At 40.3% G+C, this 57,325-nt stretch carries 60 protein-coding genes (2 of these 60 cut by a window edge); 16 read left to right on the top strand and 44 right to left on the bottom strand.

The annotated features are described in order from the left end of the window. The 10 genes from atpD to ACWIUJ_RS08000 form a co-directional block, all read right to left on the bottom strand. Window positions 1-487, bottom strand: partial view of a F0F1 ATP synthase subunit beta gene (gene atpD, locus ACWIUJ_RS07955; protein WP_454149968.1) — the start only. Its footprint begins 911 nt before the window's first position; only the first 487 of its 1,398 coding nucleotides appear in the window; it begins with the start codon at window positions 485-487; the stop codon falls past the left edge of the window. Window positions 488-502: 15 nt separating this feature from the next. Continuing rightward, on the bottom strand, window positions 503-1,405 hold the full coding sequence (gene atpG / locus ACWIUJ_RS07960; RefSeq protein ID WP_454170104.1) for an ATP synthase F1 subunit gamma: 903 nt from the start codon (window positions 1,403-1,405) through the stop codon (window positions 503-505). An 18-nt stretch (window positions 1,406-1,423) separates the two neighbouring features. Further along, window positions 1,424-2,938 (bottom strand): F0F1 ATP synthase subunit alpha, encoded by a 1,515-nt coding sequence (gene atpA, locus ACWIUJ_RS07965; protein ID WP_454170106.1) that lies wholly within the window; start codon window positions 2,936-2,938, stop codon window positions 1,424-1,426. A 20-nt stretch (window positions 2,939-2,958) separates the two neighbouring features. Then, window positions 2,959-3,480 (bottom strand): F0F1 ATP synthase subunit delta, encoded by a 522-nt coding sequence (locus ACWIUJ_RS07970; RefSeq protein WP_454149962.1) that lies wholly within the window; start codon window positions 3,478-3,480, stop codon window positions 2,959-2,961. Beyond that, complete coding sequence (locus tag ACWIUJ_RS07975; RefSeq protein ID WP_454149960.1) at window positions 3,480-4,007, bottom strand: F0F1 ATP synthase subunit B family protein; 528 nt, start codon at window positions 4,005-4,007, stop codon at window positions 3,480-3,482. Before ACWIUJ_RS07975 ends, ACWIUJ_RS07970 begins: the two co-directional genes overlap by 1 nt. A 21-nt stretch (window positions 4,008-4,028) precedes the next feature. Next, window positions 4,029-4,454: a FoF1 ATP synthase subunit B' gene (locus tag ACWIUJ_RS07980; protein WP_454149958.1), complete on the bottom strand. Its 426-nt coding sequence runs from the start codon at window positions 4,452-4,454 to the stop codon at window positions 4,029-4,031. 67 nt (window positions 4,455-4,521) lie between these two features. Next, window positions 4,522-5,400, bottom strand: coding sequence for a ParB/RepB/Spo0J family partition protein (locus tag ACWIUJ_RS07985; protein ID WP_454149956.1), 879 nt, complete (start codon window positions 5,398-5,400; stop codon window positions 4,522-4,524). After that, window positions 5,400-6,182 carry a ParA family protein gene (locus ACWIUJ_RS07990; RefSeq protein WP_454149954.1) on the bottom strand — a complete coding sequence of 261 codons (783 nt, stop codon included), beginning with the start codon at window positions 6,180-6,182 and terminating at the stop codon, window positions 5,400-5,402. The genes ACWIUJ_RS07985 and ACWIUJ_RS07990 overlap by 1 nt, the downstream gene beginning before the upstream one ends. 29 nt (window positions 6,183-6,211) lie before the next feature. Then, window positions 6,212-6,907 carry a biotin--[acetyl-CoA-carboxylase] ligase gene (locus ACWIUJ_RS07995; protein WP_454170108.1) on the bottom strand — a complete coding sequence of 232 codons (696 nt, stop codon included), beginning with the start codon at window positions 6,905-6,907 and terminating at the stop codon, window positions 6,212-6,214. Window positions 6,908-6,927: 20 nt separating this feature from the next. Further along, window positions 6,928-7,776: a carbon-nitrogen hydrolase family protein gene (locus ACWIUJ_RS08000; protein ID WP_454170110.1), complete on the bottom strand. Its 849-nt coding sequence runs from the start codon at window positions 7,774-7,776 to the stop codon at window positions 6,928-6,930. A gap of 131 nt (window positions 7,777-7,907) precedes the next feature. Between ACWIUJ_RS08000 and purB the strand changes: the two genes are divergently transcribed. Next, window positions 7,908-9,269 (top strand): adenylosuccinate lyase, encoded by a 1,362-nt coding sequence (purB, locus tag ACWIUJ_RS08005; RefSeq protein WP_454149949.1) that lies wholly within the window; start codon window positions 7,908-7,910, stop codon window positions 9,267-9,269. A gap of 68 nt (window positions 9,270-9,337) precedes the next feature. Here purB and trpA read toward each other — a convergent pair whose 3' ends face one another. From trpA to nusA, 27 genes are all read right to left on the bottom strand, one after another. Continuing rightward, window positions 9,338-10,120 (bottom strand): tryptophan synthase subunit alpha, encoded by a 783-nt coding sequence (gene trpA, locus ACWIUJ_RS08010; protein WP_454170112.1) that lies wholly within the window; start codon window positions 10,118-10,120, stop codon window positions 9,338-9,340. Then, complete coding sequence (gene trpB / locus ACWIUJ_RS08015) at window positions 10,113-11,306, bottom strand: tryptophan synthase subunit beta (RefSeq protein ID WP_454170114.1); 1,194 nt, start codon at window positions 11,304-11,306, stop codon at window positions 10,113-10,115. Before trpB ends, trpA begins: the two co-directional genes overlap by 8 nt. A 79-nt stretch (window positions 11,307-11,385) precedes the next feature. Continuing rightward, the gene (locus ACWIUJ_RS08020) at window positions 11,386-11,940 is read right to left on the bottom strand and encodes a hypothetical protein (protein WP_454170115.1); all 555 of its coding nucleotides are present in this window, start codon (window positions 11,938-11,940) and stop codon (window positions 11,386-11,388) included. A gap of 127 nt (window positions 11,941-12,067) precedes the next feature. Continuing rightward, entirely contained in the window at window positions 12,068-12,448 is a 381-nt protein-coding gene (locus tag ACWIUJ_RS08025) for a hypothetical protein (RefSeq protein WP_454170117.1), read from the bottom strand. A gap of 146 nt (window positions 12,449-12,594) precedes the next feature. After that, window positions 12,595-13,338: a phosphoribosylanthranilate isomerase gene (locus tag ACWIUJ_RS08030; RefSeq protein WP_454170119.1), complete on the bottom strand. Its 744-nt coding sequence runs from the start codon at window positions 13,336-13,338 to the stop codon at window positions 12,595-12,597. Window positions 13,339-13,438: 100 nt separating this feature from the next. Next, on the bottom strand, window positions 13,439-14,116 hold the full coding sequence (locus ACWIUJ_RS08035) for a hypothetical protein (protein ID WP_454170121.1): 678 nt from the start codon (window positions 14,114-14,116) through the stop codon (window positions 13,439-13,441). Window positions 14,117-14,165: 49 nt separating this feature from the next. After that, window positions 14,166-14,546, bottom strand: a complete 381-nt coding sequence (locus ACWIUJ_RS08040; RefSeq protein WP_454170123.1) for a type II toxin-antitoxin system death-on-curing family toxin — start codon at window positions 14,544-14,546, stop codon at window positions 14,166-14,168. A 306-nt stretch (window positions 14,547-14,852) separates the two neighbouring features. After that, window positions 14,853-15,410: a hypothetical protein gene (locus ACWIUJ_RS08045; protein WP_454170125.1), complete on the bottom strand. Its 558-nt coding sequence runs from the start codon at window positions 15,408-15,410 to the stop codon at window positions 14,853-14,855. Further along, a complete protein-coding gene (locus ACWIUJ_RS08050; protein ID WP_454170127.1) occupies window positions 15,410-16,597 on the bottom strand; it encodes a restriction endonuclease subunit M in 1,188 nt (395 codons plus the stop codon). The genes ACWIUJ_RS08045 and ACWIUJ_RS08050 overlap by 1 nt, the downstream gene beginning before the upstream one ends. A 57-nt stretch (window positions 16,598-16,654) precedes the next feature. Continuing rightward, window positions 16,655-17,542, bottom strand: a complete 888-nt coding sequence (trpC, locus tag ACWIUJ_RS08055) for an indole-3-glycerol phosphate synthase TrpC (protein WP_454170129.1) — start codon at window positions 17,540-17,542, stop codon at window positions 16,655-16,657. Window positions 17,543-17,556: 14 nt separating this feature from the next. Beyond that, window positions 17,557-18,288: a hypothetical protein gene (locus tag ACWIUJ_RS08060; protein ID WP_454170131.1), complete on the bottom strand. Its 732-nt coding sequence runs from the start codon at window positions 18,286-18,288 to the stop codon at window positions 17,557-17,559. 10 nt (window positions 18,289-18,298) lie between these two features. Beyond that, window positions 18,299-19,579, bottom strand: coding sequence for a hypothetical protein (locus tag ACWIUJ_RS08065; protein WP_454170133.1), 1,281 nt, complete (start codon window positions 19,577-19,579; stop codon window positions 18,299-18,301). Window positions 19,580-19,728: 149 nt separating this feature from the next. Beyond that, on the bottom strand, window positions 19,729-21,078 hold the full coding sequence (locus tag ACWIUJ_RS08070) for a hypothetical protein (protein WP_454170135.1): 1,350 nt from the start codon (window positions 21,076-21,078) through the stop codon (window positions 19,729-19,731). A 259-nt stretch (window positions 21,079-21,337) separates the two neighbouring features. Further along, window positions 21,338-22,078 carry a hypothetical protein gene (locus ACWIUJ_RS08075; RefSeq protein ID WP_454170137.1) on the bottom strand — a complete coding sequence of 247 codons (741 nt, stop codon included), beginning with the start codon at window positions 22,076-22,078 and terminating at the stop codon, window positions 21,338-21,340. 86 nt (window positions 22,079-22,164) lie between these two features. Beyond that, window positions 22,165-22,743 carry a hypothetical protein gene (locus ACWIUJ_RS08080; protein WP_454170139.1) on the bottom strand — a complete coding sequence of 193 codons (579 nt, stop codon included), beginning with the start codon at window positions 22,741-22,743 and terminating at the stop codon, window positions 22,165-22,167. Between the two features lie 41 nt (window positions 22,744-22,784). Then, complete coding sequence (trpD, locus tag ACWIUJ_RS08085; RefSeq protein WP_454170141.1) at window positions 22,785-23,798, bottom strand: anthranilate phosphoribosyltransferase; 1,014 nt, start codon at window positions 23,796-23,798, stop codon at window positions 22,785-22,787. A gap of 33 nt (window positions 23,799-23,831) precedes the next feature. Continuing rightward, window positions 23,832-24,662, bottom strand: coding sequence for a CAP domain-containing protein (locus ACWIUJ_RS08090; RefSeq protein WP_454170143.1), 831 nt, complete (start codon window positions 24,660-24,662; stop codon window positions 23,832-23,834). Window positions 24,663-24,701: 39 nt separating this feature from the next. Continuing rightward, window positions 24,702-25,166, bottom strand: coding sequence for a hypothetical protein (locus tag ACWIUJ_RS08095; protein ID WP_454149908.1), 465 nt, complete (start codon window positions 25,164-25,166; stop codon window positions 24,702-24,704). A 120-nt stretch (window positions 25,167-25,286) separates the two neighbouring features. Continuing rightward, a complete protein-coding gene (locus ACWIUJ_RS08100) occupies window positions 25,287-25,784 on the bottom strand; it encodes a Sua5 YciO YrdC YwlC family protein (RefSeq protein WP_454170145.1) in 498 nt (165 codons plus the stop codon). Continuing rightward, a complete protein-coding gene (locus ACWIUJ_RS08105; protein ID WP_454170147.1) occupies window positions 25,762-28,149 on the bottom strand; it encodes a ribonucleoside-diphosphate reductase subunit alpha in 2,388 nt (795 codons plus the stop codon). Before ACWIUJ_RS08105 ends, ACWIUJ_RS08100 begins: the two co-directional genes overlap by 23 nt. A 10-nt stretch (window positions 28,150-28,159) precedes the next feature. After that, window positions 28,160-28,780, bottom strand: coding sequence for an NAD(P)H-dependent oxidoreductase (locus ACWIUJ_RS08110; protein WP_454170149.1), 621 nt, complete (start codon window positions 28,778-28,780; stop codon window positions 28,160-28,162). A 342-nt stretch (window positions 28,781-29,122) separates the two neighbouring features. Then, window positions 29,123-29,686: a class I SAM-dependent methyltransferase gene (locus tag ACWIUJ_RS08115; RefSeq protein ID WP_454170150.1), complete on the bottom strand. Its 564-nt coding sequence runs from the start codon at window positions 29,684-29,686 to the stop codon at window positions 29,123-29,125. Then, the gene (locus tag ACWIUJ_RS08120) at window positions 29,686-31,254 is read right to left on the bottom strand and encodes a phosphoethanolamine transferase (protein WP_454170152.1); all 1,569 of its coding nucleotides are present in this window, start codon (window positions 31,252-31,254) and stop codon (window positions 29,686-29,688) included. The genes ACWIUJ_RS08115 and ACWIUJ_RS08120 overlap by 1 nt, the downstream gene beginning before the upstream one ends. 196 nt (window positions 31,255-31,450) lie before the next feature. Beyond that, window positions 31,451-33,265: a translational GTPase TypA gene (gene typA / locus ACWIUJ_RS08125; protein WP_454149896.1), complete on the bottom strand. Its 1,815-nt coding sequence runs from the start codon at window positions 33,263-33,265 to the stop codon at window positions 31,451-31,453. Window positions 33,266-33,329: 64 nt separating this feature from the next. Then, window positions 33,330-34,238, bottom strand: coding sequence for a tRNA (adenosine(37)-N6)-dimethylallyltransferase MiaA (gene miaA / locus ACWIUJ_RS08130; RefSeq protein ID WP_454149894.1), 909 nt, complete (start codon window positions 34,236-34,238; stop codon window positions 33,330-33,332). Next, entirely contained in the window at window positions 34,238-35,359 is a 1,122-nt protein-coding gene (locus ACWIUJ_RS08135; protein ID WP_454170154.1) for a pyridoxal-phosphate-dependent aminotransferase family protein, read from the bottom strand. Before ACWIUJ_RS08135 ends, miaA begins: the two co-directional genes overlap by 1 nt. A gap of 32 nt (window positions 35,360-35,391) precedes the next feature. Beyond that, entirely contained in the window at window positions 35,392-36,576 is a 1,185-nt protein-coding gene (gene nusA, locus ACWIUJ_RS08140) for a transcription termination factor NusA (RefSeq protein WP_454149890.1), read from the bottom strand. A 172-nt stretch (window positions 36,577-36,748) separates the two neighbouring features. Between nusA and ACWIUJ_RS08145 the strand changes: the two genes are divergently transcribed. Continuing rightward, window positions 36,749-36,994, top strand: coding sequence for an HP0268 family nuclease (locus tag ACWIUJ_RS08145; RefSeq protein ID WP_454149888.1), 246 nt, complete (start codon window positions 36,749-36,751; stop codon window positions 36,992-36,994). A gap of 41 nt (window positions 36,995-37,035) precedes the next feature. Next, entirely contained in the window at window positions 37,036-38,364 is a 1,329-nt protein-coding gene (gene miaB / locus ACWIUJ_RS08150) for a tRNA (N6-isopentenyl adenosine(37)-C2)-methylthiotransferase MiaB (protein ID WP_454149886.1), read from the top strand. Window positions 38,365-38,370: 6 nt separating this feature from the next. Here miaB and proC read toward each other — a convergent pair whose 3' ends face one another. The 3 genes from proC to fliW are packed head-to-tail and all read right to left on the bottom strand — an operon-like array spanning window position 38,371 to window position 40,204. Then, a complete protein-coding gene (proC, locus tag ACWIUJ_RS08155) occupies window positions 38,371-39,177 on the bottom strand; it encodes a pyrroline-5-carboxylate reductase (RefSeq protein ID WP_454170156.1) in 807 nt (268 codons plus the stop codon). Between the two features lie 38 nt (window positions 39,178-39,215). Next, complete coding sequence (locus ACWIUJ_RS08160) at window positions 39,216-39,746, bottom strand: hypothetical protein (RefSeq protein WP_454170158.1); 531 nt, start codon at window positions 39,744-39,746, stop codon at window positions 39,216-39,218. A 41-nt stretch (window positions 39,747-39,787) separates the two neighbouring features. Beyond that, the gene (gene fliW / locus ACWIUJ_RS08165) at window positions 39,788-40,204 is read right to left on the bottom strand and encodes a flagellar assembly protein FliW (protein WP_454170160.1); all 417 of its coding nucleotides are present in this window, start codon (window positions 40,202-40,204) and stop codon (window positions 39,788-39,790) included. 181 nt (window positions 40,205-40,385) lie between these two features. On the opposite strand from fliW, the gene ACWIUJ_RS08170 reads away from it, so the two are divergent. The 9 genes from ACWIUJ_RS08170 (at window position 40,386) to ACWIUJ_RS08210 (ending at window position 50,392) form a co-directional block, all read left to right on the top strand. Beyond that, window positions 40,386-41,030 (top strand): outer membrane protein assembly factor BamD, encoded by a 645-nt coding sequence (locus tag ACWIUJ_RS08170; RefSeq protein WP_454149878.1) that lies wholly within the window; start codon window positions 40,386-40,388, stop codon window positions 41,028-41,030. A gap of 30 nt (window positions 41,031-41,060) precedes the next feature. Beyond that, entirely contained in the window at window positions 41,061-43,526 is a 2,466-nt protein-coding gene (gene lon / locus ACWIUJ_RS08175; RefSeq protein WP_454149876.1) for an endopeptidase La, read from the top strand. Window positions 43,527-43,570: 44 nt separating this feature from the next. Beyond that, the gene (locus tag ACWIUJ_RS08180) at window positions 43,571-44,224 is read left to right on the top strand and encodes a uracil-DNA glycosylase family protein (protein ID WP_454170162.1); all 654 of its coding nucleotides are present in this window, start codon (window positions 43,571-43,573) and stop codon (window positions 44,222-44,224) included. Next, the gene (locus ACWIUJ_RS08185; RefSeq protein WP_454149872.1) at window positions 44,221-45,441 is read left to right on the top strand and encodes a hypothetical protein; all 1,221 of its coding nucleotides are present in this window, start codon (window positions 44,221-44,223) and stop codon (window positions 45,439-45,441) included. Before ACWIUJ_RS08180 ends, ACWIUJ_RS08185 begins: the two co-directional genes overlap by 4 nt. Window positions 45,442-45,448: 7 nt before the next feature. Beyond that, on the top strand, window positions 45,449-45,883 hold the full coding sequence (locus ACWIUJ_RS08190) for a YkgJ family cysteine cluster protein (RefSeq protein WP_454170234.1): 435 nt from the start codon (window positions 45,449-45,451) through the stop codon (window positions 45,881-45,883). After that, window positions 45,880-47,169: a tetratricopeptide repeat protein gene (locus ACWIUJ_RS08195; protein WP_454170164.1), complete on the top strand. Its 1,290-nt coding sequence runs from the start codon at window positions 45,880-45,882 to the stop codon at window positions 47,167-47,169. Before ACWIUJ_RS08190 ends, ACWIUJ_RS08195 begins: the two co-directional genes overlap by 4 nt. Window positions 47,170-47,265: 96 nt before the next feature. Further along, entirely contained in the window at window positions 47,266-48,228 is a 963-nt protein-coding gene (locus tag ACWIUJ_RS08200) for a chemotaxis protein CheW (RefSeq protein WP_454170166.1), read from the top strand. A 15-nt stretch (window positions 48,229-48,243) separates the two neighbouring features. Then, window positions 48,244-49,449: a carboxynorspermidine decarboxylase gene (gene nspC, locus ACWIUJ_RS08205; protein WP_454170168.1), complete on the top strand. Its 1,206-nt coding sequence runs from the start codon at window positions 48,244-48,246 to the stop codon at window positions 49,447-49,449. 28 nt (window positions 49,450-49,477) lie between these two features. Continuing rightward, window positions 49,478-50,392, top strand: a complete 915-nt coding sequence (locus ACWIUJ_RS08210) for a tRNA dihydrouridine synthase (protein ID WP_454170236.1) — start codon at window positions 49,478-49,480, stop codon at window positions 50,390-50,392. A 49-nt stretch (window positions 50,393-50,441) separates the two neighbouring features. On the opposite strand, the gene dnaK is transcribed toward ACWIUJ_RS08210, so the two are convergent. Genes dnaK through ACWIUJ_RS08225 form a run of 3 tightly spaced genes read right to left on the bottom strand, consistent with a single transcriptional unit; the run spans window position 50,442 to window position 53,699 of the window. Beyond that, on the bottom strand, window positions 50,442-52,325 hold the full coding sequence (gene dnaK / locus ACWIUJ_RS08215) for a molecular chaperone DnaK (protein ID WP_454170170.1): 1,884 nt from the start codon (window positions 52,323-52,325) through the stop codon (window positions 50,442-50,444). Window positions 52,326-52,346: 21 nt separating this feature from the next. Further along, entirely contained in the window at window positions 52,347-52,904 is a 558-nt protein-coding gene (gene grpE, locus ACWIUJ_RS08220; protein ID WP_454149858.1) for a nucleotide exchange factor GrpE, read from the bottom strand. Between the two features lie 9 nt (window positions 52,905-52,913). Then, window positions 52,914-53,699: an HrcA family transcriptional regulator gene (locus ACWIUJ_RS08225; RefSeq protein ID WP_454170172.1), complete on the bottom strand. Its 786-nt coding sequence runs from the start codon at window positions 53,697-53,699 to the stop codon at window positions 52,914-52,916. Window positions 53,700-53,966: 267 nt separating this feature from the next. Between ACWIUJ_RS08225 and ACWIUJ_RS08230 the strand changes: the two genes are divergently transcribed. Next, a complete protein-coding gene (locus ACWIUJ_RS08230; protein ID WP_454149854.1) occupies window positions 53,967-54,596 on the top strand; it encodes a class II aldolase/adducin family protein in 630 nt (209 codons plus the stop codon). A 6-nt stretch (window positions 54,597-54,602) separates the two neighbouring features. Here ACWIUJ_RS08230 and ACWIUJ_RS08235 read toward each other — a convergent pair whose 3' ends face one another. Next, on the bottom strand, window positions 54,603-55,178 hold the full coding sequence (locus ACWIUJ_RS08235) for a hypothetical protein (RefSeq protein WP_454149852.1): 576 nt from the start codon (window positions 55,176-55,178) through the stop codon (window positions 54,603-54,605). Window positions 55,179-55,406: 228 nt separating this feature from the next. Here ACWIUJ_RS08235 and ACWIUJ_RS08240 point away from each other — a divergent pair, with 228 nt between their 5' ends. The 3 genes from ACWIUJ_RS08240 to ACWIUJ_RS08250 form a co-directional block, all read left to right on the top strand. Further along, the gene (locus tag ACWIUJ_RS08240) at window positions 55,407-56,327 is read left to right on the top strand and encodes a hypothetical protein (RefSeq protein WP_454170174.1); all 921 of its coding nucleotides are present in this window, start codon (window positions 55,407-55,409) and stop codon (window positions 56,325-56,327) included. Window positions 56,328-56,338: 11 nt separating this feature from the next. Continuing rightward, window positions 56,339-57,220 carry a hypothetical protein gene (locus ACWIUJ_RS08245; protein WP_454170176.1) on the top strand — a complete coding sequence of 294 codons (882 nt, stop codon included), beginning with the start codon at window positions 56,339-56,341 and terminating at the stop codon, window positions 57,218-57,220. 101 nt (window positions 57,221-57,321) lie between these two features. Continuing rightward, window positions 57,322-57,325, top strand: the 5' end (the start) of a protein-coding gene (locus ACWIUJ_RS08250) for a ComEC/Rec2 family competence protein (RefSeq protein WP_454170178.1). It continues 1,346 nt past the right edge of the window; only the first 4 of its 1,350 coding nucleotides appear in the window; its start codon is at window positions 57,322-57,324; the stop codon falls past the right edge of the window.

Here is a 57,325-nt window from a genome sequence, read left to right on the forward strand (position 1 = left end):
TAATAACCACCGTTTTACCCACACCAGCACCACCAAACAATCCAACCTTACCACCTTTGGAATAAGGAGCAAGCAAATCAACAACTTTAATGCCTGTCTCAAAGATTTCAGTCTTTGTGCTTTGGTTATCAAAGCTCGGTGCTTCGCGGTGGATAGGCCATTTTAAATCAGTCTTTAGCTCTTCGCCACCATCGATAATATCGCCTGTTACATTAAGGATTCTCCCTAGCACTTGCTCGCCTACGGGCACTTCAATCATTTTGCCCCGCGCTTTTACAGCCTGTCCGCGTGTCAAGCCCTCTGTCATATCCATAGCAATAGTGCGCACACGATTATCACCAAGATGTCCCACTACTTCAAGCACAAGTTTATTTTTGCGCCCCTCAACTTGGAAGTCTATATCCACCGCTTCATTGATAAAAGGAAGATATGAATCAAACTCCATATCAACCACTGGTCCCATAACCTGAATAATTTTGCCCTGCATTTGTTCTCCTTTGTTTTATTTCATTGATTCTACACCAGCGTTTATCTCAACAAGCTCTGTTGTGATAGCCTCTTGGCGTGCTTTGTTGTAAGAAATACTCAAACTCTTAACCAAATCCCCAGCGTTGTTTGTCGCAGCATCCATTGCTTGCACGCGTGCGCTGTGCTCAGCAGCCAGAGAATCTATAAGCGCGTAATACATATTGTATTCGATGTATTTTTGTGCAAGTTGGTCGAGCACGACATCTTCTGACTCTTCGGATTCTATATTAAGGATTGCGTTATCTTGCTTTACTTGCTCTGTATCGATGTTTATAGTTAGCGGAAGCAAAGCACGAGATTCTAGTTGTTGAGAAATCATATTTTTAAAGCCATTATGCACGATGATGACTTCATCAGTAAGCCCATCCAAAAAGTCTTGCACGACATTGCCAATAAAGTTCGCCGCTCCCTCATAAGTAGGCATTGAGCTTAGGTTTATCGCTTTATCAAGCACCTCAATATCATTGAAGGTAAAAAACGCAATACCTTTTTTACCAATGCCTCGCAGGCGCACCTTGATATTTTTCTCTTTATAAGAGTTCATCAAACGCAATACTTCTTTGATTGTAGCTTGATTAAATCCGCCACAAAGTCCTTTATCCGCAGTGATAAACACAATATCAATCTTTTTAATGTCTCTGCTTTTAGAGCCCAAAAAGTATTTGCTATTGATATTTTCCACTCCTTTAATCAAAACCTTGCGCACAATATCATCAAAAACCTCATTGAGCTTTTGTGAATAGACCTTAGAGCGTCTTGCGAGCTCTTCGGTCTTTTTGAGCTTTGAAGTGGAGACGAGCTTCATTGCGCGCGTGGTTTTTTGCGTATTTTTCACGCTTGTGATTTTTCTTCGTATCTCCTTTAGATTCCCACCCATTGCATACTCCTTATTATTTTAGCCTACAAAAGTGCTTTTGAACTCTTTGAGCGCGTTATTGAGTGTAGATTCTATGTCGTTATCTAGGGCTTTTTTTGCACGAATTTCCTCAAAGACCTTAGGATATTTTGCCTCGATAAATGGATAAAGGCTATTTTCAAACTCCCCGATTTTATCCACACTTACATCATCTAAAAAGCCTCTTGCGCCAGCAAAAATCATAACAATCTGCTTTTCAACCGCTAGAGGTGAATATGGAGGTTGTTTGAGAATCTCAACCATTCTTTGTCCTCTATCAAGTTGCTTGCGACTAATCTCATCAAGGTCTGAAGCAAATTGTGAGAACGCTTGAAGCTCTCTGTATTGCGCCAAGTCAAGGCGTAAATTACCAGAAACTTGCTTAATCGCCTTAATTTGTGCTGCACCACCCACGCGAGAAACGGACAAGCCCACATTGATAGCGGGGCGCACACCAGAGTTAAACAAGTCTTTTTCGAGGAATATTTGCCCATCAGTAATCGAAATCACATTGGTAGGAATATACGCAGAAATATCACCCGCTTGTGTTTCAATGATTGGTAATGCAGTTAAAGAGCCAGCTCCTAGCGCATCGCTAAGCTTAGCCGCACGCTCTAGCAATCGAGAGTGCAGATAGAATACATCGCCGGGGAATGCCTCGCGCCCGGGCGGTCTTCTAAGGATAAGAGACATTTCGCGGTAAGCCACAGCGTGCTTACTCAAATCATCATAAATGATAAGCGCGTGTCTGCCATTATCTCTAAAGTATTCTCCAATGGTTACTCCAGCATAAGGAGCGATAAATTGCATCGCTGCAGAAGATGAGGCAGGAGCATTCACAATCACGGTGTATTCCATCGCACCGTGCTCTTCAAGTTTGCGCACCACTTGGGCGACCGTGGATTCCTTTTGCCCGATTGCTACATAGATACAAATCACATCTTGTCCTTTTTGGTTGATGATAGTATCCACAGCCACAGTGGTTTTACCTGTCTGTCTATCGCCGATGATAAGTTCTCTTTGTCCGCGACCGATAGGCACAAGAGCGTCAATAGCTTTTAGCCCTGTTTGCAATGGCTCGTGCACAGACTTCCTTGCCATAATGCCCGGAGCTTTCTCCTCTATAAATCGATATTCGCTAGATTCTATCGCGCCCTTGCCATCAATGGCTTCACCAAGAGTGTTTATCACGCGTCCCACGACACTATCGCCAACAGGCACTTTCATAAGTTTCTTTAACCTCTTTACTGAAGTGCCCTCTTTAATGTTTTTACCACTGCCAAGCACCACGACACCGACACTTGATTCTTCCAAGCTTGAAGCAAGTCCAATATCGCCTGTCTCAAACTCCACCATTTCATAATACATAACATTATTAAGTCCATAGACTTTCGCCACGCCATCAGAATACAAAACAACCTTGCCTGTTTCACTAATATCCACATTGATATTAAAATTTTCAATGCGCTCTTTGATTATCGAGCTCACCTCTTCTGACTTTAACTTTGCTACCATTGTTTCTCCTTATGTTTAGATTAAATTGCTTTGAGGATATGATTTGTCAAATCCCCTAAAAAACGCTCTTTTGAGAACGCAATCTCTACGCCCAAGTCCTCCACGCTAAGTCTAATGCCCTCAATGGAGGCCTTTTCTTGGCGCACATCAAGATTGGCATTGAGTTTAGTAGAAAGACTTTTAGCGATGCTCTGCAATGTCGCAGAATCTAGCTCTTGCTTGATTTTCAAAATCGCTACAAATTGCTTTTTGTCTGCGAGGAGCTTTTTCTCTAAGCCTTTGATAATCTCTGGGATTAGGCAGATTCTATCGCTTGCGACCAAAACCTTAAGTAGGTTTTCAAATTTTTGCTCCAATTTATCAAAAACACTTAAAATGAGCTGTTCTTTTTGTGTTTTATCGATGAATGGCGAGTTAATGCACTCAGCGACTTTTTTATCCTCTAGTGCTTTATTGAGCTTTGATAAAATGTCAATGATTTCTTGAACTTCATTATTTGAGAAGCTCTCTAAAATGGCTTTTGTGTATTTCTTAGCTATCATTAGGCAATCCTTTTTGTAATGATATTGACATAATCTTTATTGTCAAACTTTATGTCTTTTGAATACATCACATCACTTAAGATTTCCTCCACACACTCTCTTTTGGCGCGGATTTGCTCAAACTCCATATTAGATTCCATTGTGTTTATCATTGATTGGATTTGCGCATTGGTTTGTTCTTGGATTTTTTGTGCGATATGTTCGCCCTCACGCTTGGCATTTTCGATAATTTCTTTTGCTTTAATTGCACTTTCTTTTAGTCTTTTTTGTGCGTTTTCTTTATCCTTGCTCACAGCTTTTAGTTTGTTTTGCGCTTCTTGTAGCTGATTGATAATGTTATTCTTGCGATTGACAAAGATAGCCTTAATCTTGCCAAATGTGAGATAAAACAAAATCGCAAAAAACAGCACAAAGTTGATAAGTCGCACGACAAAGTCGCTCTCCTCAAACCCACCAGATGCTAACGCCACGCTAGGCAAGGCAAGTAATACACTAAGTAAAAAAACTTTTCTCACACCCTCTTTCATTACTTTCTCCTTGACTGCATTTTAGATTTGTTGTAATTTTGCTTGAATACTTTGCTTGTATTCACCAATGTGGCTTAAGAGCTCTTTTTTAAGATTCTCACGCTCGTTGGCAAGCTCTTTATGAAACTCGACCATTTTAGAATCTAACTCTTGCTTTTTTTGCGCTATCGTAGATTCCGAGAGTGCCCTTGCTTGGGCAGTGGCTTTATCGATGATGGCTTTTGCTTCTTTTTGTGCCTCGCCCAAAACTTCGGCAATTTGCTTCTCAATCTCGGCAATTTGCTGAGTGCTCCCTTTGATGTCGTGCAAATCTTTGTTTATCATCGCATCACGCTCGTCCATAAAGTTTAACAAAGGTTTATACAGCCATTGATTAAGCAGGACAAGCAGTATGATAAAGCACACAAACACTAAAAGCATAAGTTGTGGATTTACTGATATTCCCATTTATCTCTCCTTGTAAAATATCCAAGATTTAGTTGATTGTAACAAATTTAGCAGTTTTTGTAAGTAGTTAATGTGAAATTTTCGCAATAAAAGACTCAATTTCTACATTTTTGCTAAATGTAATACAAAGTTGATTATTTTTTACACTTACTTTAAAATCATTTTCAGCAAGCATATTTTTCGCTTGTTTTAAAAGCGATTGATTGATAGTTGTGGGGGTAGATTTTTTAGATGGGTTTTTTGATTCTTGTGATTTTTGCGTGTCTTTAATGTTTCTTACCAATGATTCTGTTTCTTGCACGCTTAGCTTTTGCCCAAGTATGGAATCTAGCATAAGTTTTTGATCTTTAGGGCTAAGGGTTACAAGGACTTTGGCGTGTCCTTGCGTGATTTTCCCCTCTATTATGCAGTCTTGGACAAATTTTTCAAGTTTAAGCAACCCGAGTGTATTAGCAATTTGTGGGCGTGATTTCTTAATCCTTGAGGCGAGTTCATCTTGGGTGATGTTATATTCTTGCAGGAGTTCTTGGTAAGATTGTGCGAGCTCAATGGGATTTAGTCCCTCGCGCTGAATGTTTTCAATGAGTGCAAGCTCGCGCAATTTTTTTTGCGCATCAGAATCTAAAAGCACCGCACGAATATTGCTTAATCCCGCAAGTTTGCTTGCTCGTAATCTCCGCTCACCCGCAATCAAAATATACTCGCCACCCTCACCTTCTTGCACGACCACAGGCTGAAGTAACCCGTGCTCCTTAATGGAATCTGCAAGCTCTTGGAGCTTACTTGCTTCAAAAGTTTTTCTAGGTTGATGAGGATTGGGTTTAATGTTTTCTATGCTTAAATCAAGCACAAGTTCATTTTGAGCGTTGAGATTGTTTTCATACTCTTGGGAGACTTCGCCAAATACGGCACTAAGCCCCCTGCCTAACCCACGATTCTTTGCCATTACGCGCCTTGCAAGATAAATTCTGCGAGGTTTTGATATGCCATAGAGCCATTAGATTTTGCATCATAAAGCATTATAGGCTTGCCAAAACTTGGAGATTCTGCTAGTCTTACGCTTCTTGGCACAATGATAAATTCCTTGTCCTCATTTTTAAATAAATGTTTTTCAAAGTGGTGCAATAAATCATCAAAAACTTGCTTTGAGAGGTTTTGCTGAGTGGAATACATTGTCGGCAAAAAGCCACGAATGCTTAAATCAGGATTGCTTGTGTCTTTGATGACTTTCACCGTATTAAGTAACTGCGCTAAACCCTCTAGCGCGTAAAACTCGCATTGAATAGGCACGATTACAGAATCTGATGCCACCAGTGCATTCACGGTCAATGCACCAAGTGCGGGAGGCGAGTCGATAATGATAAAATCATATTCCCCGCGCACCTCTTCAATTTTATGGCGCAAAATGCTTTGGGCAGATTTTTTGTTGTAGAAATCCTTTTCAAATCCAGCAAGGCTAATGTTTGATGGCACAATGTGCAAAGTTTCTATATCTTCATTTTGGATAAGCACTTCAGAGAGCTTTTTTGAACCACTTAAAACATGGTATATGTCTGCTTGGACTTCGCTTCTACGAATGCCAAATGTCGTTGTTGCATTTGCTTGTGGGTCGCAATCAATCAATAAAACACGCTTGTTTGAACAAGCCAAACTTGCCGCCAAATTAACCGCTGTTGTTGTTTTTCCTACGCCACCTTTTTGATTGGCGACAGTGATAACTTCACTCATTGTGTAACTCCTAAATAAAAAATGTGGGATTATCTAAAGCTATAGATTTTTTGAGAATCTAGCTCTAATGCGCCGTCCTCGCACAACTTAACTCCCTCAAATGACATTCGCACGCCATTATGATGAAAGTTAAAAGCTAAATTGTTTTGAAATTCTAACTTATATAAGCTGAAAATCTGCTTCCATAAAAGCTTTTTTTCTACATTTTCGCAAAATTTCTTAACAAATTCGCGTGGCACGATTTTTTGGCTTGCTCCCTTCTCCAAAGTGCAAAATCGTCCAACTTCATTTTTATTTGAGTCATTGTTGCTGTGTGGCTGATTATGCAGGTTTATCCCTATTCCACATACGACAACTTCCCTACACAAGCTGTCTTTGACAATGGTGCTAAGCACTCCACCAATTTTTTTATCCCCTACATAGATGTCATTAGGCCACTTTAACCACGCTTTTGAGCCAAGTTCCGCGAGCTCTTGCTTACATAAAAATCCAAAATAAATAGATGTAGATTCTATTTTTAAGTCTTGCGGTAAGGCATTTCTGTCAATGGCAAATGAGAAATACAACGCATTTGGGACTTTTTCCCACACATTGCCTCTTGAGCCAATGCCCCTGCTTTGAATCTTGCAAGTTATACAAATGGGGGCGACTAACTCTCCACTTTTGATGCAATTCACCAAAAATATTTGCGTAGATTCTAACTCCTCGTATTCTAAAAGCTCCATTTTGCGCCCTTGCCTCTAATCTAAAACTTATTCCACGCCCATAATTCTTTTGCTTTATCAATATCGCCTTTTTCCACACTTACAATCATAATGCCCTCATAATCTTGCAAACTATCTTCGATTTCCCCATAGGCATTGACAAACAAACTATCGCCATAAAATTTCCAATTATGTCCATCGATACATTCATCTCCCACACGATTCACGCGCACAAGCGCGTTAGAGGCTAGAAATGCACGCATTTTACACAGACTTCGCCAGCGCAAATGTGTCTCAAAAGTGCTTGCGGTTGGCACGATAAGCAAATCATAATTGTGTGTTTTCATCTTTAGCATAAGTGCATCGTAATGAAGCTCAAAGCCAAAAAGCGCGCCAATCTTTAGCCCGCCACACTCAAAACTTAGTGGCAAGTGCAGAGTTTTTGATTTTGGATTTGCGAAAATCGCGCGTTCATTCCAATGCGCAAAGCCCATAAGTTTCTGTTGTGTATATATTGTAATATTTTTAGAATCTACAAGCACAAGGACTTTGTAGAGTTTTGGCAGTGTGCTTTTGGTCGTTTTAGAATCTTTTGTCGTGCAATGTAGAGCCTTTGTGTGTTTTTTTAATACCGCTTCACCAACGACTAATGGCACAAGGAATCGCATTTTGTATGTCTTACTTAATGTTTGTATGTTTTGTATGATTTGTGCGTTGTAGTGTGTGCCATATTTAAAAGTGGCGTTTGATTGAAATGGCGCAAAAAATGGCTCAAAAACATAATCAGGCAAACATATCAAATCCACTTCTTGTTTAGCGCAGTTTTGCACATATTGCTCAATGCGTGCAATATCTTGTATCGTATTTGTTTGTAAAAGAGCTATATTCATACCTATCCTTTTTAAGTAAGTTACTCTTAAGAGATGAGATTTTAGCCTACTATTGTATTATAATGTTACAAAAAGAACGCTAAAAACAAATCAAAATCCAAAAAAGGAGTAGCAATGCAAAGGACAACAAAATGGTAGAGCGATATGCAAGAGAGCAAATGAAGTCATTATGGAGTTTGGAGGCGAAGTATAGCGCGTGGCTAGAGGTTGAAATTGCCCTTGTGCGCGGGTGGAACAAGCTAGGGCTAATCCCTGATAGCGATTGCGAAAAGATTTGCGCGAATGCCAAATTTGACATAAAGCGAATCGATGAGATTGAAGCGGTAACCAAGCACGATTTAATCGCCTTTACCACGAGTGTGGCAGAATCTTTGGGCGAGGAGTCGCGGTGGTTTCATTATGGCATTACGAGCAGTGATTGTATCGACACGGCGGTGGCGTTGCAGATGCGCGATTCTCTCAAACTCATCATTGATGGCGTGAAAAATTTGCGCGAAGTGGTAAAAAGGCGCGCTTATGAACACAAAGACACGGTTATGGTGGGGCGAAGCCACGGGATTCACGGCGAGCCTATCACTTTTGGGCTAGTGTGTGCGGTGTGGTTTGCCGAGCTAGGCAGGCATTTAGACGCGTTGCATTCTAGCCTTGAGATTATCAGTGTGGGACAGCTAAGCGGGGCGATGGGAAATCTCGCCCACACGCCGATGAAGCTAGAAGAGCTCGTATGCGAAAATCTCGGGCTAAAGCCCGCCCCTGTAAGCAACCAAGTAATCCAGCGTGATAGATACGCCCGAGTCATCACGGATTTAGCCCTGCTAGCAAGCAGTTGCGAGAAAATCGCCGTTGAGATTCGCCATTTGCAACGCACGGAAGTGTATGAGGCTGAAGAATTCTTTGAAGAGGGGCAAAAGGGAAGCTCTGCTATGCCACACAAGCGAAACCCCGTGCTAAGCGAAAATATCACGGGGCTTTGTCGCGTGATTCGTGCTTACGCCCTGCCTGCTATGGAAAATGTCGCCTTGTGGCACGAGCGCGATATTAGCCACTCTAGCGTGGAGCGATTTATCCTGCCTGATAGCTTTATCACCACTGATTTTATGCTTGCTCGCCTCACACAGCTCCTAGATAAGCTCGTGGTGTATCCTAAAAATATGCGCAAAAATCTTAATCTCACAGGCGGGCTTGTGTTTTCTCAACGCGTGCTTTTAGAGCTACCCAAAAAGGGAATCTCACGCGAAAACGCCTATAAAATCGTGCAAAGAAATGCGATGAGGGTGTGGCAAAATCTACAAAATAATGAGGTGCAAGAGGGGAAAAGCGCAGGGGGCAAAAGCGCGCTAAATGAACGCGGCGAGAGCTTGTATCTGCAATATTTGCTTGAAGATTCTGAATTGGTAAGCGCGATAGGCGAGCAGGCGATAAAAGAATGCTTTGATGTGAGCTACTACACAAAAAGCGTGGATAGTATCTTTAAGCGGGTGTTTGGCGAGTGAGAATCTAAAAATGCTCGCCCAAAGTAATTTGTGAGGTGCATTTAGTGTTGGCAATTTTTATGGTATTTTTATAAATCTAACGCTTCTCGCATTTCTTTGACAAACGCGCCGACTTTTTGCACGCAATCTTTTTCACTCTCACATAGCTTTACAATCGCGCTACCGATGATTATGGCATCGGCAAACTCTGCTATTTCACGCGCTTTTTGCGCATTTGATATGCCAAATCCCACTGCCACAGGAATATCTGCGCGAATCTGCTTTATTTGTGCCACCATTTCGCGCACACCCACGCCGACATTTTCACGCATTCCCGTTACGCCAAGCGAACTCACACAATAAATAAAGCCCCTTGCCTCGCGCACGATTCGCGCCATTCTATCTGCAGAATCCACGCTCGTAGGAGCGATAAAAGAAATCAAATCCACGCCATTTGCCCTGCATTCGCTCTCAAACTCGCCCTTTTCCTCAAAAGGCACATCGGGCAAAATCAGCGCACACATTCCCAACTCCCGCATTTGCGCGATAAACCGCTCTTTACCATAAGAAAACACGACATTTGCATAAGTCATAAAGGATAAATTCGCGCTCACACGCTCCCGCACACGCCTTAAAGATTCAAAGATTGTATCCGTATTTATGCCATTTTTTAGCGCGATTTCATTGGCGTTTGCGATGATTGCGCCCTCCGCTGTGGGGTCGGAGAATGGGATACCGATTTCAATCAAATCCACGCCATTTTGCGCCATAACTTCAAGCAATTTTTCACTCGCTTCAATGCTAGGATAGCCGTAAGTAATAAACGCCACAAAGCCCTTGCGTTTGGCAAAAATCTCACTAAAATTACTCATAAATTTCGCCCTCCAAAGATTCATTGCGATAGCGTGCAATCGCTGCGCAGTCCTTATCCCCGCGCCCTGATAGCGTAACTATCACTAGCGAATCTTTTGGCAAAGTTGGCGCGACTTTTCGCAAATACGCAATCGCGTGAGCAGATTCGATAGCGGGGATTATCCCCTCTATGCGCGAGAGATACTCAAACGCGCTCACCGCTTCATCATCGGTAATCGCCTCGTATTTGGCGCGATTTTGTGAGTGCAAAAATGCGTGCTCTGGTCCCACGCCCGGATAATCCAACCCCGCGCTTATGCTATATACAGGTGCGATTTGCCCAAATTCATCTTGGCAAAAGAGCGACTTCATTCCGTGAAAGATTCCCGCTTTGCCCGTGCTAATGGTTGCTGCCGTTTCATTCGTCTCAATGCCACGCCCTGCGGCTTCCACGCCCACTAATGCGACTTCTTTGTCCTCTAAAAAGTGATAAAAGCTTCCTATTGCATTGCTTCCACCGCCCACACACGCAATCACCATACTTGGCAGACGCGATTGTAACGCTAAAATCTGCTCTCTACTCTCGCGCGAAATCACCGATTGAAAGTCGCGCACAATCGTGGGAAACGGGTGTGGTCCCATAACACTCCCTAGCACATAGTGCGTATCATCGATTCGCGTAGTCCATTCTTTAAGTGTCTCATTTACAGCGTCTTTTAGCGTGGCAGTCCCGCTTTTCACAGGATTGACTTTCGCGCCCAAAAGGCGCATACGATAGACATTTAACGCTTGACGGATACAATCCTCCGCACCCATAAAAATCTCGCACTCCAACCCCAAAAGTGCCGCTGCCGTAGCCGTAGCCACGCCGTGCTGTCCTGCGCCTGTCTCGGCGATTATGCGCGTCTTGCCCATTTTTTGCGCTAGTAGGGCTTGTCCAAGCACATTGTTTATCTTGTGTGAGCCTGTGTGGTTTAAATCTTCGCGTTTAAGGTAGATTTTCACACCTAAATCCGCGCTAAGTTTTTTAGCGTGATAGAGTGGGGAGGGGCGATTCGCATAGCCATTAAAAAGTTCGGTTAGCTCGGCATTAAAGCCCTTGTCGTTTTTATAAAAATTATACGCCCTCTCTAACTCTATGACGCAATTCATCAGCGTTTCAGGGATAAACTGCCCACCAAACGCTCCAAAATATGCTTTGTTCATTTATAATCCTTAAATTTTAAGTGAAAATACCCATAGTTTGCTTGTGCTAATTTTACCATAGATTCTAAGTGAGTATTTTTTATTGTAAGTCATTTGATTTCTCTTTAAATAATATTTTCAACATATAAGGCGTATATGAATCAAAGCCATTTTCATCATTAAATATCTCGCCAATATCGCTATTATTGTTCATTGCTTCTTGCTTAATTTCATTGATAGAATCTTCTAAATTTGCTCCACAATACAAATATTTCGTTTCGCTATGTGGCATTATAAATAGTTCTGGGTAAAATTTATTCCATAATGTATCATAATGAAATCCTATGATTTTTATATAAAATGCACGAGCCGTGCTAGAATCTGAAAGCACTACAACCTGTGGCACAATCTGTTTATTTGGCAAAAACCACATAAAACTTTTTGTCTTTATATTGTTTGTTGTTAGATTTTGTCTTGCTCTAGCATACACTACCTTACCTAGATTCTCTTTACAAAGTCGCTCGTATTCTTTATAATCACTATCCATACTTCTATGCACAAACGCCTTATAGCTCGTAGGATAATCACAGCCATTTAGTGCAAAAAGCGTTAGCAAAATCCCAAACAAGCCAAACGCCACAGCCCACATTTTCACGCAAATCCTTTGTATTTACCGCATTGAATCTATCTTTGATTTCAGTGGGCAATTTCATCTCCATAGAATCTGCCCGTTTCACTATACGAAAAATTAAACAATACAAGTAATGCAAATACTGATTTTTTCATTTTATCCCCTTATCTTTATTAGCCTCATCGCTTTCTATGACTTGTTCAAAAGTGCTATCAAGCGAGTCTAATATGATATAACCAGCCACGGTTCCGCATACAAAAATCCCAAAAAACGCCACCAAATAGCCTATATCAAATAATATATGGCAAAGCAAAGCTATGAAGCCAAGAGCCACCATAATGATAGTTATGTGTGTTTTATTTACGGGCTTTGTTTTGTATTTTGTCTTGCATATCGGGCATATTATTATGCTAAAGCCCCGCGCCCTGTCTCTTTCATTATCATCTGTCCAATCCCCATACGACACTTCTTGTTCTGCATTAAAGTGGCTTATATTATTGCCACATACTTTGCATTTGTTGGATAATTTCATTTTTTGCCCCCTTTTTTAGAATCACAAATTTTAAAAGCGTGATTGTAGCGAAAATTTAATGGATTTATGCGAATTGCAAAATCATAGAGAATCTAAAATCGTGCCGTAAAAGTCCGCACTTTGTCGCTATGAATCCGCTATGAATCTTATTTGGATTCGCCACTAGCGCGGAGGGTTTTGATAATTTGTTGCATTTTAGCAAAATCTTTTTTGCCATTTGATTCGATTCCGCTTGAAATGTCAATCGCATAGGGATTGAGCGACATTGCGCGGGGCAGATTGTCCGCATTTATCCCACCTGCAAGGAAAAAGCGCGAGTGAAAGTTATGCGCGAAGTGTTGTGAATCTTTGTGATTTGCGCTTGAATCTATGCCGCAAATCTTTGAACCCGCATTTTTTTGATTCGCATTCTGTGAATCTATACGCGAATCGTGCAATTTTTGCGTCAAAAGATTCCACTCAAACGCCACTCCACTACCCGCATTTGCGCTATCTAGCAAGATATAATCCGCGCTTGATTTTAAAGCCTCGCCCAAAGAGCGCGAATCGCGCATTTTAATCGCCTTGATAATGGGCGCACTCTTGCCATAATCTTTTTGCAACGATTCGCACAACGCGCTAATGTAGGCGTTATTTTCATTGCCGTGAAGTTGCACTATGTCGATGATTTTGCGTTGCACCGCTTCACAAACGCGCTCCACAGGACTATCTACAAACACACCCACCGACTTAATGTGTGAATCTAAACGCGCTTTTAGCTCCCTTGCCAAAGTAAAATCCACAAATCGCTTGGATTGCCTCGCAAACACAAAGCCGATGAAATCGGGCATTAGCGCGTTTGCGAACTCAATATCACACTCCCTAAATAACCCACAAAATTTGATTTTCATTAACCTAGCCTTTGAGCTACCCTACATTTTTGCTTTCTATAATATTCGTATTTGTAAGACGCTATCCTTAATTAAAAATTTAAATGCCAAATTTTAGCGTTTATTCCTTGCACTTGCCACTTTTGTAGCATTGCTTTTCAAGATTTTCCCTAAAGGGCTGATTTACCACGCTTATGGGGATAAGCACGGATTTGTTTTTATCATCGCGTGGTTGGCGATAAAAAATATCCGTTTTATCAAGCACAAACTGCCCTTTTTTATCGCTCGCCTTAAAATACTCCCTGCTATATTGATACAGATAAAAATCATCATCGATGAATTTATAGGTGGTGTAGTTTTTATGCACATTTCTATCCCTAAAATCGTTGATTTCAAAGACTATGGTAAAGTATGCGTCTTTAAAATCAATGCGCGCTTCCTCGTTGATGCCTTTGCTACAAATCACATTTGTATCGGCTCTGTTTGGCAAGTATTCGAATATGGCGGCACAATGAGCTACTTGCTCGTGCGTGTATTCCACCCCATATTCCTCGTCAAAATCCTTCCTCGCTTCTACAAGGGCAAAGCCATATTTTTTGCCTGAGAATTTTTTGTTTTCACTAAGGAGTATGTGCGCTGTATAATCCACATCAGAATCATCTACTAGTTGTTTCACTTGATTTTGTAGATATTCTACGACTTTATCCATAGCGCAATCCTCATCGCAAACTGCATTTGCATTTATCGCCCCAAATGCCAAAAGCGCGATGAGCGCAAAGATTTTGCGTAATGTTTTCATTTGTTTTTGTCCTTTTTAAAATTTAAAAGCGAATCCTAGTAATTTTTACCTAAAGCGACAAAACTTCTGCCAAAATCGCTTTTAGCGAATCTTTGTTTATTTCATCATTTGCCACGCCTACCACGACATTTTCAAGTCTTTCATAAAAATCATTTGGCAAAATTTCAGGCGCATTTATCAGCACAAAAACCCTTGCAATAAGAATCGCACTGCGTTTATTTCCGTCCAAAAATGGGTGAAATTTCACACAGCAAAAAACCAAATGCGTAAGTTTATCCAAAAAGTTAGGATAAAAATCATCGTTTTTGATATGCTCTAACGCGGATTCTAAGTAGCCTACGCGTGAAGATTCAAAGCCCTGCAATCCGCCCATTACCTCTATCATTTTATCGTGCAAGGCAATGGCGTCCTCAAGCGATAAATAATTCATTTATCTTTTAACCGCTCAAAAACAGGGTAGTTTTGTGGCTTTTGAAAATCTGCAATAGTCTCATCTATCGCTTCTTTAATGCTTTTTTTGGCTTTTATGTTTAAATCTTGCACCTTGCATCGGACGCGTGGATTTTACTTTATTGTGCGTTTGATTGCCTCTAGCGTTGCGTTATCGACATTTTCTAGCGTGATTGTCATTTTGCATTCCTTTTGTAAAATCTATGGCGATATTGTAGCAAAATTTGGCTTTATAGATTCGCGCCTTTTAGGGCGTTTAATGCGTGGGTTTTGTTAGATTCGCGCATTAGGGTTTTGATTTTAGATTTTTCTTAATCGCTTTTTTATCAAGCCCCATTTTGGCATAAAATAGTGCGACAACTTCTTCGCGGGTTTTTACCTCTATCATTTGCTCTTTTTTAAAATCCCATTTATATCCCGCACCCGTGCCACGCTCACCGCGATTATGCAACTTGCTAAAATCAATTTCGCTAATTTTTTCTAACCGCATATAAAGATTATCGGGCGCAACCCCGATAAAGCAGATAAAATCGCAATTTGCCGTGTTTTTGATATGCTCATTCTGAAACTTGTCATTCACATCAAGGCTTGAAGTCTTTACCTCCACGCGAATATCGTTGATTTTAATATCCCAATCCCCTTGGTCGCCGTCTTGATAGGCAAGTGAAATATTGCGCTCTTTGCTAAAAATATCGCGCAAAAGCCGTTCGCCAAAGCTTCCGCGTTTATCGATTTGCAAGTGGCGAATCCGTGCGTATTTGCTCGTGCTTTTCCATTTTGAAGTGGCATTTACTTCGCGCTCAATCTCGCTAAATACGGCATTTGCAATCTCTAAAATATCCATTACATTAAGCCTTTATCGTAGAAACCTTGCTCAATCAACGCTTTTTCGATAAGCGAAGTGCGGAGATTTAGGCTAGAATTTGTGCCTAAAAAGCTCGTTTTTACCCAATCGATTGATTCTAGCGCGGATTTTATACGCGCCCTCTCTTGTGGATTTTCGCGCAAAATCACAATGCCATAACCGCGCCTATGTGGGAGCGTTTCAAAGTCATAGTAGATTTTCATCTGTGGCTTACTAGCGGAGTGAAAGCAGGTGCTAGGCAGGTATAAATCGCATTTATAGAGCATTGCTTTATTTCGCGTGCTTGAACTCGTCCCGCCATCGCTAAGAGAGTAGATTTTGATAAAGTCTTTGCAGGTTTTTGACGCATTAGATTCAATATTTAGCGTTTTATTGCTAAGTAATTTTTTATGCGCCCAAATTTGAAAAAGTGTCGCCACTTCGACTTCCTTGCCATTTGGATACACAAAGCTATTTAGCGGGAGTTTTTCGCTATGGACTAGCTCATAGTCTCTCACGCGCTTTTTTGGGCTACCCTTGCCATCGCTATCAAAAAGCGGAGGCAAGATAAAGGCGACAAAATCCGCGCCATTTTGCAAATCCTTAGAATCCCCAAAATCCCCCGCGTGATTGATAAAACGCAAAGCTAGATTCCCGCGAAGTCCAAAAGGTGGATTGCCTAGCACGATATATTTTTGGCGTGATTTTGTGTTGCTTTTAAATTCAGATTCGCGCTCTTTTGGGGTGAATCCCAAAAAATTCTCACATAAAATGCCTTTGTTTTCATACTCTTTTTTGTCCTCCAAATCAATGCCGATTCGCCTATCTTTTGGCATTAGATTAAAAAAGCTCAAATCCCCACAACTTGGCTCTATAAATGTGTAATCGCTAGAATCTAATTTGTGAAAATCTAAAAATTTTAAAAATGATTCAAAGCAATATTTTGCCACTTCTTTTTTGGTAAAAAATTCGTTGTGGCTACGAAAATCCACCTTTTGTAAGTCGTATTTATTGCCTAGCAAAAAGTTTAAATCATAGAGATATTCATTTGGGATTTTTTGTGTCGCCTCCCACCGTTTTAATGTGCCTGTGTGTAAGTATAATTTATCAGCGATTGATTGAAGTGAGTGGGCTAAACGCAACTCGTTATAAATAGAATTTGCGCTAATTGCGATATTTGCCGTCATTTTGTGCCTTTATGCCTTATAAAATTTTTGTGGGATTATAGCCAAAATTTTGCAATTTTATTCAAACCCGCGCAATCGATTTAATGCGTGGGTTTTGTCGCTTTGTCGCATTAGCGATTCGCCGATGAGGACGGCGTTTATGTCGTGCGATTCTAAAAGGGCAATGTCCTCTCTTGTGGCGATTCCAGACTCGCTGACAAAGATTTTGTCCTTTGGGACAAGCTTTTTTAGGCGCACACTTGTGCCTAAATCCACTTTGAAGCTCCGCAAGTCGCGGTTATTTACGCCGATGAGTTTCGCGGAGGTTTGGAGCGCATTTTGAAGCGCACCCTCGCTATGCGATTCTATCAAAACGCTTAATCCAAGCGATTTTGCAATGTCGCAAAACTCCACCATTTGCGCTAATTCTAACACTTCGCTAATGAGCAACACACAATCCGCACCCAAAACTTTCGCACCATAAATCATATAGCTATCGATGATGAAATCCTTGCGTAGAGTAGGGATTTTCACCGCCTTTGCAATCTCGCGCAAATAGCTATCCGCACCCAAAAAATACTCTGGCTCAGTTAGGCAGGAAATGCAATCCGCTCCCGCACTCTCATAATCCCGCGCAATTTGGAGGTATGGGAAATCCTCCGCGATAATGCCCTTTGATGGTGAAGCCTTTTTGACTTCGCAGATAAAGCGCATTGTGTGGCGCGAATCTATTACATTTAAGCGTGAATCCGCATTTGAATCCACGCTTAAATCTCTACGCGAATCTAACGCCTTTTCAAACGCAAAGGGCGGCTTTATCATTGAATCTGCGCTTAATTCAAGTGATTTAAGCTGATTTTTATACAGCGATTGCGCTTTTTCACGCATTTCATTAAAAGGGATTTGCGCCTTTTCACGCTCCACTCGTGCCTTTGTCGATTTTATAATCTTTGTCAAAATATCCATTTATTCCCCCTTTATTATTTCCTAAATGCGCCTGTGATGATAATATGTGGCGTAATGCCACTTGGCAAAGGCGCGTTTTCTAGCACTTCAAGTGTGATGCTATATTTACTCCAAACTTTTGTATCAAATAATGCCAAAGTTATGATACCCTCATCGCTCCACAAATCCCCCCTTAAAGTCCCCTTTGCAGTTGTAAAATATAATGGCAACGTTAAGATTTGCTCTTGCCTTAGCTTTGGATTGCCTAGTGGCGTAAAAATGAGCTTAAATTTAAAATACTGATTTGGGTGATAGCTTTGCAAAATCTTTAAAACCTTTTGCTTTTGCAAATCGTCCCAATGGCATATAGGACGACAACCATAGGCAAATTTATTTGTAGCTGCAGGTCGCCAAATATAATCAAGTCGCTTGATAAAATCCGCTCCATTTTGGATAGGGAGATTCTCAAATGCTACTCTAATGTCATTGTCATCATCTGTGGGATAACTATCCCTCCAATATGTATCGGGCTTAAAAAATATTTGAATGGCAATGTGCGGGTCGTGCCTCCACAAATCAAGTGGCATTGTGAATTGCTTTTCATACACATTGCCTTGCTTGGTAAAATCAAATGGCTCTTTTATGTAAAAATACTCTGCCTTAAGTGGATTTAGCGCGCAGCCAGAATATAAATTCATTTGCAATATCAACAATGGCAATATGCAACACTTCAATGTGTGATTGATTTGTTTTGCGATTTTTATCACCATAGTAACCTTATTCTAACTTAAAATCTAGTTTTTGCATCATTTCTTTGCTCCAGCCTTTTGGGGGATTGGTAATGCTAGGGTAGATTCTAGGGAAAAATTCGATAAATACGCTTTTATTATCGCTTAATTCAAAATAGTATTTGCCTAGTGGGGAGGGTGTGATAGGTTGTCCTCTTGTAAATAAAGCTTGGTTGGGGGAGGTAAAAGAAAAATAATAGCCATTAGAATCTATGTCTTTGTGTCCTTTTTCGTCAGTTGGGATATAGTTTGAAGCCTCCACATTAAAAAAGCCATATTCCCATCCATTGTTTGAGCTACCCAATATTTCATCTTTTAATTCCTGTGATAAATTACTATGATATGTGGCACTAATATAATTTCGTAGTTTATAAAATAAATATTTCCACTGCTCATATTGTGATATTTTCTCATCATCTATATAGCTAGCTATGTTAAATAGCATATTGTTTTTTTCTGCGAGATAGCCTTGATAATAACGAATCGTATAGTTTCGCAAACTCCACACTAAATACGCATAAAATAACTCATCATATAATAAGATTTTATGATTTGGTTGATTGTTTTTCACTAGATAGTCAAGCGTAAGTAGTATTGCTTGCGTATATGGGGCTTTAGGGGCATTACTCCACCATTTAAACATATCTTTTTGTAAGATTCCTTTTGATAATAAATCATCATAGATTTTATCGTGCAAATGATAGGCTTTAATGCCGTGATTTTTATTTATTGATTCTATGTAGTTTGCGATAAATTCTGTGTTTTCTTGGTGTAATTGTGTGAAATATGAGATGATTTGCTCCTTTGTTAAAGTAATATTTGCTTTGCTATTTTTGCAAAGCGTTTTTACATTATTGGCGTTGTATATAGTGTAATTGCCCACCATTGCATCGTATTGTGCTTGTGGTGGGATATAGTTTTTATTTATTTCATCAAGCCATAAGGGATTGATTTTATCCACCTCATTAGCGATATTTACTATGTTTGAAGGGATAAATTTAGGGGCTAAAATGCCTTGCTTATTTTTGCTAAAAATAATTTTGCCTAAATATAGCCCTACTTTATGGTCTAATATTTGGTATTCATCATTTGGACACCAATCATTGATAGCATTTATGGCTGTATTTATGCCTAAATATATTTCTTTATCGGCTCGATTGCGTAAGAAGTCGTTGTGGATTTTTGGATTCCGAGCCCTACCTATTGACATTGCCTCTGCAATATCCAAGCCTAAAATGATAAATAATAGGATAAATGAGACTTTTTTCATCGTATCGACTCCATAAATTTTATGCGTGATTGTAGCGAAAATTCGCGCTTTTTAGATTTGCGTGAATCCTTTGAATCGCCACTAGATTCGCATTAGATTCGTTAGATTCGCAACTTTGTCGATTCGACAATCTTTGCTAAAATATCCATTTATTCCCCTTTGTGATACGCGCCCACAAACGCCAATGCCAATGCTTGATTGAAGCGGTAGGCGATATAGGTATTTAGCGTTAGATTAGCTTTTACTATGGCATCATCTAAAGCAATCAACCTAAAATCAAATGTAAAGTCCTTGTTATCTCTATGCAACTTTCGCCAATACTCAAATATGGGCTGATTGTTTTGAAAATTATTTTGCATAAATACGCTAATTGCTTGATAACCTATCTTTTGCCAAAGAATATTATCTTTTGTGGGACTATAATCCTCATTTAGAAAAAGCAAATCTTGATTGTTAGCCTTCCATTCCCCAAATCGCACAATAATCTTTTCCCAATCATTATAATGCACAAAAAATTCATTTTTGCCTTTAATAATCGGCGTTTTTGGCAACTCCAAATCCTTTTGATTCACATTCACTAGCTCCCAAAGCTCATTGTATGCTATGCCTAGCTTGTCGTATTTTACTTTTGGGATTAGAATCTCTTTTGAGTTAATGTCATAGCCTTTGAGATTGAGCGCATTTATGGTATGCCACTCTTTTTTGATATTTTTTTCGTTGAAAGGCTTATCGCCATAGATATTTTTGTGTAATTTTGTTTTGTCTTTAAAATTGTTTTGCGTGTATTCAAATGATTCGCTTTTAAGGGGTAAGTAGGCTTTCATAGTTGATTCATCTTTTAAAAATTCGCGTTTGATAGAATTTGGGATAATGTCATACACAAAATCATAAAGTGTGATTGCATCATAGTCGGCTAATGCTACATAATTGCTTATAATGCTATAATTTTCATCATCTGCATTATTTTTCTCTTGGAGTTTCATTTTGGCGATTGCTTCATAAATGTTTAGAATCTTGCCATTATAGGTGAATCTAAAATACTCACGCATAAAGTCTTTGTATGTTAATTTTGGATTTTGCGTTAGCTCTTTGTGCTTTTCATAGAGTTTGATAGTCTGCCATTGTGAAAAGATAAGCTGACTAAATGGATATTGCTTTACCAACAGCGAAAACTCATCATTGTGATTTTTATGAAAATCTAGCACTTCTAAAATGATTTGCTTTGGCAGGGGAATCCCAAAGGCATTGTAGTCTTTGTCGCGTAAATTTGGCAACTCTTTAAGCAACAGCAAATCTTTTTGTTTAAACTCAAATCTTGTGCGAATCATATTCAATTCAAGCGAAGCCATAGACAAAATCTGTTTATTTTGGTAAAAAAAATCGCCCCATTCGATTCTATCCTCTATATTGCTATGATTGCGTATGTAGTCTAGTGTCATCGCATTTGCGACATTTAGCGTGAAAATCAAAAATAGCGCGAGAAATCGTAGTTTTGGCATTACAATCCTTTGCATTTTTAAAATTTAAAAGCGTGATTGTAGCGAAAATTCGTGCTTTTTAGATTCGCGTTTGATTCGCGGTAAAATTTAGATTTACGCGGTTTAAATCAAAAATAACTTTTTAGATTCGTGTGAATCATTTAAATTTACACGCCACAAATGCAATCGATACAACCGCCACGAAAAATAACAAACTTAACTTTTTCATTGTTTGACTCCCCTTATGTATTAAGATAAATTTTTGCGCATTGTTTTGCTTTTATGGTTTATTTGTTGGACAGATATATATTTCAAAAAGGTGTAAATCTTCGTCATCATCTTCGGTAAAACTTGTATAAATCACATCTTTGCTACTATACAAATTTTGATACCTATCATAGTCGAAATTGCCAAATGGATAGCGTGATTGATAACACTCTAAATCATTGCCCTGATAGTTTTGCGATTCCATTGCACTAAAACGAACCACCACACTATCATCGTGCCAAGCAATACTCATAAAAGAAATTTTATAAACACGCTCTGCTGGATAATTAGAATGCTTTAATTTCATAATTCTGTCTTTTGCCTCACTGAAAGCTATGTATGTATCTGCGTTTTTTATATCATTGCAATCTTTGAGATTTTTGACAAAAGTTTTGCCCCAAAAAATATTGCCACCATACAAACCACCACTATATTTAGCAATGTCATCACCTATAAATCTCGCCGAAAAACCCACATTGCTTTTTTCTGTATAAGTGGCATTTTGTAAATCATTTGGATTTGGGATTAAAGCGTGTGTGGCTTCATTGTTAGATTTGTTTGAATCTTGTGGATTCGCACTTGAATCTATGCTTGAATCCGCACTAGATTCGTTAGATTCAACCTGTGAATCGTTAGTATTTATCGTTTGCGATTCGCGTGAATCTTGCGAATATTTTGAATCCTTTGAATCGCCACACGCCACAAACACCACCGACAAAACCGCCACGAAAATTACCAAACTTAATTTTTTCATTTTTACCCCTTTGAATCTAAAATTTAAAAAGTGTGATTATAGCGAATCATTGAGCGGTTTTAGATTCGTGCCTTTGGCGATTTATCTCACAAATCATTCGCCTTTTTTAGAATCCCTTGCAGTTTTGAGTGATTTTTATATTTTTCTTGCAAGGTTTTATAGACTTGTGGCAATGGCTTACAATATTGCTCTATTTTTTTATCAAGTTCTTTTTGCCTTGCCTTATTATACGCTTCCTCGCCACGAAAATAATTACACCCACAAGCATTCTGTATATAGTTTTCAATATCTTGTGGATACAGCATACTATATTCTATCACACTTTGCGTATCATTTCCCACTTGATACAACGAAATTTCATAGTTTCTATAAGAGCAGATTTTCTCGCCATTTTCAAAGGCATTTAGGCGTATGATTACTTCGTTTTCATTACGCCATTGCACCTTAAGGCTTTTATAGCCATAGATTTCACTTTCCCAATCATCAAACATTTTGGCAATATCATTCATCATTACAATTTCTTGCGGGAGATAATAGCTATCTGCAAGGATTGGTTTTACCACATAATACGCCTTAACAATGTCCGTATCTTTAAGTGTTATTTCTTCTATCACTTCGGCAAACAACACACTACAAAAAATCAACATAGCACATACGAATCGCATTTTTACCCCTTTGAATCTAAAAATTTAATTGCGAATCTTATCTAATTTTTATTACTCTCTACAATAAACCGCTCTAATTGCGCCATAGCCTTGCCTGAATCAATCAGCGATTCTGCCATTTTCACGCCTTGCGCTATATCGCTCACTTTATTAGCGACATACAGCGCAGCTCCAGCGTTGAGACACACGGCTTCTCTCTTTGCACCGCGCTCTTTGCCACTTAAAATCTCACGCGTGATTTGGGCGTTTTGCACCGCATCGCCCCCGCGAATCTCATCTTTTTGGCGCAGTGGATAGCCAAAGTCGCTAGGCGCGATTTCATACTCTCTAAACTGCCCCTCTATCACTTCACACACGGCGGTTTTCGCGCTCACTGAGATTTCATCAAGTTTATCCTTGCCATAGACTACCATTGCGCGTTTCACGCCTAAATTATTCATAACCCGCGCTAGTGGCTTCACAAGGCTTTCATCATACACGCCCATAAGCTCCATATTCGCACCAGCAGGGTTTGAGAGTGGTCCTAAAATATTAAAAATCGTCCTAATGCCTAGCTCTTTGCGAATGGGCGCGACATAGCGCATAGCGATATGGTAATTTTGCGCAAAGAGAAAGCAAATGTGGATTGTTTGCATTAGCTCCAAACTGCGCTCGGGCGGGAGATTGATATTTACGCCAAGTGCTTCCAACACATCAGCTGCGCCACTTTTGGAGCTTGCCGCACGATTGCCGTGCTTTGCCACGCTCACCCCCGCACTTGAAACGACAAGGGACGCGGTGGTAGAGATATTAAACGAATTTGCGCCATCGCCCCCTGTGCCGACAATTTCAAGCACATTGTGATTATGCAAAACTCTCACGCAATGCTCCCGCATACTCATCGCGCTACCCGTGATTTCATCGATACTCTCGCCCTTTAGGCTTAATGCGGTGAGATATGACGCCATCTGCACAGGTGTGGCAATGCCCTGCATAATCTCATCCATCACTTCTTTTGCCTGAATGAAGCTTAAATCTTGCCTTTGTGTGAGTGCCAAAATCGCTTCTTGTATCATTTTATCGCCTTTTTAAGTTGAAGTTTTTAGAATCTATTGTGCTTGTTTGGTAAAAAGCTGTGTCCAATACGCCTGCCCTTGATAGAAAAACAATCCAACCCCAATGCTATCAAAATCTTTGGTTAAAATATTAGCGCGATGACCGGGCGAGTTCATCCAACCATTTACCACTTCATAGGCGTCTGCTTGCCCAGATGCGAGATTTTCCCCACTTACAATGTAGTCAATGCCAAACTCCTCAAACACCGTGTAAAAATTCCTACCATCAGGGCGTTTGTGGTCAAATAAGCGCACGGTTTCTTTTGCTCTTTTCAGTGCGGCTCTGCTTAAATCTTCATCATAAAAAACATCATTGTAGATTCCATTCGCTCTGCGGGCTTGGTTCGTTAGAGCGATAACTTTTTGGACTTCACTTTGGGCGTCTTGTATTTCTTTGGCAAGGAGCGCGACTATGTATTGCATATTATTTTTTTCATATAAGCCAATGCTAAGATAATCATATTTTTGGCTAAAGATGTCAGCGGAGTTTTTCTCTACTAGGTGTTTTGTCAAATCTGTGGTTTGCATATTGCCATAAGTGGCGAAGACTCGATAAAATGAAATGTCTAAATCAATGTTTTTAAACAGCGCGCCAATGGTTGATTTTTGCCTTAAAATGGTGTTATCATAGGCAAGCAAATACGCCACTCTATCGGCAATTCTTTGCAGGGTTTTGTGATTTTGGAGTGTGGGGAGATTGGCATTAAAGCGGTAGTTGTTAATAATGCCTGCTAAATCTTGCTGGTCGTATTGAATGTTTTGAGCAAGTGTGTGTGTGCTTAGAAAAAGCAAGCCTATAAAAAAGAGTTGGTATAGCTTTGCCACGACTTTCCTTTGATTGGAGATTCTGTATTTGACGAGGATTTAAGAATCTTGCTTGGCAATTTTGTTTTGTAATCGCTCCCACTCATTTAATCGTTGCATAAAAATCACTTGGAGTTTTTTGGGTTTAAGATGTGTAGTGCGCTCAAACTCTTTAATTTGCTTGATAACTTCGAGCAAATCTTTGATTTTCATCGTTACAGATGACACATTTGAGTTGTAATCTTCACTTTGGGTGTAGTGTTGGATTTGCTTCGCATTTCTTGGCTTGATTTTGGTTTTAAGAGAAATATCGCGCCTCCCACAATACTGCACAAAAGAAGCCTGCACGGCAAAAGTCCTAAATACATCGTTTAAAATGACATAATCCCCTTGCTTATCCTTTATGTCATTTGGGCTAAACTTCGTTTTAATGCCTTGTTGCTTGGTCGTGCTTAGGGCTGGTTTGTCGATAGATTTACTGGGAGATTTTTGCGTGGTGGTTGATTTAGATTGTTTTTTAGGCATTGCCACTCCTTATTTTTTATTACAAGGCACGATTATAGCACTTATTTTAGAGAAATGTGTATTGTTTTTTATTTTTTGTGGAGTTTTTGTTTTGTGAATGTATTTTTGTAACAACAGATTCTATCGTATCTTGCGCATCTTGTGTGTGCCAAGTTGTAGGATTTGAGATGGAGTGCTTTGAAACAAATCTCTTGAATCTAGCACCACTATATCGCTTTTTGCTATTGCCTCATTGCGTTTGAAGTCCGCCTTGTGTGTATTAGCTGATGATGAAAAGAGCGCACCAAAAATTTGTAGCACGCGTTGTTGTTTTGGTTGGGATACAAGGCGAATGGCATTGCCATTTGGGAAAATGAAAGTTGTTTTAGTTTGTCTTAGAGTCGCTTGTCTTATGCGATTTTTATGTGTGTTTGGGACGCGGGAGAGTATTTTTAGTGTGGCGAGATTGGGAGATTCTATAAGTGTTTTTGTCTTGGGGTTTCTGTTTTTAATGTGATTAAGCCTTGCGCTATTTTTGCATAAAAAGCCCGCCGTGGTATCACTTTGGGCTAAGATGACACTATCGCCTATGGTGTTTGGGCGAAGTGCATTTACACTATTGGCAGTTATAGCATTCAATACTTCTGTCCATAGTATCAAGCCCCTCATCAATCTCTGGGCTTTGTGAGCGTAAGTAATAGGTGCTTTTTAGCCCTAATTTCCACGCAAGCATATAGATTTCGTTAAGGTATTTGCCACCTGCTTTGTCAAGGCGCATAAAAATATTAGTGCTTTGTCCTTGGTCTATCCATTTTTGTCGCACGGCAGCGGCTTTTATGATAAGTGTTTGGTCTAAATCATACGCTGGTGTGTAAAAGTTATAAGTATCTAGTGTGAGATTTGGCACGACTACGGGAATCACGCCACTTAAGTTTTCCTCAAACCATTTGCGTTTATACACAGGCTCGATAGTCTGTGTCGTGCCAACGAGAATCGAAATCGAGCTAGTAGGAGCAATCGCCATAAGATAGCCATTTCTCATACCTTGCTCTTTAACCTTTTGGCGCAAAGAACTCCAATCACAAGAATCTTTAAACAAACTTCTATTGACAAGTTTGAGTGCTTCTTTGTTTGCCATATCAATGGGGAAAATGCCTTTGCTCCAATTACTGCCATCAAACTGCTCGTATTTGCCCTTTTCTTTTGCTAAGTCGCTACTTGCACTAATGGCATTAAAGCTAATGCACTCCATAATCTCATCGATTTTTTGTAAATGCACATCGCTTCCCCATTCAATCTTTTGTGTAGCAAGCATTTGTGCTTCACCCATTACACCAAGTCCTATGGCGCGATTTTTAAGGTTGGTGGTTTTTACCTTGCGATTTGGATAGAAATTGAGTTCAATGACATTATCAAGCATTCTAATCGCTATTGGCAACACGCGCTCAATGTCCTCTTTTGTGTGAATCTTGCTTAGATTTATGCTCGCTAGATTGCATACAGCAGTCTCTCCAGCATTTTCATCTTTGCAGATTCTTTGCGTGATAAAGACTTTTTTGCCATTAAGAGAATCTATGCTTGTAAGTTTGTTCGCCTTTTTGGTAATATTGTTGTCGGTTGTTACTTCTTGCATTTCAGCATACTCAGCGATACTTCCATCTTCAAACTCTACTTGCACGACATAAGTATTTGGCTTGGTATTTTGGAAAATCTCGGTGCAGAGGTTTGAGCTTCGTATGATTCCAGCGTGTGCGTTTGGATTGACACGATTGGCATTATCTTTAAAGCACAAAAATGGCATTCCTGTTTCAAAATAATTGGTGAGAATCTTTTTCCATAGCTCTTTTGCGCTTACATTGCTTTTGATAAGCGTTGGATTGTTTTCATATTCGATATATTTCGCCTCAAACTCTTCACCATAGAGTTCTGTGAGTTCTGGGCACTGATATGGGTCAAAGAGCGTCCATCGCCCATCTTCTTCCACGCGTTTCATAAACAAATCACAAATCCATAGTGCAGGAAACAAGTCGTGAGTTCGGCGTCTCTCTTCGCCAGAGTTCTTACGCAAATCGATAAATTCATTTACATCATAATGCCACACTTCTAAGTAAGTGGCGATTGCGCCTTTGCGCGTGCCGAGCTGGTCAACCGCAATGGCAACATCGTTGGTGATTTTTAAAAATGGCACAACGCCACCCGCAGCGTTTTTATGCCCATCGATAAAACTTCCAAGTCCGCGCACCTTAGAATAATCCCAGCCGATTCCACCACCATACTTGCTTAGCAACGCCATTTCTTTGTAGGCATCAAAGATTCCCTCGATATTATCAGGCGTGCTCCCCACATAGCAAGAGCTTAGCTGATGACGCGGTGTGCGTGCGTTTGCAAGCGTGGGCGTGGCACAAATCACCTCAAATTTAGAAATCATATCGTAGAATTTGATTGCCCACTCATTGTTGTCTTTTTCATTTTGCGCGAGAAACATCGCGATTGCCATAAACATATGCTGAGGTAGCTCAATGGGTTGATTGTCTTTATCTTTTAGCAAGTAGCGGTCATAGAGCGTTTTAATACCAAGATAATTAAACTGCAAATCCCGCTCTGGCTGAATGTGAGAATCTAGCAAATCTAAATCAAATTTTTCTTTTAATCCACGCACGATTTTGCCTTGAGATTCTGTATTTTCAAAGTAATTGCGTAAATGCTTATAGCCTGTGAAGCGACTAACTTTATGATAGAGGTCATAGAGGAAAAGTCTTGCTGCGACAAAAGTCCAATTTGGCGCATCGACATCAATTTTATCCACAGCAGTTTGGATAAGGGTATTTTGGATTTCGCCAGTGGTGATTTTGTCTTTAAAGTGGATTTTTGCATCAAGTTCTAACTCGCTTGAGCTCACGCCCTCCAAGTTTTCTGTGGCACTTGAGGTATATTTTTTGATTTTAGAGACATCTAGTGTTTCAATGCGTCCATCTCGTTTGATTACAGTAAATGTGTTTAGCATACATTCTCCTTTATTTATATTCTATAAATTCATCTAAAGCAATGCGGTATCGCTTGCTCTGGGGCTTAATCCTATATCCAAACGCCAGCAAAAGCGTGATTTGCTCCGCACTATCTAGCTTAAAATACTGCTCTAATGGGACTTTTTCAAAGCCCTCAATCATACAAGTATCAATCTTTAGATATGAAGCGTAATCCATCATCGCAGTCGCGGTGATATAGCTTTGTAATGCCGCCCAATAGCCAATCTTATATTCATCATAACCTTTGTCTTTGAGGTAGTTTGTATAGCGTTCTTCATAGGCTTTGAGTTGTTCGGGTATTTTTTGCTTGCGTGCCATAGCTTGCTTTATATAGTTACTTGGCGGGATAAGCTGTGTAGTGAGGGTTTTAAAAATTACAAGCTCGCTTGCAGTAGTGATTTGAGCTTGATTCCAACAAAGTGGTTGTATGTCTTGCCTAACCTTTGGATTTTTTATCACCATTATGCGTGTAGGCTCCATACCAAAGGAACTTGGCGCATTAAGCCCCACTTGTAAAATATTTTCAAATACTTCAGTTGGGATTTTTTTCTCTTCATCAAAAATTTTGCAAGCGTGCCGAAAAGCAACGCCCTCCAAAAATGTATCCATTCTCTCTCCTTAGAATCATTTGTAATTTTAAGATAGATTGCTTTGCTAAGAGGCTTTGGGTTAAAATCTCTTAAAATCAGGCAACTGCAATTTCTAATAAAAGCTCTAAAACCACGATATTTGGGGTAAGCGTGAGCATCACAGAATCAAACTTCGTGTTGTTAAAATAGAGCGATATTATACCCAAATTTTGGAGCAATTTTTAGGAAAAAAATGTGGCAAAAATGAGAATCTCGCACTATTGGCAAGGGCAATGAAAAATTTTCATATTTGTCTAACAGTAGGCTTTTGGGCGTATGTTTTGATTTGCAAATAACCCAAACAAGACACTCCAATCCACACTTACTTTTTACATCTATAAATAATAGCTGGGGGGAAGTTTTTCCACACAATTTTTGGAATCTCCACATTGCCGAATGTTTTGGTAAGTTTCTTTGCAAATTTTCTCCTGCGAAATGGCGAGAATGCAAAGGCATAAACAAACGCCACAAAATATCCACCCTCATTGAGACATTCATAAATCATAGCTAAGAGTTCATCTTGTTGTGTATCTTTGAAAAATGTCCAAGGCAAACCAGAAATAATGCAATCAACTTTTTGTATGTCTTTTTGGGCTAAAATTTCTTTGAGATTCTGCGCACAATTTACTTCTATATCCACATTGCTAATTTTTTTAGCAAGTTTTTGCGCCATTTTTTCGTTGATTTCGATAGCCAAAAATTGCGCATTCTTATTCTTTTTTTGCACTATTGCTTGTGTAAATGCGCCTGTGCCAGCCCCAAGCTCTACAATGTGGGTTGCAGATTCTAAAGCGATGCCGTGTGTGATGGCAAGAGCGAGCTTTTTAGAGCTAGGCAGTATCGCGCCTGTTTGTTTTGGCTTCTTTAGAAAATTAAACACAAACATTATGGCAGCCTTTGTTGAGACTTGAGCTCTGCGTCATAATCTTTGTTTGCCCTTAGTCCCACCATTCTTTTGCGTGGAGTGAAATCGGTGCTAAATAGACTGCGGTGTGGCTCAAAGCCATCAATGTGGAATCCCAAAATATCAATAAACGCGTGGATAAAGTCATCATTCATAAATGGTGTATTTTGCGCGGCTTTAAGCCTTGCGTAAGTTTGTGGGTGCTTGCGTATAAATGTATCACTTACATAAATAATAAATGGAATCTCAAGCATAAAGCGTGAAATGGTAATATCATTATGTCCGCCCATATTAAGGCTATCAAATACCTCTTCGCCGTGGTCGGAGAAATAAAAGACAATGCTATCGCCTTGTTCAAGTCGCTTGAATATTTCGCTCAACACAAAGTCATTATAAGCAGTGGCATTGGCATACTCAGCGATAGTTTTTGCTCCTCGCTGGCTTGTTATGTCTTTTTGAGTGAAAATATCAAATGTTTTTGGATAGCGTTTGTAATAAGTGGCGTGGTTACCCATTAAATGCAGAGTAATAAACACATTTTCTTTTTCATTTTGTTGGAGAGATTTATCTAAAATGGGCAGGATATTGCCATCTGGCTTTGAACCATCAAAAGAAGAGCTTATGCTTAGCCAATGGAGTTCGTCATTACGATTAAAAATACTTGTGCTTGCTTTCGCCCACACGCTATAACGCTCTTGGTTAGAAATGCCAATGGTTTTGTATCCTGCAAGCCTTGCTATATCGATGATATTTAAGTGCGTGTGCCAAGGCGTGTGTAAATCCTCTTGATTGGCGAAAGTGAGTGTTTGCGAGAGAGATTCTGAAGTGGTAACTTGAGAGGAGATAACATCAGTAAAAACAAGCAAATTTTTTGGTGAGTTTTGGCGTAGGGCGATGAGGTTGGGCGTGTTTGGCAGGTAGTAACCATAAAGTTGCATTAAATTTCGTTGCGCAGATTCTCCAATGATTAAGGCAACGGTGTCAATTTTGTCTTTGGTTTGTATGGGAGAGAATCCAATGTCTTTAATAGAGCCCTCAAAGTCTATGGCTAAATTTTCAAATTGGCGGATTTGCTCACGGACTTTTTTAAACGCACTATAAATAGAGGTAGTGGCGTTGTAGAGCACATCACTTTGACGCTCATCTGGGGGGCGTAAGCGAAAAATGTGGATAGCGATAAGCAGAACAAGCAGGGCGATAAATATCACCCAAACAACTCTGCCCCCCCCCCTCAATGACTTTTTAGAATCTAATGGTGCTACTTTCCCAACCAATGCTTTGGCGATATAATCGCCTCTCATATATACAAAAGCCAAAAGCGATATAATCGCTAGGTAAGATAATATAAGCCATACATCAAAATATGTAAAAAGAAATTCTTGCGATTCATTGGGGTTGGTCTCAAAGGCGACTCCCACGAGATATTCATTAAGCGTTCCACCAAAATTATAGGCTAAAAAAACATTCACCAAAAGCAACACAACGCTTAACAGGACTGCGAGATTCACAATTATTGATTGTATCCACTTCAAAGGAATGTAATGTATCACACAAAACACCGCAAAATAAGTGCAAAAAAGCATTGCCTCACGGAAGAAAAAGCAATAAAACCAATAGGAGTCAAAAAATTTTGGGAGATTGTAAAATTGCGCTAAAGTGATGTATAGCGAGTTTATCACAAATAGCAACACAAAATTTTTCACCAAAAAACTATCGTTTAAAAACATCTACAAACTCCGACTTAGTTTATTTTTTCGCATTTGCCCTTTTTCGCAAGTTTGGCTCTAAAATCTTTTTGCGGATTCTAAGATTTAGCGGTGTGATTTCTAAAATCTCATCTTCTTCTATCCACTCGAGTGCCCGCTCTAGCGTTAAATCACGCGGTGGGACGAGCTTTATCGCCTCATCTGCCCCGCTAGAGCGCATATTTGTAAGGTGCTTTGCTTTGATAGGATTGACATCTAAATCATTGTCCCTGCTGTGCTCACCTATCACCATTCCCACATAGACTTTTGCCTGTGGCGCGATAAATAGCACCCCTCTCTCTTGAATATTAAAAAGCGAAAATCCTGTCGCCTCGCCTGCTTCCATAGAGATGAGTGCGCCATTTTTGCGCGACTCCACGCTCCCGCTAAATGCGCGAAACTCTAAAAAGCTATGATTCATCACCCCCTCGCCTTTGGTATCGGTCAAAAACTCGCTACGATAGCCGATAAGCCCCCGCGCAGGGATTTCAAACTCTAATCGCGTAAATCCATCGCCCATAGGATTCATCGCTTTCATTTCTGCCTTTCTGCGCCCAAGTCGCTCGATAATCGTCCCGCTAAAGTCCTGTGGCGTGTCGATTACCAAATGCTCAAAGGGCTCTTTTTTTACGCCCTCTTCTTCTTTGATTATCACTTCAGGGCGTGAAATGCTAAACTCAAAGCCCTCGCGCCTAAGATTCTCCGCTAAAATAGTGATTTGTAGCTCGCCTCTCCCACTCACGCGGAATTTCCCCTCGCCCATTTCCTCGCACCGCATTGCGATATTTGTCTGCATTTCTTTGAGCAATCTATCTTTGATTTTGTTTGCTGTGATATGTTTGCCCTCCGTGCCGGCGAGCGGGCTATCATTCACCGCGAAATACACGCTCATCGTGGGCTCTTCTAAGTGCATAGGGTCTAGTGGCATAGGATTGTCCTTATCGACTATGGAGTCCCCCACATCAACGGCATTAAACCCCGCAATAGCGACAATGTCCCCCGCTCCCGCGCTCTCTATCTCGGTGCGGGCAAGTCCCATAAAGCCGATGAGTTTGGTGATTTTGCCGACTTCTTTTGTGCCGTCCCCCTTGGCAAGCATCACGGATTCGCCCTTTTTGACAACGCCATTAAACACCCGCGCAATGCCGATTTTGCCGACATAGTTGTCATAATCTAGCGTGAAAACCTGCATTTGGAGCGGATTTTCGCTGCTCCCACTAGGCGCGGCGACAGATTGCAAAATCGCCTCAAACAACGGCTCTAAATTCTTTTTTTCGTCCTCTAGATTCTTGATTGCATAGCCGTCCCGCGCCGCTGCATAAATCACGGGGAAATCTAGCTGTTCATCGCTCGCACCCATCGCCACGAATAAATCAAAGACTTCATCTACCACTCTATCAGGCTCGGCGGCGGGTTTGTCGATTTTATTTACCACGACAATGGGGCGGATTCCAAAGCCTAGTGCCTTTTTTACGACAAATTTGGTTTGTGGCATCACGCCCTCTTGCGCATCGACAAGCAGCAAAACACCATCGACCATTTTTAGCACGCGCTCTACTTCGCCTCCAAAGTCCGCGTGTCCGGGCGTGTCGATAATGTTGATTTTCGTGCCTTTGTAGTTTATGGCGGTGTTTTTGGAGAGGATTGTGATACCGCGCTCTTTTTCTAAGTCGTTGCTATCCATTACGCGCTCATCGACTTTTTCGCGCTCGCTAAATGTGCCTGATTGGCTTAAAAGCCCATCTACTAATGTCGTCTTGCCGTGGTCTACGTGAGCGATAACGGCGATATTGCGGATATTTTGTGTGTCTTGCATTGATAATACCTTTGTGATAATCTTGCCAAAAAGGCGTAATTATAAAATATTTGTGCTTAAAAGGTTATAAAATTGTTTGCAAAATATGCCGTAATTCTTGCGTAAGGGAATCTAAGGGCAGAAATTTGGCTGTTGGAAATTGTGTGTGATTAAAAGTGGTTTGTCTTTTGGCAAGCTGAGCGGTGTGCGTGGCAATTTCCTCGCACAGCACATTTATATCTTGCTCTTTTGGCGTGAGATTAAGGTAGCGGAGCGTTTCTTTTATCCCAATAGCTTTAAATGCTTGAGAATCTAGAGGGTAGCGTTGTGATAAAAACTTCACTTCATCAATAAGCCCTTTATCAATCATTTGTCGGGTGCGCTTAAAAATCCTCTCTCTTAATGTTTCTCTTGGCATTTGGAGGGAAAAAATACAAAGATTCTCTAATGCGGGCATTGTAATTTTTTTATGCGTGGCGAAATATGCGCTTGGCGTGCTATGCGTGGCGAAGTAAATCTCTAAAGCCCGCTGGATTCTATAAGTGTCATTTGGCGAAATGTTTGCACAATACGCGCTATCTATGCGTTGCAAAAACTCAAATGGCTTATCTATGGATTGTGCGTGCGCAATGATTTGGCTATTTAGCTTTGGCATCGGGCTAAGCCCATCGACCATACTTTTAAGATAAAAGCTACTCCCACCCACAAGCAAAAGTGCGCGTTTGCCTTTTTGTTTTGAGGTTTGAATGGCTTTGTCTAAAAGATTCCAAAAAGTCATTACATTGCATTTTTGATGTGGCTCTAAAATATTGATACCGTAATGCGTTATTTCATTGAGTTCATCTATGCTGGGCTTAGCAGAGGCGATGTCAATGTATTTGTAAATACTTAGGGAATCAAGTGAAAAAATTTCAATGTCAAATTCCCTTGCAAGTGCTAAGCCAAGTGCGCTTTTGCCACTTGCACTTGCACCAATGAGCGCGATTATCCGCATCAAGATTCTAAAAGCGCATAGTAGTTTTGTAAAAATACACGATTGCCAATGCCATCAAATGTCCGCAGTTTTGCTTCTTGTAGCGCAAGCTCTAATGCGTTAATCGCCCAAGCACTCTCATACACAGGGATAAGCCCCATATTGTTAAAGCGCACAATGCTTGTTTTGATATGGTCTTGCCCGCCCGCAGCATTTATATGAAATGTATTTTTTAGAATCTTACGCAGTGGCGCAGCATTTGTCTCATCATAGATTACGCTCATCGCTAGAGCAGGGGACTTTGGATAAATGTGTAAGCCAAGTGCCTTTAGTGCTTCATTCATCGCTAATGCACGCGCTTTTGTGTGTTTATACACACGGTGTATCCCGCCATTTTCTTGCACGATGCGAAAATATTCCTCCAAGCCCTGAATGATTGTGGTAGGGGCAGTCCAAGCGGTGGTGTTGGCACTTTGGTTTTTAAGCTCGGTTTTGAGGTTAAAATAAAAGCCAATGTTGCGTTCATTTGCCATATCAATAGCATTTTGCGAGAGCCCAATAATGCTAAGACCCGGTGGGAGCATAAATGCCTTTTGTGAGCCACCGATAAGCGCGTCAATGTGGCTTGTGTCAATGGGTTCGACACCCATCGCTGTGATACCATCAGCCACAACCATTGCATTTGGCTTGATTTTTTTAAGCTCTTTAGCGATTTGCTCAACAGGGTGGCGCAAGCCTCCAGCAGATTCACACACTTGCACACAAAGACAATCAAGTGCGCTATCTGCTTTAAACGCTTCTATGACTTCTTCCACGCTCACAGGTGTGTCCCAATCGTGGATAATCTCGGTGTAATCAATGTTGTATGCTTTAGCGATTTTGCCAAACCGTTCACCAAATTTTCCACTATTGATTACTAAGAGTTTTTGTTTGCAAAAAGTTCTTACGCACGATTCCATTGCTCCACTTCCACTAGAAGCGAGCATTAGCACTTCTGGCATATTTAATAAGCCTTTTAGATTCTCACGCACGCGCGAGAAAATCGCCTCAAACTCTGGCGTGCGGTGGTGCAAAGTAGGCTCACTCATCGCCTTGCGAATAGATTCTAAAACGGGGGTTGGTCCGGGTGTGAAAAGTAACATTACGCGCTCCTTTAGGTTTATGATGTGAGAATCTAGCTTTTAAAGAGGGATTCTAATGCCTCTACGCCCTTTTTCTCTACGCTTTCATCTTTTGATTCTTGTGTATCGCTTGTTTGTGTCTCTCCAGCCAACGCAATTTCTTTGAGCTCGATTTCACAATCACACAGCATTGAAGCAAGGCGAATGTTAATGCCCTTTTTGCCAATGGCTTTGCTTTTTTGGTCGGATTTAATTTGCACAATGGCTTTTGGCTTGGCTTTATTGTCTGTGGAATCTTTGAGATTCTCATCTTGGGTGGAATCCAAAGGCTCTTTTAGCACCTTTATGCTCGTTACTTGAGCGGGTGCGAGTGCGCGGGCGATGAATTGTTCTAAGGTTTGGCTGTATTCCACACAATCAATATTTTCACCATTGAGTTCGGCACTCACAGCATTGATACGCACGCCCTTTACTCCCACACAACACCCCACAGGGTCAATCCTTGCGTTGTTTGTCCAAATGGCAATTTTTGCTCTTTCTCCGGGGATTCTCGCGCTTTTGTGAATGTGGATTTCATCATCTTTGAGCTCGGGGACTTCAAGGCGTAATAATTCCTCTAAAAACTTTGGTGCGGTGCGAGAGAGCTCCAAACGAATACCATTTTTTCCCACGCCTACGAATTTTAATAATGCTTTTATGGTTTGCCCGACTTTAAATTTCTCGCCTTTGATTCTGTTTTTTTGAGGTAAAATTGCGCGGATTGCATTGATTTCTACAAAGGTATTTTCCTCATTATCTATCCCCACGACCACTCCAGCGACAATTTGGTGGAGTTTTTCTTTGAGGCTATTTAAAAGTTGCTCTTCCATTTCTCGCTGTAAATTATTCTCAATGCTTAAAAAAAGTTTGTTGATTGCCCCTCTTTTCATAGAATCTAAACTGAGCTCGTATTCAAGCGTATCGCCTACATTTATGTTGTCTTCACTCACTTTAGAAATGGCGATAAAATTGGGGTTTTCATTTGCCACACGCTCATCATCATCTGCGCATACTTGTACTTTGTAAAAAAGCCTAAGTGTGCGCATTTTTTCATCTTCTTCGATGAAGTATTCGTAATCTTGGTTGATTTCTTCTTTAGCGATTTGTAAAATGCCCTCTTTGACGATATTGCAAACGGATTTAGATTCTATGCCTTTTTCGTAAGCAATGCTATCAATAATGTCTAAAATTTTTTCCATAATGCTGCTTGTATCCTTTGATTTTATTTTAGCAAGATTTGCAGAGGTATAATTTTAATCAAAATTCGCTTAATAAATGCAAAAATTTTGGTAAGTTTTAGTTATACTTGCGTTTTTCTTAAAAGAGATTTTATAGCAAAGTCTTAGATTCTACACTCTTAAGGGGTAACTTATGGAACTTCAAATCGCTAAAGCAGACATTAAAGACAAAAAGTCTCCAGCCAAAATCACTCTTGATGAGGTAAAAAAGCAATATGGGGAAGGCAAGCATATTTTTTACTTCGATGGGAGCAATGCCCATAAAGATATGCAAAAGGCTAAAACCACGCTAGAGAAAGCAAATTTGCGCGTGAAACTCAATGAAGTGCGCTATGGACTTGATGCAAATAATTATATTTATGAGATTCACATTATTTAGCCCGAATTCAACATTGCATTAACAAATACTTAAAATACACAATGGGTGAAAAAAAACTTTATATCCAAACGCTTGGCTGTGCGATGAATGAGCGAGATTCCGCGCATATTGTCGCTGAGCTTGCACAAAAAGAGCATTACACACTTACCGCAAATCCACAAGATGCAGATTTAATCATCATTAACACTTGCTCTGTGCGTGAGAAACCAGAACGAAAACTTTTTAGCGAAATTGGTGCATTGGCGCGGGGTAAAAAAAGTGGTGCAAAGATTGGAATCTGTGGTTGCACGGCGAGCCATTTGGGCGAAAGCATTATCAAAAAGTCAAAAGCTGTGGATTTCGTGCTTGGCGCGAGAAATACCTCTAAGATTACTCAAGTGCTTCACACGCCAAAAGCCGTTGAGGTGGATATTAACTACGATGATAGCACTTATGTGTTTGCTTCACCTCAAACAATGGGAATCAAAGCGCATTTAAATATTTCGATTGGCTGTGATAAAAAATGTAGCTATTGTATTGTGCCTTTTACGCGTGGCAAGGAAATTTCTATCCCAGAAGAGATTTTGCTAAACGAGGCGCGCAAACTTGCACAAAATGGCGTAAAAGAACTCCTACTTTTAGGGCAAAATGTCAATAATTATGGCGTGAGATTCTCTATTCCACATAAACCAATGAACTTCACACAACTTTTACGCTCTTTAAGTCAAATTGATGGAATCTCTCGCATTCGTTTTACTTCCCCGCACCCACTTCATATGAATGATGAATTTTTACACGAATTTGCAAACAATAAAAAAATTTGCAAGTCCATTCACATTCCTTTGCAAAGCGGTTCGACAAAGATTCTCAAAGCGATGAAGCGCGGTTATACCAAAGAGTGGTATTTAGAGCGTATAGAAAAGCTCCGCCATTTTTTGCGTTTGGCTGGATATAGCGATGTTGGAATCGGGACGGATATTATCGTGGGATTCCCAACAGAGAGCGAAGAGGACTTTGAAGATACATTAGAAGTGGTGCGAGAAGTGGGGTTTGATACGATTTATAGTTTTGTGTATTCGCCTCGTCCGCATACGAGTGCGTATAATATTGATAGTGCGTTGCTTGTAGATTCCCTCGTGGCAAAGGAACGATTGGCGCGATTACAGAATCTGCATAAAACACTGCTTGCTAAGCGCGCTAAAAGCGAAATCGGCAGAGTGTATGAAGTGCTAGTAGAAAATTATAATGAATCTCAGGGCTGGAGTGAGGGGCGTAGCGATAGTAATCGGCTTATTAGGATTGATGATTATAGAGGTGAGGTGGGCGAGTTTGTCAATGTGCGTGTTACAAAGGCTAAGGGCGGGGCATTAAGCGCGCAAATTGCGCGATAATCGCCATTAAAGCTTGCTTAGTTCTTTGGCGCGATTGATAGATTCTATGCCCGCTTGCATTATCGCACCGCGCACCGCGCATTTCTCAAGCACCGCCAATCCTCGCGCTGTCGTGCCTGATGGCGAAGTTATAGAGGTTTTAATGTCTTTTGGCGATGTGTTTGCAAGCAATGTGGCAAACCCTTTAAAAGTTTGAGCGACTAACTCCGTGCTTTGGCTGTGTGTAAGCCCATTATACACGCCACAATCAATTAAAGATTCTGCGATGAGGGCTAGAAATGCAGGCGAACTTCCACTTGTAGCGATTGAAGCATCGATTAAGTCTTCGTTATCTACTAGCACGCAATTCCCAAAACTCTCAACAAGCCTTATAACGCGCTCTTTGTCGGTATTTGGGTTTTTGATATACACACAACTTGCTGATTGTGCGTAGAGTGCGCCTACATTTGGCATTATGCGCACGATATTGCGTGCGTTGATATGGGATTGTAGGTTTTTTACGCTAATGCCCGCCATCACCGAATACACAATGCCAGCCTCGCCTTTATATGCAAACGCACTAAATGCGTGGGGCTTCACGCATAAAAGCACCTCGCAATCTTGCACATCAATGTGAGAATCTGCCTTGAGCGCGTTAATGCGGAGATTTTCTCTCTTAGAGCAAGTGCGCAAAAACTCGCATAAAGCCTGTGCTTTTGTCTCATCACGCCCAGTGATAGTAATCTCATATTCCTTGCTAAGTCCAGATTCTATGATTCCAGCCCCAATAGCCCTTGCCATATTGCCATAGCCGATAAAAAGTAATTTTTTCATCTCCACTCCTTACAATAAATTTATTACTTAAAACTTGCTTATTTGCCGTGAAAGATAGCCGATAAAAACAAAATGGGCAATAAAAATGCTATTATCGCATATATTTCAATAGATAATAGAGTAAAAAAGTTCTCTGTGCGTTGCTTTTTAGCAAAGAAATGTAGCACAAAAGGTGCAATAAAAAGCATTGCAATGATTGTGATGATAAGTAGTGGGGCTATTCCTTCCAAAACCACAATCGCCACTAACAAACCACAAATACCACTCGTTATGCCTGTAAGCACAAGTAAAAATGTGTGGCGAGAGAAAAGACCACACACAAGGATAGTGAGTAAAACATTGTATGCTGTGCCACATATTGTGTGTTCGGTATTACCACATAACCCTACAAGCACACCAAAAAAATAATGTGAATCAATATGTAAAATGCCAGCAATGATAAGCAAAACAATACTTATATAAAAACCAAGCTCAAAACTCCACACAAATCGTGCTATTTGTGCGCTTGAGGTGGGATTTAGACCTTTGTTTTGTAGCGTTGTTTGGATATTGTGGCTAAAAAATTTCATACGCTTTGGTATTTTACTTTATTCAAATCATAACAGATTATTTATTGTTGTTGGGTGTTTGCCTCATCTTTTTCATAATACATTCTAATAGACTCTGCAATGGAGTATTGCGGATAATTGATGCTATCTAGGACGACTTGTGCCATTGTTTTATTATCAAAGTTAAACACAATGGGAGCGAGAAAGTTTATGGTAGAGTTTTCGATAGGATTTTGCAAAACCATAATGTTAGCAACAAGCATATTCTTGCAAGTCTCTAGTTCAAGCAACACTTTTAACGCAGTGGGAATCTCAAACTCATAATTGCGTAGCAAGAATGGATTTACTAGGGTAAAGGTAGGCACGCCACCATCGCCATCTGGGTTGCTAATACGCATAAAAAGGTCATCAATTTGTTCAAACTCCATCTGCATTACATTCTCAAAGCCTAAAATCGGCGACTTCACTTCAAAAAGCATTATCTCACTCCTGCACTTAAAATTGTGGAAAAGCCTTGTAATTTGTTTAAGTATATACTTTAAATTGTGTATAATACCACTTTTAGTAAAAATTACATAAACAAAAATAATACCATATTCATACAATCTCTTTGAGATTCTATGAGAATTGGCGTGTAAATTTATTTATAAAGGTGAGAAAATGAAACAAATATCCCTCATTATCTCTTGTGCCTTGCTTTGTTTGGGTTGGTTTAGCGCGTGTGCGCAAAAAGAAGTCCAATACAACAAAAGCGCGGCATATTGGTATGAAAATATTTTAAAAGAAATCAATTTTGGGAATCTTGAGGGCGCAGATTCTCATTATTCTTCATTGCAATCAGAGCATATTAACTCTCCGCTTCTGCCAGAGGCTATGCTTATTTTAGCTCAAGCCCATATGGATAGAGAGGAATATTTGCTCGCGAGTTTTTATATCGATGAGTATGCGAAGCGATTTTCTACTTTTAGCGACCAAGATTATTTAGGATTTCTTAAAATTTTAGCCAATTATTATGGATTTAAAAACTACGCCAAAGACCAAGAATTTCTCTACCGCGCGGTTGATGAGACGCAAGCATATCTCAATGATTTTCCAAATAGTCGGTATAAGCCATTTGTGGAATACATTTTTATTAAGTTTAAGCTAGGCGAAAATGAGCTTAATACCTCTATCGCTAATGTTTATAAGCGCAAGGGCAAGACGCAGGCGCAAGATGACTATCTCTCGCGCAATCAAGAAATAGCCCAAGACATTAAGATTAAACCATCTCATATCCCGTGGTATGTGAGAATCTTTAATTGGTAAATCAAAAATTACACGCATAAAGGCATACAAATGAAACCAGAATCCATTTCTTTTCCATTAAGCACCCCCATTTTTATCCACAACGATGCCCTTGTCTATCCATTTATGATTACTCCGCTTTTTGTCAGCGATGAGGAAAATATAAAAGCTATTGATAAGGCATTAGATTCACACAACGGACTTATTTTTATCGCGCAGGCGAAAGAGGAAAATGGCTTTTATGGTGTGGGCACGATAGGGCTTATCGTGCGTAAATCTGCCTCGCCCGATGGCAGGGTAAAAGTCCTTTTTCAAGGCATAGAGCGTGCTAAGATTATAAGTGTGAATAATCAGAGCGATGATGAGGGATTAAGCGGGTTGATAAACGCCCACCCTTATAAAGCGTATGAGGAAAGCACAGCAAACGCACTTTTAGAGGTTTTACGCGAAAATGTGAGAATCTTAGCAAACACAAGCCAGCATTTTTTTAGCAATGTAGATATTTTGCGCGCGATTGATGAGGATTATGATGCGAATCGCGTGATTGATAGAGTAGCTTCGAGCTTGCATTTGGTCAAAGATACGGCGTATGAGCTTTTTGCTCAAGATGATGTGTTGGTGAGATTAGAGCTCATCGTGCAATATGTAATGGAAGAAGTCCGCGCACAGCGATTACAAAAAGAAATCAAATCCAAAGTGCATAATAAAATGGAGCAGGTGAATAAGGAATATTTCTTAAAAGAGCAAATGAAACTTATCCAAAAGGAGCTCGGAGAGAATCCAAAAGATGAGGAAATAGAAGCCTACAAACAAAAACTTGAATCACTCAAAAAGTATATGAATGAGGACGCGTATAAGGAGATTAAAAAGCAAATCCAACGACTAAGCAGAATGCACCAAGACAGCGCAGATGCGAATTTGTTGCAAAATTATGTCGAGTGGTGCTTGGAGATTCCTTTTGGGAAGTTTTCTCAAGCAAAGATTTCTATAAACGCCATAAATAAGCAACTCGATAGCGACCATTACGCGCTTAAAAGTCCTAAAGAGCGCATTATTGAGTATTTTTCAGTGCGTGAGCTTTCGCTGAAGCGTAAGGCGAAACTTAAAGATTCTAAAGGCACGATTTTATGCTTTTATGGACCACCGGGCGTGGGCAAAACAAGCCTTGCAAACTCTATCGCTAAAGCCACCAAACGCGCATTAGTGAGAATCGCACTCGGTGGAATGGAAGATGTCAATGAATTGCGCGGGCATAGACGCACTTACATCGGTGCTATGCCCGGACGCATTACACAGGGGCTTATCGAAGCAAAGGAAATGAATCCTATCATTGTGCTTGATGAAATCGATAAAGTTGGCAAAAGCTATCGTGGCGACCCTTCAAGCGTGCTTTTAGAGATTTTAGACCCCGAGCAAAATGTCGCCTTCCGTGATTATTACACCAATTTTAATTTAGATTTATCTCAAGCTATTTTTATCGCTACGGCGAATGATATTAGCTTCATTACTCCGCCTCTGCGCGATAGAATGGAGTTTATTGAAATCTCAAGCTACACGCCGAGCGAGAAATTTAACATCGCTAAGAAATATCTTATCCCCCAAGAGCTTAAAAAACACGCCCTGCAAAGCAATGAAGTAAGCATTAGCACCCAAGCTCTCAAAGAAATTATCGAAAAATACACTAGAGAAGCTGGCGTGAGAAGTTTGCGCAGGCAAATCGCAAGCATTATGCGTAAAAGTGCCCAAGAGATTTTAAAACTTGAAATTGCCAAAGATTCTAAAAACACTAAGACGAGTGTAAAGGAAGCAAAAGGCGTGCGAGGGAAAAATCCTAAAGTTTCTATCACACCAAAGAATCTCCCCAGCTTCTTAAAGAAAATTATTTTTGAAGTAACAAGCGCAGAGGGCAAAGATAGGATAGGTGTAACTAATGGACTTGCTTGGACGAGCGTGGGTGGAGATGTGTTAAAGATTGAGGCGATTAAAATTAAAGGCAAAGGGAATCTTACGCTTACGGGAAGTTTGGGCGATGTGATGAAAGAATCTGCCAAAATTGCGCATTCTGTGGTAAAGACACTTTTTGATAAAAAAACACTTCATTCAAAAGACAAAAAATCGTATAAAAACCAAAAAGAGAGCAAAGATTCTAAAAATAGTGAGGCACAAATTTATAATTGCTATGACATTCACCTGCATATACCAGAGGGTGCTACGCCAAAAGACGGACCAAGTGCGGGAATCACAATGGCGTGCTCCCTTGCTTCGATTCTTAGTGATAGGGCAGTGAGGGCAAATGTGGCGATGACAGGCGAGCTTACTTTAAGTGGCGCGGTGTTGCCTATTGGTGGGTTAAAGGAAAAGCTCATTGCTGCACATAAGGCTGGGATTAAAAAAGTGTTAATTCCTAAGAAAAATTTGGAACGCGATTTAGAAGAAATTGATGATGAGGTGAAACAAAGTATGCAAATTGTGGGTGTAAGCACGATTGAAGATGTGCTCAAACTCGCGCTTGTGTAAAAATTATAACGCAAGTGAGTTTGCGTGGAATCTAGGAGGGTGCAATGTCGGCGTATGAACTTTTAACGCTAAAACGATTGTATTTACGCAAGATGTGTGGGGAGTGCTTTTGTGAGGCTATTTCTTCGCAGCCAAAACTTGCACCAAATAAACTAGAAACGCTTGGTGGCGGGGATTTACGCTCTAGTATTATGCAGTGCAGTATGTGTGGGCGCGCTAAACATACCACAAGCAGAATCCCCGGGATTATCAATCCTCAAAGCCCTCTTTGTTTTATCACACACACCCCTTTAATCACAGATTCTACTAATGCTGTGTTTTTGCAAAACAAAAGTGCGCAAATGCTCCAAAAAATTATCGCCAATGTTTTTTGCCTCCCGCTTAACAATGTTTCTATTTTGTCCTTGATAAAATGCCCATCGCAAACAAGCCCAAGTGATGATGAGGTGAGTGCGTGCATTGGATTTTTACACGCTCAAATGGCAAAGATTGCTCCTAAGGTGTGCGTAGTCTTTGGCAAAGAGTGCCTAGCACGCTTGCTTGGAGAGAGTGTCATAGATACACGACATTATGGGAGAATTTTGTGGCATAATACCCATAATTTTTTACCAACTTATTCGCTCAATGAAGTGGTGCGTAACCCTTCGCTAAAGCCAGAAGTTATGCAACATTTACAAATTGCAAAAGGAATGCTATGAAAAGAATTGTGCTTGTTTTTGGTCTTTTGGTAATGCCCTGCGTAGCCAAAAATGTCGTTATCTCACCATTGCCTCTGCCTAAAATCGAAGTCGTGAATCTAGAAACACAAAACTGCTCTAAACGATGTTTAAATAAACTGTATGAGGAGGGCGATTACATTTCTTTTATCGCGCGCTTTGGTGATGAAGAAGATGTGGAGTTACGCGCAAAACTCTCTATCGCAATGCAAGAAATTGGTATTTTAGAAATGCCAATACCTCCACAAAAAAACAATGTGGCTGGGGTAAAAATCGCTCTTTTAATGCCCAAAAAGGTCATTGGAAGATATTTTACTGCAAGTATTGATACAATTTTGTCATATCTAATGGTTCGTGGCGGGGATTTTAGCTTTGAAGTGTTTAACACGAATACAGAAGATTCTAAAGCCATACAAGAGGCTTATGACCGCGCTGTCGCAGGAGAAAACAATTTTATCATCGGTATTTTTACTGCCAATGGGGCAAAACATATTGCTCAAGATTTAGATATTAGCACGCCTATTTATTTGCCTACTATTAACGCACGACAAATTCAAAATGTCAAAATCCCCAAAAACCTCTACTTTGGCGGTATAGATTATGAAAAACAAATAGAGATTTTGCTCTCTTTGAGTGGAGGGGAGCAAATTGTCGTGTATAACGATAAATCCCAAACAGGCTCATATCTTGGCTCATTATTGCACGCTAAAAACGCAAAGATAGTTTTTGAGCAGGCCATTGATGGCAAAGACGCTAAGGCATTTAATAAACTTATAGCCTCACAAAAGGGATATTTAAAATCAAGTGTAGCGATTTTTAATACACCGGGTGTCCGCACGGGGCTTATGATAAGTATAATGGGCTCAAGTGGCGCACGCCCTAGGAGAATGCTCTCAACACAAGTAAATTACGACCCATCGTTGCTTAGTCTCATTCAGCCAAGTGATAGAAAGGAATTGTTTGTCGTGAATGTGATTAACCAAGTCAATCCATATTTGTTGGAATATGCCGCCCTGCTTGGGAGAGATTTGAAGTATAATTGGGTGAATTACGCTACTGCCGTTGGTGTAGAGCTCCTTTTGGGAGAAGTTGTGGATAAAAAAAGTCGTTATTTTAATGAAAGATTCTTAAATAACCAAGTTGATTATAAGAACAAAGTGTATAAAATTTCAGGAGATAGCTTTTATGAGTGGCGTTAAGCAGCCAATGGATTCTAAATTGCTAGAATCTACTCTATCACACCACACACTTACAAGAGTTGGATTTGACTTCCGATTCTCCCCGAGCAAATGCGAGCAATGTGGCGGGAAGTGTTGTGTGGGAGAGAGTGGCTATGTATTTGTGAGTGTCGATGAAATGTTCGCAATAGCAGAATTTTTGGGATTAGAGTTTGAATCTTTTACACAAAAATTTGTGCGTAAAGTGGGTTATAAATTTTCACTTATTGAAAAAAGCCTCCCACACACAAATGTATCCAATGATTTGGCTTGCGTGTTTTTTGATGCTGGGAAGTGCGGAATTTATTCCGTTCGCCCAAAGCAATGCAGGGAGTTTCCATTTTGGGACGCGCATAGAGCAGATTCTTTAGATTCACAAGGCAAAGAATCCTTACAACAAGAATGTTTAGGAGTGCAATTTTGAAATTTTTACGAAAAACAGCCATTGCTATGCTACTTGGGATTTTGTGTTTTGGTGTCTTGCTTGGGGCATTTAATGAAGAAGAGTATATGTTTAAAGCCCTTGATTTGCAAAATACAGAGCCCAAAAAAGCGCGAGATATGTATTTGGTGCTTTATGAAGAGACACAAAAGCTCGAATATCTAAAAGAGAGCATACTTTTAAGCGTGGGGTTTGAATCACCACAAATAGTGCTGGGTTATATTAGTGATTTTTTAGCTAAAAACGGTGATGAATCTAGTGCGCCAATTTCACAAGATATGGAAATCAACAAAGCAAGCTTAGATGCCCATCTTAAACTCAATAACATTGATGAGGCACTAAAAATCGCCAAATATATAGAATCTAAAGAAGATGAGCCCGTTATCCATAATGTGCTAGGCGTTTTGTATCTTGGACTTGACCAAAAAGATGAGGCATTTAAGCATTTTGAAATTTTGTATAATCAAACGCGTTCTCCTGAAATTTTGTTGCGATTGCTCTCTTTATACAAACAAGATGGCAAAATAGACAAAGCTGTGGAATTGCTTGATTCTCACTTGAGTGAGTATCCTTGCGAAGAGGACATTTGCTTTGAGGCATTGTTGCTTTATGATAAGGCTGGAAAAATCCAAAAACTCCAAAACATTCTCCAAGAGCAATACAACCAAGAATCTAACATTGCCAATGCGAAAAACCTTATTTACGCTTATACTTTGGGGCAGAAATACACACAGGCACTACAAATTGCAAAACTTTATCCATTTGAACCACATCTTTTGTTTGAGCTTTATGTGGGGGCGAAAGACTATAAAAACGCTCAAGCAAGCGCACTTGAAGTGTATAAAAGTTACAAAGAGCCGATGTATCTTGGATTTTCACATCTTTATGCTTTTGAAAGCCTTGCTGATAAGCAGGATACGAATCGCGTAAAAAACATTATTAGCGGTATGCAACAAGCTATTGATTTAATCCAAAAAGATTCGTTTTTAGATTCCCAAAAAGAGGGGAGTTTGGGCGTGTTTTATAATTTTGTTGGGTATTTAATGATTGATTATGATATAGATTTACAAAAGGGCGTGTGGTATGTGCAAAGGGCATTAGAGATTGCACCTAATGATGTGGCGTATTTAGATTCTTTGGCGTGGGGATATTATAAGCAAAATGAATGCAAAAAAGCGCGCGAAGTGTTTTCTAAGATTCCCAAAAAAGAAATTAAAAAAGACGATGAGTTAAGCACGCATTCTAAAAAACTTAATTTGTGTAAGTAGGCATTTTTTTAGGCATTTTTGGCTATAATTGATAAAATTTCTATGCAAGTTGAGCGATTTAGAATCTAGCTAATTTGGTTTGTAAAAGGAGTAAAAATGTCTGCGAGTATGCAAAAAGTCGACCAAATAACAAGCCTACACAAAAATAATGAGTTGCAACTTTTGTGCTTTCGCTTAGAAAAGGGCAAAGATTTATATGCGGTTAATGTGTTTAAAATCCGCGAGGTTATTAAATACACAGGTTCGCTTACCATTGTAAGCCACGAGGCAAATACACTTATTGAGGGGTTGATTACCATTAGGGAGCTTACTGTGCCTCTTATTGATATGAGAAAATGGTTTTTTTATGACCCAAGACAAAAAACCAAAGATTTGCGTAAGCATTCTATTGAGCGTCCTGCTGGGGAGGCTGATATTATTATGATTTGTGAGTTTTCTCGCTGGACTATTGGAGTGAGAATCTATGAGGCTGATAGAATCTTAAACAAAAAATGGACAGAAATCGAGCAAAGCTCAGGTGTGGGTGGTAGCGGACAAAACGCCAAGCTCGTCTCACGCACACGCTATTATGATGGCTCTTTAGTGCAGGTGGTTGATATTGAAAAAATGCTTACTGATGTGTTCCCGTGGATTGAGAAAGAAAAAGAAGAAGAAATGAACAAAGTCTCTCAAGTCCAAGCGACCAAATGTGTGCTTCTAGCCGATGATAGCCCAAGCGTGCTAAAAACAATGCAAATTATCCTAAATCGCATTGGTGTGGTGCATTATGACTTTGTTAATGGGCGCAAGTTGCTTGATTATGTGTTTTCCCCAACGACTGATATTAACAATATCGGAATGGTTATAACAGACTTAGAGATGCCAGAAGCAAGTGGGTTTGAGGTTATTAAGCAAATGAAAAATAATTCTGCTACCTCACATATCCCTATTGTGGTGAATTCTTCAATGAGTGGTTCAAGCAACGAAGATATGGCGCGTAGTCTCAATGCCGATGAGTTTATTTCAAAGTCTAATCCCGTGCAGATTGAAGCAGCGATTAGACAGCTGATGATTCACTAATTAGCTTTATTGTCAATGCGAGATAATGTTACCATTGCGCTTTTAGATTCCATTCGCACTCCTTGCTATGTCTTAGAGCGCGAAAGGCTTATACATAACCTCAATATTCTTAATAAACTCCAGCAAATAAATGGTGTAAAAGTTTTGTTGGCTCTTAAGGGATATGCGTTTTGGCGTTGCTTTGAAGAGGTGAGAGAGGTTTTAGGCGGGAGTTGCGCGAGTGGAGCGTATGAAGCGAGGCTTGGTTATGAGGAGATTGGCGGGGCAAACGATGAAAAAGAAGTTTGCGTCTTTAGCCCAGCGTATAAGGAAATAGATTCTCTTTTGCCTTATGCCACGCATATTATTTTTAACTCCTTTGCTCAATATCAAAAATTCCTCCCACAAATCTTACATCACAATAAGCAAGCCTCCCATAAAATCTCACTAGGCTTGCGCGTAAATCCTTTATACAGCGAAGTAAATCCAGAGATTTATAACCCTTGCGCACCATTTAGTCGGCTTGGAATCACACCAGATGAATTTCAAAGTGGCGTAGCGCAATTTGGCTTAGAGCATATTGAGGGATTACATTTTCACACACATTGCGAGCAAAACGCTGATGCACTCTCCCGCACTCTCCCGCACTTTATAAAATATTTTGGCAAATACATTGCAAAAATGCGTTGGATAAACTTTGGTGGCGGACATCATATCACGCGCAAAGATTATGATGTCGCGCTTTTAGATTCTTTGTTGCGTGAGTTTGTGAGCACTTATGGGTGCGAGGTGTTTTTAGAGCCCGGTGAAGCGGTAGGCTGGCAAGTGGGTGTGTTGGTAGGAAGTGTGGTGGATATTGTGCGTAATCAAAAAGACATTGCCATCATAGATGTGAGCGCGAGCGCACATATGCCAGATTGTTTAGAAATGCCATATCGTCCAAATGTGTTTAAGATTTCACAGGGTAAAATGGAATCTGATAGGGGCGAGCAAGAGGGAAAATACCACTATCGCTTTGGTGGTCCTACTTGCCTCTCTGGCGATATAATCGGGGATTTTAGCTTTGATAGTCCGCTTGAGGTGGGAGATAAAGTGGTATTTGAGGATATGTTGCATTACACCATTGTGAAAAACAACACCTTTAATGGCGTGCCATTGCCTGCACTTGGAGTGATTGAAAGGGATAAAACATTGCGAATCATAAAGGAATTTGATTATTTTGATTACAAAGAGCGAAACTAAAAGCGACATTGTTTTTGAGAATCTCCTTATGCTCGCGCCTTTGGCTGGCTATACGGATTTGCCATTTAGGAGTGTGGTGAAGAGATTTGGCGCGGATATTACGGTGAGTGAAATGACAAGTGCGCACGCGCTCGTGTTTAATCCTAAAAAAACTTTGCCACTCATCGCCAAAAGTCCTAATGAAACGCCTTATAGTGTGCAAATCGCTGGCTCAAAAAAAGACATTATTACCAAAGCAGTTGAGATTTTAAACACACAGCAAGACATTGATATTATTGATTTAAATTGTGGTTGCCCCGCTCCAAAAGTAGCCAATCACGGCAATGGTAGCGGACTTTTACAAAATTTACAACTCTTAGTTGAGATTGCAAACCTCATTAAAGAAAAAAGCAACAAAAAATATGTGAGTTTGAAATTGCGACTTGGCTTTGATAAAAAAATCCCCCTTGAAATCGCCAATGCCCTTAATGATACCAATGTGGATTTTGTGGTGATTCACGGCAGGACGAGAATGGATAAGTATAAGGCTGAACGGATAGATTATGATTCTATCGCGCTTATTAGGCGACATATTGCTATCCCGCTTATTGCAAATGGCGAGATTAAAAGCCCAAAAGATGCAAGACGCGTGATGGATATATGTGGCGCACAAGGTGTGATGATAGGTAGGGCAGCTGTGAGCGCGCCTTGGATTTTTTGGCAGATTAAGCACAACACCGATGAGTTGCCACCTATTGTGAAAAGAGACATTGTTTTGGAGCATTTTGATAAAATGATAGAATCGTATGGCGAGCGTGGGGCGATTATATTTCGCAAAAATTGCCACGCGTATAGCAAGGGGGAGCGTAACGCAAGTGAGTTTCGCACGATTATAAACTCTACCACCACGCCTAGTCAAATGCGCGAAGTGATTGAGCGATTTTTTAGCAAAAGTGTGGAGTAGGGTGCGTAAAGATTGCGCTCTTTATAGGGCGCAATCTTAAGAAAGTGGATTACTCCACTTCGGCGTCTATAACATCGTCATCTTTGCCTTTTTTGCCCTTTTTCTTTGGCTTTTCCTCTGTATCATTTTGGTTGTTTTGCATAGCTTGAGCCAAAGGCTGTGCTTTATCACTTAAGTTTTTAATTTTAGATTCTATTTCCTCTTTGCTTGCATTTTCATTTTTAAGGCATTCCTCCAGCTCTTTTGTCGCTTCTTCAATCTCTGTGGCGACTTTAGAATCTAGGGCACTTTTATTCTCTTCTAGGCTTTTTCTGGTTTGATACACCAAGCTATCAGCTTGATTTTTAAGCTCAATAAGCTCCTTTTTCTTCGCGTCTTCTTCTTTGTGTAGCTCGGCGTCTTTTACCATTTTTTCGATTTCACTATCGCTTAACCCGCTTGAGCCCGTGATTTTAATCTCTTGGGACTTGCCTGTGGTTTTATCTTTGGCACTCACGGTTAGGATTCCATTGGCATCAATATCAAAGGTTACTTCGATTTGAGGCACACCGCGTGGCGCAGCTGGGATACCTTGCAAGTCAAATCGACCAAGCGATTTGTTGTCCTTTGCTAGTTCTCTTTCGCCCTGCAAGACATTGATAGAAACCGCTGGCTGATTGTCCTCATAAGTTGAGAATATTTGCGTTTTCTTAGTTGGGATAGTAACTCCTCGCTCCACCACTTTTGTAGAAATTCCTCCCGCTGTCTCGATTCCTAACGACAACGGCGTTACATCAAGCAACAACACATCTTTGACATCGCCCTTTAGCACGCCACCCTGTATCGCTGCACCCACAGCCACGACTTCATCGGGATTTACTGATTTGTTTAGCTCTTTGCCGATGAAGTCTTTTACGCGCTCTTGGACTTTTGGGATTCTCGTGCTTCCGCCCACCATTACCACTTCGCTTATATCGCCCTTACTTAGCCCCGCATCTTTAATCACAGAATCAATCTTTGTAATCGTTTCATCAATTAAATCCTCAATAAGGCTTTCAAACTTCGCACGCGTGAGCTTTTTGACAAAGTGCTTTGGACCGCTCGCATCTGCGGTGATAAAAGGCAGGTTGATTTCGCTCTCTTGCGCGCTTGAGAGTTCTTTTTTGGCATTTTCAGCCGCGTCTTTTAGCCTTTGGAGTGCCATCACATCAGCTTTTATGTCGATTCCACTCTCATCTTTAAATTCTCCCGCCGCCCAATCAATTATGCGGTTATCAAAGTCATCGCCTCCCAAAAACGCATCTCCACCTGTGGCAAGCACTTCTACGACATTATCGCCTGTTTCTAGCACGGTTACATCAAAAGTCCCGCCACCTAAGTCATACACCATTATTTTTTCGCTCTCTTTTTTATCTAGCCCATAGGCAAGCGCAGCTGAAGTGGGCTCATTTATGATTCTAAGCACATTTAGCCCCGCAATCGTGCCTGCCTCTTTTGTCGCCTTTCGTTGAGAATCGTTAAAATACGCTGGCACCGTGATTACCGCTTCACTCACGCTCTCGCCGAGATAGCTTTCTGCGTCCTCTTTAATCTTCATCAGAATCTTCGCGCTAATCTCTTGAGGCGTGTAGGTTTTATCCGCGATTTCTACCGCGCACGCGCCATTTCTATCGACTATCTTATAAGGAAGTCGCTTCTGTGCCTCTTTTGCCTTATCCTCATTTAGCATAAGCCCCATAATGCGCTTAATAGAGTAAATCGTTTTTTGAGGATTGGTTACAGCCTGCCTTTTGGCTGGCTCGCCTACCAAAATCTCGCCTTTATCGGTAAATGCCACGATTGAAGGCGTGGTGTTTTTGCCCTCTTTGTTGGCGATGATTTTTGCCTCTGTGCCTTCATATACCGCCATTGCGGAGTTTGTAGTCCCTAAGTCTATTCCAATTACTTTTGCCATTTGTTATCCTTTGTGTTAAATTTAATCGTTTTTTACGATGCTAACCATCGCAGGGCGTAGTGTGCGCCCCTTGTAAGTGAATCCGTGTTGCAAAACCTGCGCGATTTGTCCATTTTCCTTGCCCTGCAGGGGCACTTGCATTAGACATTCGTGTAGATTTGGGTCAAATTCACTATCCGTTGCTATTGCCTCTATGCCGTGTTTGGAGAGTGCTTTATAAAAGCTCTCAAGCGTAAGTTCTAAACCCTGCGTGATTGCCTCGCTATTTTCGCTTGCTTTGGCAGATTCTAATGCCTTTTGCAAGGTATCAACCACAGGTAATAAATCTTTGCCAAAACTTTCATTTGCGTATTCCAAACTTTGATATTTCTCGCGCTCTAGCCGTTTTTTGACATTTTCAAAATCCGCATAAACACGCGTATATTGGTCTTTAAGCTCTTCATATTTTTGTTTATAATCTTCATCTAGCGATTGCTCTGTCGCATTAGTATTGTTAGAATCTTGCTCACAATCCTCTTGCAACGAAGAATCGACCGCAGATGTTTCATCTTGGCTACATTGTGCCTTTTCTTCTTCCATACTACCTCCTTAACTTGCAATGTCATCATAAAATTTACTAAAATCCCTATCCAGCGTGCCTACACAAAAGATATGCCCATTGCCCTGTGCAGTATGGACATCTTGCATTACACCTAAATAGTTGCTTGGCAAAATTTCCTCAAAATAGATTCCATTTTGTAGCTTGTGAAACACTAATCCATCAACGATGTCTAAAAATGCCTCCTCGTTTGAGTGGAGCTCTAACATTTCTTTCAGCGCACAGAGGCAAAATCTCGATATTTGTGCCTTTGAGATAGAATCTAATGTGTCTAAAAGCTCCCTAGCACGCACTTGATAAGCGATTTTTTTAATGTCTGTTATATCAAGATTGCATAACTCCTGTAAAAATCGCTCTAAAGTTGCGCTATAAGGCATCACAGCATAGGCTCTTTCAAATACAAGCAACAACAAATCTCCATTTAGTCGTTGGATTTTTTGGAGTTTGTTTGCTTGCTCTAAACGCACGATTGCACAAATTTGGTGTGCAAAGCTTGCATTTTTAAGTCGCGTTAAATCTGTGATGACACAGGGACTTTTGCTATCGATACACTTGCGCCAATGCGCTTTTAGCGCGCTTGTGGTTGGGATTCTCCCACTGCTTATGTGGGGTTGAGAGAGCCAACCTTCTGCGACAAGAAGTTTGAAATAATTTCTAATAGTCGCAGAGGAAAACGAATTTCCACAAGTTGCTTTAAGCGATTCAGAACCGATAGGCTCTTTTAGCTTGATGTATTGTGTAATCACTTGTTCTAGTAGCAAATCTTTTTTGCCCATTGCCTCATTCCTTAAAACTTCCTACAAATATTGTTTTGCAATAAGACTACGAGAATCTTATTGACAAAAACGCAGGCATTATAACAAAATTTTTAGCAATTTGGTAAATGAATTGCTAAAAATCATAAAACTTTAGTCAAGTTATATAAACTTTTATTAGTAAAAAACTTTAGGAAATATATGTCTATTGGTTATACATTATCGAATCTTGTGGCGATTTTATGATTTCGCGTGCATTTGGTGCTACATTTAGCTACAATGCCGTGTATGAATGTGCATACAAAAGAAGTCAGTGCCCAGATTAGAGACCAGATTACCAAAGTATCGCGTTGTATGTTTAATGCGGGGCTTTTTGGGATTTTTCACGGCTCTATTTCGGGGCGAATATCTCAAGAAAAGTTCGTAGTAAATAGGCGCAATGCAATACTTGATAGCGTTGATGAAAGTGCCCTTATGTTGCTTGATATAAACTACGACTACCGCTACAATGACGCAAGTATGGACGCGTATATCCACGCAGAAATTTATGAGAGTTTTAGTGAGGCGAAGTTTATCGTTTTTGCCGCGCCTCCAGCAGTTGTAGCCTTTTCGCTAAAAAACACTACACTAAATCCGAGCGATTACTTTGGATTTATAGGACTTTCTCAAAGCGTGCCTATCCTCGACCCAAAGGATTATGAAACTTGGGAGGAGCGCGCTAATGTCGATATTGTGAGATTCTTAAAGCAATCCCAACAAGAATTTGTCATTATTCGCGGGTATGGAATCTATGCCTTTGGACGCGATTTAACCTATGTGGCAAAGCTCATAGCCCTTATAGAGCATAGTTGCCACATTATCGCACTAAGCCAGCCTCTTGATTTAAATGTCGATGATGATAAAAGGTTTGGCGTTTAGTTCTCGCTAAAGGCTAAAATATATCGCCAACGCCGTTATGACAAAGCCAGCAAAAAATGTAAGAAACGAGCTAAGACGCCGTTTTTTGCAAAATGAAGTCATCACCAACCCTGAAAAATAAAACAAAAACATTGAGATTCCAAACCCAATGGCGATGAAGTCATAAAATGAAAACTTAAATCCCCCTAGCTCAAATTTCGTGCCCACAGATTTGTGCATAAGCATTAGCACGCCATAGAGATTGCGCTTGGTTACTTGGATAACGAGTTGCCCGTCTCTGTCTTTGAGAATCATTGCGCCATAATAGATATTGCCTATGCTAAGATTCCCGCGAAATTCTTTTATTTGTGTATCACTTGGAATCTCTAAGTTATTTTGCTTGAGAGTATGCAGTATGATTTCGCTAGCTTGCTCCTTTGGCGGTATGGAATCAATGGGATACTTCCACACTTGCGCTCCAGAGTTTTGTCTGATTTCAAAAATGTATAGCACTCCCGTAAGTGCGTAAATAAACGCAGCGGTTAAGAAAAAAAGACTCAAATAAGTATGGACTTTCATCCAAAGTTGTTTATCAAATTTCATTTAAACTCCTTAATGTGATATAACCAAGTATGGTTAAAATTTGCAATACTAGGACATTTTTGTGAAATAAATGTGAATGGATTTTTGCAAAAATTGCCTAATTGTGTAAAAATTTATCATAAAATTACCGATTATGCAAATGCGTTTTTTTTTTTTTTGTTATATAATGCAATGGGAAGCATTATTGCTTGCTTAACACAACATAAAACTTCAACCTAAGGGGTAAGAATGACAAAAATGACATTATTGAGAGCAATGTTTTTAGGTTTCGTCCTAAGTCTATTTGCAAACTCTCTTGGCGCGACTAGCACGGAGAACTATTCAAGGTGGCTTACGAGGCTTGGTATGGATTTGGATTATACTCACCGCAGTGTGAATGGTATGTGGATGCACGGCGTGGGGACGGGTTGGATTTTAGAGACGGCTTATATCAAAAAGCAAGTAAAAGTCGCCCTAGATGCGAGATATGGACGCACGCCTATGGATTTGCACGCAGGGTATAACACTTATGGCACTTTTGCCACTGATGTGAATATCATTAAAAATGAAGAGCGATTTAACCGCTGGCAAGGGGCAACAGGAAGATATTTAGATGTTTCGCTTAAGGCTGGTTGGAATATCGCTGATAGCATAGAAGAGCCATTTTATATCAATTTGGGCTATGTGTTATTAGATATGTTTGTTCATCACTCTAATGGGTATCCATTTGTTTTTAACCAAGTTCACGGCGGAATCTTCATAGAAGCTGAGGGTAAAAAGAGATTGGGTGATAAATTTGCGCTTACTTATCTTGGGCGAGTGTCATTAGCAGGTGCTCAAGTAGGAATTAGCGACCAAGATAAAAACCTCACAGGAAGTAATAATGGAGGAGCTATCGTTTTAAAAGCATCAAATGACATTGGCTATGAACTTCGAGCAAATGTGGGAATCACTTACGACATAGGGAAAAGGACAAGTTTTTTTGCACGGCTTAATGCAAAATACAAATATTTGCCCGCCACGCAATCCACCCAGCTCACCACCATTGCAAATAATTATGGAAACAACAACCCACTTGATACGGGCGTAGTAGGAAATCAAACCTTTAACATCGCCTATCCTAACGCTTATCAATTCTCTGGTGGGCTTAGCTTTGGCTTTGAGTTTTAAGGAGGTGGTAAATGAAACTATTTAATCAAAAATTGACAAAAACTTTTATTAGCACGCTTTTGCTTTGTGCCTCTTTGACTCCTATCGCACAAGGTGCGCAAGATTTGATTAGAGATGGATTCTATCGCCATATTGGATTTGGCGTGTCATATTGGCGTTATCTCGAAGTAGATTCACGAAATAATGATGCCTTTATAATGCGTATAGAAGCCCCTATGTTTAACATCGCTGGTAACATAGGCTATGTCTCTGCCAATGGAGTAAAATTTGATGGCTCTATCGATGCCAATGTCGCTGTGCCATTTTCTTGGTATACAGGGAGCACCCGTGATGAAAGAGACCCAAATAATGATGGGAAGTTTGTCAATCAACCAGATTTTAGCTCGTATTATAGAGCGCAGGGATTAGTGGGATATAATTTCTTAAACGGCGCAAGCGAGCGCACAACGCTCTATCTCCAAACGGGAGTAGGGTATTTCTTTAGTCGTAACGATTCGACACCGCTAGAGCGTTTGCAGGGATATTTTCATATTCCTTTGCAACTAGAGAGCGAAATTGTGCTAAGCAATTCATTCGCGCTTAACCTTATGGGTGGGGTGAATTGGGTGCTTTTTGGTAATCATTTAAGCAGGGGTACACGAGAAAACTCCACAGCCAATCTCAACACAATCCAACGAAAAGGGCTCTTTGGTGCGAGTGGCTCTGTGGGATTGCGCTATAAGACAAATGCAGGCAATGTCAGTATGATAAGGCTTATGTATGAATATTTTAGGGTGGGAGATTCCGAGCGAAGTCCAAATATGTATGTGTGGGGTGGCGTAGACCCAGTGAGTTATATAGAGCCAAAAAATAGCACACATATTCTTACTTTTCAATATTTTTGGAGCTTTTAACCTAGCTCTTAAGTTTAGCTTTAAGGGCAATATAAAGAAGCCTTAGCACTAAGCCAAGCAAGAGTTGGTTATAATGAGCCAAAAATAACTTAAAGGCTAGTATGG

The organism is Helicobacter sp. 23-1046 (assembly GCF_053654635.1).

Coding starts and splice junctions, on each gene's coding strand:
- ACWIUJ_RS07995 (WP_454170108.1), bottom strand. CDS start 6,907: ATGGAGCTTTTAGAATACGAGGAGTTAGAATCTACGCAAATATTTTTG.
- ACWIUJ_RS07970 (WP_454149962.1), bottom strand. CDS start 3,480: ATGATAGCTAAGAAATACACAAAAGCCATTTTAGAGAGCTTCTCAAAT.
- miaA (WP_454149894.1), bottom strand. CDS start 34,238: ATGCGGATAATCGCGCTCATTGGTGCAAGTGCAAGTGGCAAAAGCGCA.
- ACWIUJ_RS07980 (WP_454149958.1), bottom strand. CDS start 4,454: ATGGGAATATCAGTAAATCCACAACTTATGCTTTTAGTGTTTGTGTGC.
- ACWIUJ_RS08065 (WP_454170133.1), bottom strand. CDS start 19,579: ATGAAAAAAGTCTCATTTATCCTATTATTTATCATTTTAGGCTTGGAT.
- lon (WP_454149876.1), top strand. CDS start 41,061: ATGAAACCAGAATCCATTTCTTTTCCATTAAGCACCCCCATTTTTATC.
- ACWIUJ_RS08185 (WP_454149872.1), top strand. CDS start 44,221: ATGAAAAGAATTGTGCTTGTTTTTGGTCTTTTGGTAATGCCCTGCGTA.
- trpB (WP_454170114.1), bottom strand. CDS start 11,306: ATGAACAAAGCATATTTTGGAGCGTTTGGTGGGCAGTTTATCCCTGAA.
- ACWIUJ_RS08160 (WP_454170158.1), bottom strand. CDS start 39,746: ATGAAATTTTTTAGCCACAATATCCAAACAACGCTACAAAACAAAGGT.
- ACWIUJ_RS08245 (WP_454170176.1), top strand. CDS start 56,339: ATGAAACTATTTAATCAAAAATTGACAAAAACTTTTATTAGCACGCTT.
- ACWIUJ_RS08040 (WP_454170123.1), bottom strand. CDS start 14,546: ATGAATTATTTATCGCTTGAGGACGCCATTGCCTTGCACGATAAAATG.
- ACWIUJ_RS08235 (WP_454149852.1), bottom strand. CDS start 55,178: ATGAAATTTGATAAACAACTTTGGATGAAAGTCCATACTTATTTGAGT.
- ACWIUJ_RS08225 (WP_454170172.1), bottom strand. CDS start 53,699: ATGGGCAAAAAAGATTTGCTACTAGAACAAGTGATTACACAATACATC.
- ACWIUJ_RS08180 (WP_454170162.1), top strand. CDS start 43,571: ATGTCGGCGTATGAACTTTTAACGCTAAAACGATTGTATTTACGCAAG.
- ACWIUJ_RS07985 (WP_454149956.1), bottom strand. CDS start 5,400: ATGGCAAAGAATCGTGGGTTAGGCAGGGGGCTTAGTGCCGTATTTGGC.
- purB (WP_454149949.1), top strand. CDS start 7,908: ATGGTAGAGCGATATGCAAGAGAGCAAATGAAGTCATTATGGAGTTTG.
- ACWIUJ_RS07990 (WP_454149954.1), bottom strand. CDS start 6,182: ATGAGTGAAGTTATCACTGTCGCCAATCAAAAAGGTGGCGTAGGAAAA.
- ACWIUJ_RS07975 (WP_454149960.1), bottom strand. CDS start 4,007: ATGAAAGAGGGTGTGAGAAAAGTTTTTTTACTTAGTGTATTACTTGCC.
- ACWIUJ_RS08045 (WP_454170125.1), bottom strand. CDS start 15,410: ATGGATATTTTAGAGATTGCAAATGCCGTATTTAGCGAGATTGAGCGC.
- dnaK (WP_454170170.1), bottom strand. CDS start 52,325: ATGGCAAAAGTAATTGGAATAGACTTAGGGACTACAAACTCCGCAATG.
- ACWIUJ_RS08080 (WP_454170139.1), bottom strand. CDS start 22,743: ATGCGATTCGTATGTGCTATGTTGATTTTTTGTAGTGTGTTGTTTGCC.
- ACWIUJ_RS08230 (WP_454149854.1), top strand. CDS start 53,967: ATGAATGTGCATACAAAAGAAGTCAGTGCCCAGATTAGAGACCAGATT.
- ACWIUJ_RS08170 (WP_454149878.1), top strand. CDS start 40,386: ATGAAACAAATATCCCTCATTATCTCTTGTGCCTTGCTTTGTTTGGGT.
- ACWIUJ_RS08135 (WP_454170154.1), bottom strand. CDS start 35,359: ATGTTACTTTTCACACCCGGACCAACCCCCGTTTTAGAATCTATTCGC.
- ACWIUJ_RS08075 (WP_454170137.1), bottom strand. CDS start 22,078: ATGAAAAAATTAAGTTTGGTAATTTTCGTGGCGGTTTTGTCGGTGGTG.
- atpA (WP_454170106.1), bottom strand. CDS start 2,938: ATGGTAGCAAAGTTAAAGTCAGAAGAGGTGAGCTCGATAATCAAAGAG.
- ACWIUJ_RS08145 (WP_454149888.1), top strand. CDS start 36,749: ATGGAACTTCAAATCGCTAAAGCAGACATTAAAGACAAAAAGTCTCCA.
- nspC (WP_454170168.1), top strand. CDS start 48,244: ATGCGAGATAATGTTACCATTGCGCTTTTAGATTCCATTCGCACTCCT.
- trpC (WP_454170129.1), bottom strand. CDS start 17,542: ATGGATATTTTGACAAAGATTATAAAATCGACAAAGGCACGAGTGGAG.
- proC (WP_454170156.1), bottom strand. CDS start 39,177: ATGAAAAAATTACTTTTTATCGGCTATGGCAATATGGCAAGGGCTATT.
- nusA (WP_454149890.1), bottom strand. CDS start 36,576: ATGGAAAAAATTTTAGACATTATTGATAGCATTGCTTACGAAAAAGGC.
- ACWIUJ_RS08095 (WP_454149908.1), bottom strand. CDS start 25,166: ATGCCTAAAAAACAATCTAAATCAACCACCACGCAAAAATCTCCCAGT.
- ACWIUJ_RS08115 (WP_454170150.1), bottom strand. CDS start 29,686: ATGTTTGTGTTTAATTTTCTAAAGAAGCCAAAACAAACAGGCGCGATA.
- ACWIUJ_RS08240 (WP_454170174.1), top strand. CDS start 55,407: ATGACAAAAATGACATTATTGAGAGCAATGTTTTTAGGTTTCGTCCTA.
- grpE (WP_454149858.1), bottom strand. CDS start 52,904: ATGGAAGAAGAAAAGGCACAATGTAGCCAAGATGAAACATCTGCGGTC.
- ACWIUJ_RS08070 (WP_454170135.1), bottom strand. CDS start 21,078: ATGCCAAAACTACGATTTCTCGCGCTATTTTTGATTTTCACGCTAAAT.
- miaB (WP_454149886.1), top strand. CDS start 37,036: ATGGGTGAAAAAAAACTTTATATCCAAACGCTTGGCTGTGCGATGAAT.
- ACWIUJ_RS08035 (WP_454170121.1), bottom strand. CDS start 14,116: ATGAAAACATTACGCAAAATCTTTGCGCTCATCGCGCTTTTGGCATTT.
- ACWIUJ_RS08025 (WP_454170117.1), bottom strand. CDS start 12,448: ATGAAATTATCCAACAAATGCAAAGTATGTGGCAATAATATAAGCCAC.
- ACWIUJ_RS08000 (WP_454170110.1), bottom strand. CDS start 7,776: ATGAATATAGCTCTTTTACAAACAAATACGATACAAGATATTGCACGC.
- ACWIUJ_RS08050 (WP_454170127.1), bottom strand. CDS start 16,597: ATGACGGCAAATATCGCAATTAGCGCAAATTCTATTTATAACGAGTTG.
- fliW (WP_454170160.1), bottom strand. CDS start 40,204: ATGCTTTTTGAAGTGAAGTCGCCGATTTTAGGCTTTGAGAATGTAATG.
- ACWIUJ_RS08030 (WP_454170119.1), bottom strand. CDS start 13,338: ATGAAAATCAAATTTTGTGGGTTATTTAGGGAGTGTGATATTGAGTTC.
- ACWIUJ_RS08190 (WP_454170234.1), top strand. CDS start 45,449: ATGGATTCTAAATTGCTAGAATCTACTCTATCACACCACACACTTACA.
- ACWIUJ_RS08105 (WP_454170147.1), bottom strand. CDS start 28,149: ATGCTAAACACATTTACTGTAATCAAACGAGATGGACGCATTGAAACA.
- atpG (WP_454170104.1), bottom strand. CDS start 1,405: ATGGGTGGGAATCTAAAGGAGATACGAAGAAAAATCACAAGCGTGAAA.
- typA (WP_454149896.1), bottom strand. CDS start 33,265: ATGCAAGACACACAAAATATCCGCAATATCGCCGTTATCGCTCACGTA.
- ACWIUJ_RS08210 (WP_454170236.1), top strand. CDS start 49,478: ATGCTCGCGCCTTTGGCTGGCTATACGGATTTGCCATTTAGGAGTGTG.
- ACWIUJ_RS08200 (WP_454170166.1), top strand. CDS start 47,266: ATGTCTGCGAGTATGCAAAAAGTCGACCAAATAACAAGCCTACACAAA.
- trpA (WP_454170112.1), bottom strand. CDS start 10,120: ATGAGTAATTTTAGTGAGATTTTTGCCAAACGCAAGGGCTTTGTGGCG.
- ACWIUJ_RS08110 (WP_454170149.1), bottom strand. CDS start 28,780: ATGGATACATTTTTGGAGGGCGTTGCTTTTCGGCACGCTTGCAAAATT.
- trpD (WP_454170141.1), bottom strand. CDS start 23,798: ATGATACAAGAAGCGATTTTGGCACTCACACAAAGGCAAGATTTAAGC.